Source organism: Pantoea piersonii, from assembly GCF_003612015.1.
In the GTDB taxonomy this organism is placed as follows: domain Bacteria; phylum Pseudomonadota; class Gammaproteobacteria; order Enterobacterales; family Enterobacteriaceae; genus Pantoea; species Pantoea piersonii.
This window is the reverse complement of record NZ_RARB01000005.1, coordinates 110,832-168,502: the sequence shown is the minus strand read 5'-3', so window position 1 is coordinate 168,502 and position 57,671 is coordinate 110,832. Positions and strand designations below refer to the sequence as shown.

The window sequence follows — 57,671 nt, the reverse complement described above, 5'->3', positions numbered from 1 at the left end:
TTACGCAATTACAATGACTGGCTCATTGACCAGCTTTCAAACGCCAATCTCAGCCCGGCGAATTATAACAACGAATTTAATAAAGCCTTCTCACTGCGCGACAGAAGCGTGGTGTACACAATGAGCACAAATAATTTTGACGATGAGGTTGCCCTGCCGCTGGGCGATCAGGTCGTACTCAGCGCAGATGGACCTGATGCCAGCATTAAAATTAATGCCGGCAAAACGCTGGAAGTCATGAACAACAGTACCGCTGTTATGCGGGCCAGCAACGGCGCCAGCGCCATTATTAACGGCAAACTCGCCAGTACCGGGCCCGTACAATTTGCCAGCAAGGCGCTGGAGTTGATTAATGGCAGCAGCGGAATTAATAACGGCGTAATAAATGGCGGCTTTTTTAATAATGCTAACGGTAACGGCGTGGATCCCCATACGCTGGGCTACATCTACAACGCGGTATCGGCCTCATACGGCAGTCAGTTCACCAACAACGGCGTTATCAACCTGGCCCTGAGCGCAGGGTCTGCTCTATGGGATAGTCAGGCCATCTGGCTCGGCGGCAGCAGCGCAATAAACTATGGCAATATCAATATCGGCGTGGCGGCGGTAAATAATGCTAACGCGGCTGCCGGTGTAACCTTCAGTGGAGAAGGTACTTTTATCAATGCCGATAGCGGCACGATTTATATTGGCCGCTCTCCGCAAAATAGCAAAACCAGCGAGACTACCGACGTCGCGATCAATCTGAGCGGCGGCGTCAGCGCGATCAGCGCGATCCTTGACGCAAGCGCAATCAACAATGGTCACATTGTAATAGGTACCAAAGTGCAGAACGCGGTGGGGATGCGCATTGAAGAAGGGCCGAATGCCCTGGTGCTTAACAATGGCGTTATTGATGTGAACGGCCGTGCACAGCCTCAGCCAGCCGAAAATATCGGTATGCTGGCGCTCGACTCGGGCAGCGGCGGACGCGTTGGCAACACCGGCACGATTAACCTGAACGGCGATAACAGCACGGCGATTAAAATCATCGCCCGCGAGGGTGACAGCGCCAGCGCGTTCTCTACCGGCACGATAAATGTCAATGGCGACGCCGATGTCACGACGGACACACTCAATACCGCCGTCTGGGCGATCGGGCAAGGAAGCGGCAAGGCAAAAGCAGACCTGACCGGGCCGATAAATCTGAATGGCGACTCGGCTATTGGCGTCCGCGCCGAAGGCAATGCCACGGTTAACGTGACAGCCGCCGCGGTGCCGCGACTGAACGACAGCCAACATCAGATCGGCTTTTATGCGATCGGCCCAAATGCCATAATTAATCTTCCTGCCAACGGCAGCTATGCCACTTCCGGCTGGTTTTCCACACTGTTTCGCTATCAGGATGGCGCGGTTTTTGACGGCCGTGGCATGACGCTTACGCCTGATGCCTTCTTCTCCACTGGCGTTACAGGCAGCGGCGACGGTACGCAAATCAATACCCACGGAGCAACTATCAATATTGGTCAGATTGCCACCGGCGTGCTGGTAGAAAACGGCGCTCACGGCGTTATCGATGCGGACACAACGATAAATATGATCGGTGAGACGGCGAGAGCGGCAATCGTCGACGGCCAGAAACGTAACCTGGCGGGAGATTATATTAATCCTGATGCGAAGCCCTCTGACAACAGCCTGCTTGTCAACCACGCGGCCATCAGCGGTGTCGCGGACTGGCAAAACGGCCTGGTGGCAATGAATCATGCGCAGCTGGTGAACACGGGTGACATCACCTTTGGCGGCCAGGGAACCTATGCCATTCAGTCCAGCGCCGGCTCGAACGTCGTGAACAGCGGCGATATCAGCGTGACGCGCAGCAGCACCGGCCTTTATGCCAATGCCAATCCCTTCGTTGGCGACAATATTACGCCAACGGTGATCACTAACAGCGGCACGCTCAATGTCAGCGAGGGAGAGAGTATCCTGGCATCACCGACCATCGGCGCATACGCTATCTACCCGCTGGCACGCATCAACCAGAACGGGACGATTAATCTCTACGGTGAACATGTTCTGGGGGCACAAGCCGCGGAGGGCGCAACCCTTAGCCTTGGCGCAGAGAGTCGGGTGGTGTTCCACAGCGCCAACCAGACCGCTTATCAGGCACTGGATGTCGGCTCCAGCCTGTTCAGCAACGGTGGCGATACGGATGTCAGCACCGATGGATCGACGCTATACCGTATTGGCGCGGGCGCATCCTTCTATCCGTCTACCGCGGGCAATGTCACGTTAAGCGGAGCAAACAGCAACGGGATTATTGCCTCTGGCGTAGGCACCTCGTTATTCGGCACGAACGCTTTTACCGTTAACGGCAAGGGCGCGACGGCCGTACGCGTTAGCGACGGTGCAGAGGCTACGCTCTCCAGCACCATCAGGCTGAACGGGGAAAATAGCGTCGGCGCGGTCAGCGACGGCAACGAATCCACGATCTATGCCGCTTCTCAGGTTGCTGGCGCGGGCAAAAATATCACTGCCTTTGCCGTTGGTAACGGCGCAAGGCTGCTCAATCAGTATCAGGGAAATGTGGATTTAACCGGGCCTGACAGCACCGCTGTCCGACTCTATGACAACGGCAACTTTATCAACCGTGGCAGCGTCCATGTGGCATCGGGCACTGGCGTGGACGTCAGCAGTGGATATGGACAGTATGTGCCGATGGACAGCGAGCTGCGGGTCGATGATGGCATCGCGGCGTTGCGCGTAGGCCGTGGCGCGACACTGAAAATTTACGGTGACGGCCAGGGCAGTAGCAGCCTGACCGCCAGCGGCAGTGCCGACACGCTGCTGCTGGATAGCGGCGCAGCCGGGTTTGAGGCGAACGACATTATTATGGGTGCTTACGGCAGCGGTAGCGTCATTAACAACCGCGCCGAAACAGCCAGTATTTCACTGCAAAACGTTATGCTCGACGTGAGCGGCGGTAACGGCATCCGCTCTGCGACCTCGTTCGATCCTGATGGCAGCGCCCTTATCAACGTCGGCGGCGGCGGTACGGGTTATCTGTTTGCGAATGCTGACGGCTCAACAACAAATAACGATCTGGTGATTGGGAAAAACTACGCAATTCTCGTTTCCGGCGAAGGCACCGGCATCCGTGCTAATACCACCGGCAGGGTAATCTCTCAGGGTTCGATTGGCATCCGTGATACCAACGGCGGCTCAGCGATAGTGACCAGCACCGCCAGTGAAGTGATCAACCAGGGCTCGATCACCTCACTGAGCCTGGTCGCGCCTATTATCGATTTACGCGGCGGCCAGACGGTGTTTATCAACGAAGGAAATATTTCTGCGCCCTTCCCTGAAACCGTTGTGGTGGCTGGTGGAGCGACCAGTGACGTCATTGCGCTGCTGGACGGCAATGTTGTCGGTGATGTAAACACCGGCAACGGCAGAGATTCGCTTTTTGTCACCGGCGGAACGCTAGACGGCAGCCTGACAATGGGCAATGGCAGCGACAACCAGGCGACGGTGCAGAAGGTGAGCCTGGCAAACACCCGCCACATCACCACCGCGAGCGGCGCGGGCGCGACTTTGAGCCTGAGTGAAATCGAAGCGCGCGGCGGCTCCTTCGCGAGTGACGATCTGAGCAAAGGCACCAACCTTGGCGCAGGATGGAGCACCCTCAACTTTTCCAGCACCAGATGGACACTGACCGATAATATCAGGCTGGCCCACAGCACCATTAATATTGACAGCGGTTCAACGCTCTATGCTGGCGATAACGTTAACCCACTGCTGCAGGGGGCGACTGACGATTCACTTACTGTCAATAACGCCGGTACGCTGGATCTGACTAACGGCGGCAACCCAGCAGGAAATACGCTGACCATTGATGGTGCGCTGGTGTCAGCAGGCGGCACACTACGACTCAATTCTGCCGCCTCACAGAGTGACAGACTGCTGGTCAACGGCAGCGTCAGCGGCACGACCTTTATTGATGATACGCTGGTAGCGGGCGCGCAGGCTGACGCCAACCGTGACGGCGTAATCGAAGCCACGGAAGGTGTCTCACTGGCACAGGTTTCAGGTAACGCCAGCGCTGGCAGCTTCAGGTTGAAAGAGGGTTACGTGGCGTCAGGCCCCTGGCAATACAGCCTTTACAGTTTTACGCCGGGCGCGAGCGATGCCAGTCAGCGCCAGGTGAGCGGCAGCGGCAACGCCTTTTGGGATTATCGCCTCGCCAATACCTATGTCTGTGAAGAGGGCTCGCTGTGTCAGCCGCAAGCTGGCAGCAGCGCAAGAGCAGCACGACCCGCAGTAATACCGCAACTGCCCTCTTATATTTCGACGCCGCTGGGTCTGGCCTATTACACCCTCTCTGTTACCGATGATCTGCACAAACGCCTCGGCGAACTGCGCGACCAGCAAAATAACCCGGACGCGCTCGGCGGCGAGATGTTTATTCGCTACCTCGGGTCTAACCTTGACTATCAAAGTAACCGCAACCTTAGTCAGTACGGCTATGACTTCGATCTCGATTACAGCGCCGTTCAACTGGGGGGTAATCTGTTGCGCATGGATGGCGCGCGCGACAGCCTGCGTGGCGGCATCGCCTATACGCGCGGCAATACGCGTATTCGTCCCCATGCAGCAGATGGTTACAGCTCAACGACTTTCGACAGTGACAGCCTCGCGCTCTACAGCACCTGGCAGCATGAGAGCTTCTATCTGGATGGTTCGCTGGCCTGGAACTGGCATCGCGGCGAAACCGATATTGCCCGTAAAAAAGAGGTGGGATCGCCGAAGGGTGAAGGCTGGACAGCCTCGCTGGAATCTGGCTATTCGCTGGCGTTTGCTTATGGATTACGCCTTGAACCCCAGGCCCAGCTCACCTACCTGCATCTGAAAATGGATAACCTCACTGACAGCGATCGAACCCGTATCTCCTGGGAGGATTATGATCAGACCATTGGACGCCTTGGCGCTCGTCTGGACCGCACCTGGCAGGACGATAGCCAGCGTCAGTACACGCCCTATATTCGCACTAACTATTATCGCGGCTGGGGCGGCGCGGCGAAGGTGAAGGCTGGCTCTGCTGACAGCGATATCACGCAAAGCTTTAACAGCGGTAAATTTGGTCAAATGTGGGACGTTGGCGTTGGCGGCACCACCAGCTTTAAAAATACTGTTTCGCTCTATGCAGAAGCTGACTATCGCAAAGAGATTGACGGCAACGGTGCAAAAGGCTGGCGTTATAACGCTGGGGTGCGCTGGTCATTTTAACCGCACGCGCTTATATACAGAGGCACGATTCAGTGCCTCTGAGTAATCGTTTAAAAAGCTGATTGCGCGAACAAGGTGGCACGCCGCGAGCGAGACAACATAATCTCCGGCACCGCCTGCGGCAGGCAGCATCGGACGTTTTAGCGACGTAACAAACACAGGGTCAGCGGCATCTCCTCCACTTCCCTTGCGGAGCATAACATTACTTGTCTTTACTCATCGTACTTGCACTGCCAGCAACTCACTACCGATTAAGTTTGAGGTAAAAATGTCTCATGAAGATGCCGCCAGATTACACGGCCGTTATCATCCAGTTCAAACACTACGGTTGAAAAGCGAAGCGTTGCATCCTGTCCGGGCAATTGCTGTAATTCTTTATAAATCACAGTGGCTCCCTTCGCACTTTCAGCAATAACCTTCATATCCGTAATTTCGATATTCAGTTCCTGTCGGGTCCCACGCAGGGTGCGAAAAAAGGTATTTAACGCGGAAAAATCCAGCAAAATGCCGCCCGGTGTCACCATTGAAAATGCCGGACTAAAACGTGATAGTAAATTTTCGCAAATGTCCTCATCTGCATCAGCCTGCCCTAGCCAGCTGCCAATCAATATATGAGTATCCAGTACTTCCCTAAAATAACGGTTCATTTCTGCTCCTGATTAACAGTTAATAAAATGCTCTGATTAGCGATGCGAAAACAGCACAGCACAGGAATGACGGCGCTGCATGCTGCTAACACAAAGCAAAGGTGATAGGCCTGTAGGGGGGGCAATCCGGTATTGGCAATCAGATTAAACAAAAGATTGATCAGCGTAACGCCCAGACAGAAACTCAGCTGGCGATTAATGTTCCACAGCGCGCTGGCATCAACGAGTTCACTGGCGGGTATCTGGAGGAAGGCAGAGCTTTGCGCAGTGCTGCTACATAAGCTGCTACCAAACCCCATCAGGGCGAACGCAAGCACACAAACTATCGCATCCGCAGTGCGGCCAGTCAGGGACAGCACTCCAATGCCAGAAGCCTGAATCACACAACCCGCTATAAATAGTGGGCGTGGCCCCCAGATGTTGAACTTCTTTCCTGTCAAACTAATTGCTGCAAAAGCAGCCAGCGACCATGGCAGCATCAATGCGCCGACAAAACTGGCCCGCATTCCAAGCAGGTTTTGCAGGTAAAGCATGGTAAGCATACTCACACCGGTAAATATCCCCGGTACAAACTGATAAATCAGCATCGCCGTATGCAGAAGCGGCTCTTTAACCAGACGCAGGTTAAGCAGTGGCCTGCTCTGTTTAAGAGCATTCCATATGTACCCCGTCAGGCCAAAAATGCCGATTAATAGCATCAGGGCGCCCTGATTAAGGTGGTGAGGTTCACCCAGATATGTCAGCCCCAGTAGTATCAGAATCAATGCTGCGCAGCCACTCGTTAGTCCCAGTAGATCTAACCGCTCAGGCGATTCGGCCCGCATATCAGCCTTAAGCCAGAGGCTGGCCAGCACCAGGGCGAGAACGGCCAGCGGCAGGCTTGTCAGGAATACCCAGCGCCAGCTAAAACTGTCAACCAGTACGCCACCCATTGCCGGCGACAAAGCCGGGGCCAGCAGGGCAATCAGCATTACAACAGAAGAGAGTTTTGCGCGCTCATGACTTTGATAGAGTGCATAGGTCATTGTCTGACCGACAGGAATCAATAAGCCGCCACCGATGCCCTGTATCCACCGCCAGGTGATAAGTTGTGAAACAGATGATGATGCCCCTACCCCGCAGGTGGCAAAAATGAAAATCAGCAGAGTGAAAATGAAAATACGTTTAGCGCCAGCACGCCTGATCAGCCAGCTACTGAGAGGAATGACAATTGTCAGCCCTAATATATAGCCATTACTTATCCATGCCAGTTGGCTAACAGAGGCATCAAAACGTCGCGAGATTTCAGGATAAGCGACGTTGGCGATAAACATATTGACCAAATCAATAAAGAATCCCAGCAAATAGACGCTAGCAACTCGCATACGATAATTCATTTTTATTCCCGGTAATGACCTCACTCGACGCGCAGTATAGGGGCAGCGTGGATCAGGATAAATTCACTCAGGTTGTTACACTGTCAAAAATTTTTTGACAATCGCCACGTTAAAAGGAGTGAAGAATGATCAACATGCAGCGCGTGGAGATCTTTGTTGCGGTGGTTGCGGTAGGGAGTTTCACCGGCGCGGCTCAGACACTGGGGCTGACTAAAGCGGTGGTTAGCTCTAACGTTAAATCGCTTGAGGAGGAGTTGGGCGTCTCATTACTGACCCGAAGCACCAGACGTGTTTCAACTACTGACAGCGGCGAGAGATTTTACCATCACTGTCTGCGACTGCTTCAGGACGCGGAGCGTGTTCTGGAAGACGTTCGTAGCGAACACTCAGGATTAAGCGGTTCACTCAGAATTACTACAACACCGGAATATGGCGTTCGCTTTATTGTCCCGGCGCTGGCAGCCTTTAGTGCCAGGCATCCGCAATTGCGCATACAACATGTTTCATCCTCTAAAAACGACGATCTCATATCTGGACGTTTTGATGTGGCTATTCGACTTGGCCATCTTGCCGATTCTAGTCACCACGCTCGGCTCATCGATCGGTTTGATATTCTGCCGGTTGCTTCGCCTGACTATCTGAAAACTTTAGGTGCGCAGTCTGTAAGGGATCTGGCACAGCTTGCCGAGGCGAAATGGATTGCGCACAGCCGTTTATCCACCCCATTAAGCTGGCAGGTAACAACTCCAGAGGGAGAAAATGTATTTTTTAGCGCTCTGAATCCCCCCACGATCATGGCCGACAGCGCATCTTCATTACTGGCTTTTGCCCTGGAGGGAGCGGGAGTTGCAATCTTGCCCGCCTGGCTAATAAAAGATGAGTTGGCCAAAGGTGATTTAATTCAGCTGCTTCCAAAGCATCATTTTCCCCGCCAGGGAATCTACGCGCTCTATCCCAATACACGGCATGTACCCGAAAAAGTGCGCGCATTCATAGATTTCCTGCATATCCGTCTGCAAGATCGTTGATGAGAGATGGCCACAGATATGACAGGAAATGCACACATTCGGCCTGCCGTTATCGAAGCGGCCACGACCGTATCTCTTCGCAGTGAAGGCCAAGGTTTAAGCCCGCTGCTCTGGTTGATCGTTTTAGCCACCAGACCTTAGCTGGCAGGCTCGGAACCTGTAATGCGGTCCGGATCTGCCTTCGCCAGCTTTTCTGCTCGTCGGCGATACTCGCCTGGAGTGCAATCAAATTCTCGGACAAAGGCTTTATGAAACGATGATTCACTGGCATAGCCTACGGCCAGGGCAATATTGATTACCGGCGCGGGATCACGAACCAGCTGTTGCGCGGCCAGCTGTAAACGAATAGAGATCAGTACGGCAAGGGGTGTGGTTGCGCTCAGCTGACGGAACAGTTGCGCGAAAGAGGCTCGCGACATAAAGACATGCTGTGCCATTTCTGTCACGGTCCAGGCCTTTTCAGGCGCCGCACATAGCTGCGCGATCAGCGTACCGATCCGTGGATGTAGCGCCAGGGTCAGCAGGCTTTTATTCTGCAATGTCTCCGATAAGCCGTTGCGGAGGGCAAGGGTAAACATCGCGCTGATTTGATGACTGCGTAATGCCCCGTCTCCCGGCGCACTGATAGCGTCACTTTGCGTAAGTAAAGGCAGAGCGGCGGCCAGCCAGCGTGCTTCCATGCTTTCTGCCGCCGGTGCCAGCGTCAGTACTTCTGGCAGTGCGGTGAGGAAAGCATGTGCCGAGGCGGGTAACTGCAACAGCCCGCATACCAACTGCGTTGGCTGCGCATGCAGCTGGTAAATACGGTGCGCGGCATTCTGCGGCAGAAATACCACGCTACCTGAGGAGAGCCTGACTCCGGTTGTGCCCGGCATATCCAGCATTACCGGACCGCCGACCACCGTATGCCAGCGCACCGAGCAGAGATGGCCCGGCCGGTGCGGCAACTGCCACTCACCGCTCAGCACACAGTTCTTGTCGATACTGCCCTGTGGGTTATGCATTAACAGCAGATGACTCAGTGGATCCATACTCGCCCTCTGTTTTTCATTTCTCACTTCCGTTGATTCAGACGCAAAGACAAAAATGCCAGCGTTACGGCGTAAAAGCGTGTCACTGCAAATCGTAAGCTGATGATGTTGACTATTTTTACAGCCTTTTACTGCGGAGAACATCATGAACCATTATCAGGCAGCGATTATCGGATTTGGTAAAGCAGGCAAAACGCTGGCAGCCGCCCTGGGGCGTGCCGGCTGGCGCGTGGCAATAATTGAAAAATCAAAAGAGATGTACGGCGGCACCTGCATTAACATCGGCTGTATTCCTACCAAGGCACTGGTACACGATGCGCAAACTGCTGCCAGTTTCAGTGAGGCGATGCAGCGCAAAGCCTCAGTCGTGGCGTTTTTGCGTGAAAAAAACTATCTCAATCTGGCGAACCTGGAGCAGGTTGAGGTGATTGCTGGTCATGCGGAATTCATTGACGCGCATACGCTTAAAATCACGTCTGATCAGGGGATCAGCAGGCTCAGCGCTGACCGCATTTTCATTAATACCGGCGCTGAAGCCATTTTTCCGCAGATTGTCGGCCTGAAAGCTGGGCCACGTATTGTCGACAGCACCGGCATCCTGAATATATCCAGTCTGCCAAAACGGCTGGGCATACTTGGCGGCGGCTATATTGGCGTCGAGTTTGCCTCTATGTTTGCCAGCTTCGGCAGTGAGGTCTCCTTATTTGAAACGTCATCGCAATTTCTGGCGCGTGAAGACGCCGACATCAGCGCGGTAATAAAAACAATTTTGCAGGATCAGGGCGTTAAAGTTGAGCTGAACACGTCGGTGCAGTCCGTTACCAGCGACAACGACAGCGTCACGCTCCACACCCTTCAAGGTGAGCGTCAGGTTGACATGCTGCTGGTGGCAACCGGACGCCGCCCGGCGACGCAAACGCTAAAACTGGAAAATGCCGGTGTGGCAACGGACGGACGCGGTGCCATCCAGGTCGATAAATACCTGAAAACCTCCGTGGACCATATATGGGCACTGGGGGACGTTACCGGCGGGCCACAGTTTACCTACATTTCGCTCGATGATTTCCGCATCGTGTATGACCAGTTGCTGGGTAAAGGCACCCGCACCACAGACGATCGCGTCAATATACCTTATTCAGTATTCATGACGCCTACGCTCTCGCGCATCGGTTTAACGGAAGCGCATGCGCGTGAACAGGGCAAAAATTTCCAGATGATCTCATTGCCGGTTGCGGCCATTCCGCGCGCACGTGTCATCAACGATACGCGGGGCGTACTTAAGGCGCTTGTAGACAATGACAGCCAGAAAATCTTGGGCGTGGCACTTCTGGCAACAGATTCCCATGAAGTGATCAATATTGTGAAAACCGTCATGGATGCGGGCCTGCCGTATACTGTCCTGAGAGACCAGATATTCACCCATCCCACGATGAGTGAATCGCTTAACGATCTGTTCGCGCTGGTGAAACAGGTATAAATGTCTGCAAGATTATGACCGGTGCATACGCGCCGGTTTTTTTATGTCGAAGAAGAACGGGAACTCATTGAATAACCTTTCCTGCGGGTTCATTGCCCTGAGTGCAGCACGGGCAACCGGCTGACGCCGGGGGAGACGGCAAGCCCGCAGGGGCCGGGCGCCGCCGTTTAGCGCGAGCCCCTTGCATGAATACGCCCGGGTGTCAGGTTTCTGCACGGGAAGCGAACAGAACGCGAGGATGAACAAGGCAAGGCCCCGGAACGGCACATCACGGTGATAAGCCGGTTCTCAGCGGCCACGCCTTTTGTGACCAGTAAACGCGCTGGTACCAGTCGGCTGCTGGGGTAGTTGCCGTTGCCAGCAGACCTCAGCCGGAAGGCCCGGAACTTCCGGCGGAGCTTATAGACCTGCAGGTTAGCGCACCAGGACTGACGCCCCGGCGACGCCGGGGAGCCGGAAGGGGCTACCAGTATATTGATGATAATGTCTGCTATAAGCCAGAAGCGGACGTTAAAGAGTAGAAGAAGGGTCATATTCCCAGTCAGATGGGGTGCTGTAAATATTACCATCGTCATCCATTACACGGGCGTTGAGGCACGCGGCGATATCTAACATCTTTCTGTAAAGCTGTGTGTCTGGCCATTTGGTGTAAATATTGCCTTAGCTCCAGTCCAGCCATGACTCATCATGCGATGAAGGCCCTGACCACAAAGCATGGTAATCGCCGTTTTTAAGATCCCTCGTTAATTCGCCATCGCTATCGATGACGGAAAGCCACTCTTCAGGGGTTATTTGGGCGTCGTCATTTTCAACCCAAAAATCAGCTCGTGTTATATGAAATTCTACGCCCATGGTCTCTCCGCTCACTATTCAAACATTGTTTTCGCTTAACGGCTTCATTTGCAATTTTGCTTTTATAAATTTACTGCTAACTGCTTTCAGGTGAGCTGCATTAAAACATGGGTATATGATTATGTTGAAAAAAAACATAACCATGTCTCAAGCCTGTCGTTTTGAAGCCTTCCATTGTTCGATAGTCAGAGTGAACATCAGGTTAGCCGGTGGGTCCTTCGGATCGTCTACTCTTTGAGTAAACAACAAACCTGCTTTTTCAAGAACACGGCGAGAGGCAAAATGATTTTCGCGTGTAACGCCAACAATTTCAGGCAGTTTTAGCTCGTCAAATCCATACATCAAAGCGCGGCAGGAGAGTTCGGTCGCATAACCTTTCCCCCATGATGCCGGTTCAAACCGGTATCCCAGATTATTGGTTTGCCGACCATTAAACTGGCTGACAAACACACCTCCAAAGCCAATGATTCTTTCTGGCTCCGTCTTTTCAGAGACAGCCCAGTCATCAAAACCATAACGTTCACGGTCTGCGGTTCGCTGAATGATTACGCTGCGGCTATGCTCGATGTCCTGATGTGGTCCTCTGGGGTTAAACGCGTGCGTTCTGGCATCGCCGTAAATGCGAAACAGCGCCTCCAGGTCGGACATTATTACGGGTCTGTAAAGCAGCCTTTCTGACTCCCAGTACATTAGTCTCTCCATTCCCTGTCAGTGATTCGTTTCAATACATTAGACAGTCAGACACTGGCTGGAAAGCATTACGATGAAGCTTTCCAGCGTTCATATCAGAATCCTGTCTGCCGGGATGCTTTGCAAGAATTACAGGATGCTATTGCTAATGTCCGCTTTGTGTCATGAGCGGGCATTGCTAACATCGGAATGTATTAATCTGCGGGGGTTGGTCAGCGCAAAATAGCAATATACGGGCTGTCGTGACATCAGCTTGTAAAGTAGTATGAGTCTTTTCCTGTTCACAACCTGGATGCTCAATGACATTACAAGCGACCTATCTTGAACAGCCTACGCCCGATGATGAAACGGAAGGTATTTCTATCATCGACATCAATCCTTTTGGCCCTAATGGAGAAAAGGATAGGCAACTGCTAATTAGTAAGAGCACTGAGCCCGTTCTGATTTTACAGCTATATATACGTGCAGATAAGGATGGATGGCTGATTTCCAGCGCCTTCTCTGATTTTCTTCTGAATGAAACCCACGTTGCAATCATTTGTGGCGACCATTTTTATTTTTTTGACATAACCACACACTCGTTCAGAAGCCATCCACTGGGTGATTACGTTGGCCATATTTATTCAGTTCCCGACATCCATTCTGACAGGCTGAATGAGCGGGTTCTGGTCGCCACTTATTGTCACGTTTTTTTGATTGATATTCATGCGGGCATTCTCTGGAAATCCAGTCAGTGTGCCATTGATGGCGTGATCATTACATCAATAGAGAATGATACAGTGTTTGGCTTAGGAGAGTGGGATCCGCCAGGAGGCTGGGAATCTTTTAAGCTCGATCTAAAAACGGGTATCCCGATTTAAAGGAGGGATTACCCTCACAGTAATTGCCAAAAAAAGACGTTATATGACTGCATCAAGCGTAATCACACAGAAACAGCTGAAATGACATCTTAAATGAGTGAGTTTAATGACCGATCTTGAGCATATTCATTTTAATTTATAAAAGATTCAGGCCCGCGCTTCGCTCAAAGCGGATACTAGCGCACTGTTTTGTGATAGTTGCTCTGGAACTCAGTGACCTATACCTTCTCGAATAAGGCATGCCTTAGGTTCAACCACACACCGCAGGAACATAAAAGCCCGCGCGCAGCGGGCTTCAGTTACACGTTCTCACTCGTTCGGGTTCTGCTGGAATTACTCCGGTATTGACACCACGATTGGATTTTTCACAAATAACCCATAGCTCAACGCGCCCAGCATCAGCAAGCTGGCACCGAGAAAGAAGACGTTGGTAAACTGTCCTGTTGCATCAAGGATAATTCCAGTCACGATCGGTGCGCAGGCCGCACCCAGGAAGCCACCAAAGTTTTGAATCGCGCCCAACGAAGCCACCTGCTCTTTAGGCGCAACGTCTGAAGCCAGCGTCCAGATTACACCCTGTGGCAGCTGAGAGAAGAAGTAGCCAATCGACAACAGCACGATACTCAACGTAGTGCTGTGCACAAACGGAATGGGAGCTACAAAACAGGCAGCCAGCGCTGCACCAGCCACGATCGGAACCTTCCGCGCGGTAATGGTCTTCACACCGCGACGGATAAAACGGTCAGAGATAGTCCCGCCGCACAGCACCCCCAAAATTCCTGCAAAGAAAGGAATGGCCGCCAACCAGCCAGTTTGTTTCAGGCTAAAACCTAGTGATTTTTCAAGGTAGCCCGGCAGCCATGTCAGGTAAACCCAGATGGTGAACATAATGGAAAAGTTGCCAATCACCATAAACCACGTCGTTTTATGCCTGAACAGTGCTCCCCAGCTCGCCTTGTTGTTGCCATTACCATCGGGCACCGACTGCTGCTGCAACTGTGAATTAGCATGAATCTCTTTTTCTTCGTGCTCTGTCGGGTTGCGGTAGAACTTTAACCACACCAGCAGCAGCGGTATGCCAGCCAAACCAATAGCGATAAACATGCCACGCCAGCCGAGTGTTAATAGCAGAATCGTCAGAATCGGCGGCGCAACTGCGTTAGCAATCTGTGAGCCAGTATTGATAATGGAGGTCGGAAGCGCGCGCTCTTTGTCAGAGAACCAGCGGTGAGTGATTTTGATGCCAGAAGTAAAAAACGGTGATTCAGAGATGCCCAGTAGCACACGTAGGGCATAAAAAATTGAATAACCATTAACGAATCCTGCCAGCACCGTAAACGTTGACCACAGGCCTACGCCATATGAAAACATTTTTTTAGGGCCAAAACGGTCAACCAGCCAGCCCGCAGGTAAATTTGCCAGCGCATAAGGCCACAGAAAGGCCGAAAGCAACAGGCCCATTTCCGTCTGGCTGAAACCAAATTCTTTAGCGATAGTGGTGTTAGCAATACTTAAATTGGCACGATCGAGATAATTTATTATCGCCGCCATTAGCAAAATTAAAATAATACCCCAGCGTAAACGCGAAACAACCGGAGCACCATTTTTTAACAGTGGCAAATTGCGGGAGGAGATAGTTTTTTCCATAGCTTTAGTTTTCCACTATTTATTATTCATCTATAAGCATCATCAAAAAGGCTCAAATGGATTTTAATGACGGCTTTACGAATAAAAGACTGGCTTTGGTTACTACAACATGGACGATGCAGATCTTGCGGAAAGAAAACAGCAAACATGCCAGGCTCCAGTCGAATCAGCGATTCATTATTGATGTCCTGATAAAACACGATGTCCTGCTTCTCCGCTCTGTCTTCTACCACTTTATGCGCTGCCGGATCGCGCCCTACTCCGATAAGCTCTTCCCCTTGCAGGAGAAATTGAATATCTACGAACTTAAAGTGTGACTCAGCACGCATTTGACTAGCAGGAGCGGTATGCATTTCCTGAAGAAGACAAAACATTTTGTCTGAAATAATATCGAATCTCCCTGGCGTCAGTGTTGTAAAATCGGTTTGAGAAATACACTCAATACCTTTATTTATAATCGGGTGGAAGGCGAATTTTTCCCGTTCCCAGTCTCGCAGACAACATACGATCACGTTGAATAATCCTCACAGGGTTTATTTATGCTGACGATCGGATTTTGTTTCAAAACCTTTATAAATCACATCAAGCAGACTTCTCAGTTTTATAGTCTGAGTAACATCGTAAACCAGCCTATTTTTAGCGGATGAGGCTTCTGCTCATCCGCATTATGCAATTCGATTAATGTGCTTTAGACGGCGGCTATTTTTTTCTGCCATAGTTTGGTGCCACTGTGGATCTGATTCAGCACGACGGAAAGCCCCCAGTATTTCTCTAAGACGTTATCATTAGTCACGCGACAAAAATTACTGTCGAATGTGCCAAGGCGCTGATGATAAATTTTTGCATTTTTTGGATAGCCCAGAGCTTCAGTCACTGCCCCGAGCGACAAAAAAATGGCCAGTTCGTCAGCGAGCGTCGGCTGCGTAGCCGCCTTACGATATAACCAGCTATAAAGCTCAGGATGAAAGTTGGTGAACACGCCGCTAAATCCTTTGGATCCCGCCTGCATAGCCGGATAAGCAATCGCGGCGTTAGCATTGATGATGTTCAACGGCGTATTTGCCGTCAGCTTAACGCGGCGAGTGACGGTTTCCATAGCGCAACTCACATCTTTTAAAACTACAAAGCGGCCTGTATTAGCGCAGTAAGTCAGCTCGTCGTCAGTCAGCAGGCGACGATACGGAGCCGGGCACTCATAGAGTCCCAGCGGTACTGATTCCGGCAGTGCGCTCAGTAACGTATCCAGGGTTGCAAAGAAAGTTTCGCTGCCCTGATTTTTTGGGTCGAGATGATTAGTGACCAGTACCAACGCATCAGCACCGGTTTTTGCCATCGCGCTTAGTTCGCTGATTTGTTCGTTGACGTCATCACTAATATGGCCTGAGGCGATAACAGGCACGCGGCCAGCGACGCGTTTCACCACAAATTTCGCCAGCTCAACGCGCTCATCCAGGGTCAGAAACTGCATCTCACTCGACTGGCATACGGCAAACAGCGCGTCTACGTCTTTTTCAAGATACCAGTCAATCAAGCGTGCCAGGCCTGGATAGTCTATCTGGTTGTTTTCGGTAAAGGGGGTCAACATAACCGGCACAATACCTTCAATACTTTTACTCATCACACCTCCTCATAATGCCTACGGGCATTAGACGTAATCGATTACGTGGCCGCAGCGATTTATAAATTCAGCCAGCCATCTTTAAACCTTATCTATGAACTAAACGCGCTAAAACCTGGTCGTTATCAGGCATGTTCGAAGCACCTTCGCGCTCTACCGCCAGAGAAGCAAAAGCCGAGGCATAGGTCGCTGCCTGAACCAGACTTTGGCCATTAGCGATGCCGGCCGCCAGCGCGCCGTTGAAAGCATCGCCTGCTCCGGTAGTGTCAATGCTTAAAGCCGGGAAAGCTGGAATGTGCTGGAACTGAGTCTCATCAAATAACAGCGCGCCGCGCGATCCCATGGTAATAATCACTCGCCTGGCCCCCTGGCTGACGATGCACTGTGCGGCTTCTTTGGCACTGGATAAACACTGCACCTCAATCCCGGACAGCTGCGATGCCTCTGTTTCGTTAGGCGTAATAACATCAACATATTCGAGGCATTCAAAGGCGTGTTTCGAGAAAGGAGCCGGGTTCATGATAACTTTCACTCCCAGCGCCCTGGCCAGTTTCATCGCGCTCAAGGTAGCGGAAAAGTTATTCTCAAGCTGAACCAGCAGCACGTCTGAATCTTCAAGTTCGGGTGCGATCGCCGCAACTTCATCTTCGCTGATGGTTGTATTGGCACCCGGATAAATGGCAATCATGTTCTCACCATTTTCCTGCGAGACATAAATAATGGCATTGCCGGTCGGCTCGGTTTCCGACTGATAAAGCGTAAAGGAGTGAATTTCAGAGGAGGTAAGGTGATCGTAAGCAAACTGACTGAACGGATCCTGGCCCACCTTGGAAACAAAATGCACCCTGGCACCCGCGCGGCTGACTGCTGTAGCCTGATTTGCCCCTTTGCCGCCGGGACCAAGCGTACTGCCCAGTGCTAACAGGGATTCTCCGCCTTTTGGAAAACGGGCAACCTTCGCCACAATATCGACATTAAATGAACCCAGAATGCAGACCTTGCCTCTCATCACCTTTCCTTTCTCCTGACAACCTGTTTTTTTCTGGCTCTGCAATCGTTTGAGTAACACTTCAAAATTGTCGCCGGTTTCAGTAATCAGCTTTGACTGCAAACTCCGTCGGAGCACCATTGCGCCACCGTGACAGCGCTGAACCAACTTTTCAGCCGCAAGGGCATTCAGATCGGTGCGAATGGTTTCTTTGGTCACATTAAACAAAGATGCCAAAAACTCGACCTTCACCCGTTCGTTTTTATTCAGATATTCCAGAATTTGCTGCCGACGTTCCTCAAGAAACATATTCCCTCACCTTTCATCTGCTAAAGATAAACGCATAAAATTAAGTAAAGAGTGACGCTGCTCATATCTTATCCATCAAAACAAAAGCAAACAAAAACCAGAATTTATGATTTTGCCGAATTCAGTAAAGAGTTTTTCCTGCACAAGGAGATTGAAAACCATCACAAGAAATGGAGAGACAAGAAAAACATTTCACGGGGTTACTTCTACTTTATTTATCCTGTAGATTCAGTTCTACAATCTGCTTAATACCACCCTCTCTAAGCAATTCTCGTTAATTAAAAAATTAATAAAGAACTTTCGAATCTGACTATTTAAAAGATGTTCAGGATTTTTTGAGGAAGCCCTGAATCCTTCTCAAACGATCATTGCCTCACTCCTAGGCAGCTAAGGCCGTTTCCTGCGAGTTCGTGACCTTTCCTCTGAATGATGAATACCGCATTGCTCAATTACTTCTGATTGGTGGAAAGGCCTTTATCCCGTATTGGTCATATGAGGTGACTGATACAGACTGGATTGACGCCGAGAGTTTCAGGGCGGGCAGCGACTGTAATTTCAGCTCTGATATCAATGTAAAATCAGCCGAAATCACAAGTCTGTGGTAAGTCGGAGCTTACTGGTTCTTCCCCAGGCTCAATCAGGGTGACAGCAAGATGTTTCTTTAAACTTCAGCAGCAGGAAGCGCAGAGAGAAGACCGGGATGCAACGTGCCACACAGACGAAGAGAGCGTCGGCCTGCCAGCAATGGTTTCCGGACCGCAGGATCGCTGAATTTTCCTTACTCGGTGGCAGTACTTTCCTTTCTCTACCCTTTATTGCCTACAGCTGATTCTGGCCCTCCAGCATTCTGAAAAATATGAAGCATTTTATAACAGCGTCACTTCATGGGTGGGATGAAATAAACCTGTGCTAAACCTGAGCCTGTTAGTTGAATACACCATGGGAGAGGCACAATTGAAAACTGGAAAGGCAAAAACTTTAAAACAAACAAACGAAATGCTGCGCAGCGGGGATTTCGGGGAGGTAGTGCTGTATTTCAACATCAGTACAGATGAATTTTTCGCGCTGGCTGACAAATGGGGAGATAAAGGCGCAAAAATCAAAAAGGAGGACGATAGATTTTTGATAAAACTTGCTAAATGATGTGAGTTAAGGTTTTACGTCACATACTACACGCATCAGGCATGCGGTATTAGTATGTAGAAAAGCCAAAGTATACTGCTGCCTGAGGGGCAGCAGATAATGAGCGTTACGACTGAAAATAAAGCCCGTAAGTTTTTGTAAGCGTTCGACCCGCTACTGTTTCAAGAGTCTAAGGCGCACATCTGTTCAGCTATTTATCATTATCCATTGCCAGACCTGCCGCATCTTTTCAGGGCAGGCAGAGCTGTTGCCTGCCTGTCTAAAGAATATGATGCCCCGCTTCAAGGATTAATTAGCCCCTGCTCTGCCCGCGAAATTGTCTCGTTACCCGCCACGATGATGCGCTCAATTACCCTCACTGCGACGAGATCAAGTACATTTCAATGCGCGTCGTAATGGCGATATCCGCTCTGGAGAGTTCGAGAGTGTGATGGCTCAGGATCACCGCAGCGGCATTCAGCTGCGGTGCCCGGCAGGCGACTTCATGTTGATGAACTTCTATAGCCACAACAGAACTGCTGAACTTTCCTTACCGAAAGGCCTGGCACAGTTGAATAAAGTGCAGTTACTCTGATTTGCGTAATCGCAGATATTTCATCTTGTGACTTTCAGCCTTTTTTGCCAGATAACGCACACGAAAAATATCATGCCGGGTGATCACGCCTTTTACCTGCCCTGACTCAGCATCAGTCACCACCACCATACCCATTTCTTCATTAAACAGATGGTCGGCGATGTGACTGCATAAGGTGTCGACACGGGCGCTGATTTGCGGTTCATCGCCAATTAACTCCTGTAAGGTCATGTCGGTGGCACGCTGCTGCAACTGCCAGTGAATCATCTCCTTGCGCGATACCACTGCGATAAACCGGCCCTGCGCATCCACCACCGGATAATGGTGATGCGCGTGTAAATCGCTCATCATGGCAACCACCTGATACAGCGGCATAGAAGCAGGCAAGGTCGCGGGTGCGGTGGTCATAATTTCTCGTGCTTTGGTGGTTTCCAGCGTGTCGGTGGCAAACTCCTGCACGATATGGTGTCCCCGGCGCGCCAAACGTTCGGTAAAGATGGAGCGTGGCATCATCAATACGCTCACCGCATAGGACGCCACTGCTGCACCTAATGCCACCGGCAGCAGATCAAAATGTCCTGTCACTTCCACCGCAAACAGCGTTCCCGTCAACGGTGCACGCATGGCCCCGCTGAGAATCCCGGCCATGCCTGCCATCACCAGCATGCCACCATAGTCAGGCAGCAGATGTGCCGCCACTGCACCTACTGCGCCACCTATGATCAACAGCGGTGCCACCACTCCGCCAGAGGTGCCCGAACCCAGTGATACCAGCCAGACAATACTTTTGACCAGCAGCAGCGAAACGATGATGTTGATTGCCAGCGAGCCATCTAACAGGTTTTGTATACTGGCATATCCCGCGCCAAGCACCCGTGGCTGAATAATGCCCCCTACGCCCACAACTAATGAACCCAGCGCGGGCCACCACATCCAGTGGACAGGCAGCTGATGGAACCACTCTTCCAGTCGGTACAGGCTTTTTGATAACGCCACAGCGATTAAGCCAGTCAGAGCACCAATACCAACTGCCACGACAAGTTGCATCGGCTGCAGATGAGACATCCATGGGAAAGGAAAAATGGCACCCGTACCAATCAGCGCGTTACGCCAACACCAGGACACCAGCACCGCACTGACCACCGGAATAAAACTGCGTGGCTTCCACTCAAACAGCAGCACTTCCAGCGCCAGCAGCACCGCCGCGATCGGCGCGTTAAAGATAGCGGTCATGCCAGCCGCCGCCCCTGCCACAAGCAAGGTTTTACGTTCGGCCGCGCTAAGATGAAATAACTGAGCAAACAAAGAACCGATTGCGCCGCCGGTCATGATGATTGGCCCTTCCGCGCCAAACGGGCCGCCGCTGCCAATCGACACTGCCGAAGAGAGCGGTTTAAGCACTGCCACTTTGGGCGACATCCGGCTTTCGCTGTAGAGAATCGCCTCAATTGCTTCTGGAATGCCGTGGCCGCGAATTTTTTCCGAACCGAAACGCGCCATAACACCAATAATCAAGCTGCCCAGCACCGGTGCCGCAAGAATGTGTAGCGCGCCAGCATTACCCGGCATCAAGTGTTCGGCGAACGAAAACTGGTGATACCAGAACAGGTTGGTCATCAAGGCGATCAGATGAAGCAGCACTATGGCACCGAACGCGCCGCCGGTTCCTATCAGAATGCCCATCAGCGCGAGTATAATCACGCGCTTCGTTACGGTGTGGTCCGAAAGTTTGGGCCGATGTGAAGAATCGGACAACGTATCCCGCATCTTGTTGCTCCTCGTTACATTATCTAAACGCGCAATTTACATCGCAATACGATATAAATTCAATACAGGAAGGTTTTCAACATGTCACAACCCAAAATGAAAGATGTCGATTACGCCCTGCTTGCGGATTTCCGCGCCACATTACGTGCCTTTATGGCCTTCAGTGAAACGCAGGCACGCAGCGTGGGGTTAACGCCTCAACAGCACCAGGCCCTGTTGACTATTCGTGGCACCGCGTCAGGCAACGCCACGGTGGGTTATGTAGCAGAACGTCTGATGTTAAAACCGCACAGTGCGTCAGGCTTGTTGAGTCGCTTAGAAGAGGCGGGACTGGTGCTACGCGAGCCGGATCAAAACGACCAGCGTAAAACCTTTTTACGATTGACGGCGGAAGCGGAGCAACTACTGGAGTCGCTCTCGCTGGCCCATCTGGAAGAGCTGAGCAACTTAAAACCGATGTTACTCTCAATGATAAATCAGTTCTGCTAGTGACACTGAAGAGGTTCGTTAACCAAGATATTGATAATCAGGGACTTGAACCGCCAGCTGCTTTCATCTGGCGCATCAAATTAATATCACCGAGCTTACCGGCTATCTCGGGGTATCGGATAAGGCTAGAAAGGGATGAACAGCAATGTCAGTTTTGTGCCAGAAGCAGACGTTGACCTTTCAAGCCAAATTAAAGATGGGCTGTAGATTCATTACAGTTAATTTCATCAGACTGTTCCCCCTGAAAATCTTTATTTTTATACCGCTGCTTCACTTCTGGCCCTGGCAGCATAATCCCGTACGGCTTTAATAAAAAGCGCCACTGCCGGAGGAAGATGCCGGTTGGCCGGATAATAAAGGCTGAGGCCAGAATATTTCATTTCACAGCCCGGCAGGACAGGCATAAGGCGACCTGAATCAAGATGATGCTGTACATGATCCAGGGGCAACCAGGCAAGGCCGAGCCCGTTAAGGACGGCTTCAACGGCAAGCAAATTACTGCCGCGAACGAAAGTCACAGAGTTTTCTGCTTTAACGTTAATAGCACCGCCATTATGCTGCAATTCCCAGTCCAGAAGGGCCCCGTTTTCAAACCTGTAACGTATGCACCGGTGCTGTAAAAGGTCCTGTGGCACGTCAGGCTCCCCCCTGCGTTTCAGATAATCAGGCGAGGCAACGATGCCGATTACCATCGCAGGCTGAAAGCAGACTGCGATCATATCCTTAGGGATATCCTCATGCAGCCGTATTCCCGCGTCATAGCCTTCTGCCACGATATCAATAAACCCTGACTCGACAATAAACTCGACGCGTATACGGGGAAATTTCTCTAAAAATTCAGGCAAGACATGTTTTATCAAAGGAAGAGCACCTGATTCCGACGTACTTATTCTGACTGTTCCAGACGGAACAGTGCTTTCAGAAGCGGCCTCATCAATCGCCTGCTCAAGACTGCTGATCGCAGGCCGGATATGCCTGAGAAGCTTATCCCCTGCTTCCGTTAATGCGACAGAACGGGTAGTGCGATTGAACAGGCGGACAGAAAGCTTTGCTTCAAGGCTCCTCAGGGAGTGGCTCAGGGCAGAAGAGGAGATCCCCAGCACTTTTGCTGCGGCCCTGAAGCTTTGCTGCTCAGCGATGGTAAGAAAGGCGTTCAGTTCAGAAAGAGAGGGCTTTACCATTAGTGAGTATTTCTCATCAAGTCATGAAATTCCAGCGTTATTGTTGAGCATTATATATCAGGCTAACATCAAATCATGCTCTCGCCTGAATAATCTGGTCGATTAATTATTCCTGCCAGGTGTTTTTCAGCTATGTCAGATCAGAAGGAGTATTTATGGAAATGCGCAGACTCGGAAAATCGGGCCCAGAGGTATCATCTGTCGGCTTTGGCTGTATGGGGCTTAACTTCAGCTATGGTCATGCACTGGATAAAGCTGAGGCCATCTCACTTATTCGCAGCGCAGTTGAAAGAGGCGTCACGTTCTTTGATACCGCCGAGGTTTACGGACCCTATACGAATGAAGAACTGGTGGGTGAAGCCTTAAAGCCGTTCAGGGATAAGGTCGTTATTGCAACGAAATTTGGGTTTAATATTCACAACGGGAAAATGGCTGGCATGAACAGCAGGCCTGAGCAGATCAAAAAGGTTTGCAACGCCTCGCTCAAAAGACTGGGCGTGGAAACTATTGATTTGTTTTATCAACACCGTGTCGATCCTGAAGTTCCAATTGAAGATGTTGCAGGCGCGGTGAGTGAGCTAATTGCTGAAGGCAAGGTTAAATATTTTGGCCTGTCTGAACCCGGCGCGGCAACGGTGCGTCGGGCTCATGCCGTTCAACCCGTTACCGCTCTCCAGAATGAATATTCTCTCTGGACACGCGGGCCGGAAACGAACGGAATCCTGGATGTGTGTGAAGAACTTGGCATTGGCCTTGTCCCCTACAGCCCGCTTGGCAAAGGGTTCCTGACCGGTGCCATGAACAAAGATACCCCTCTGGGTGAGGATGACTTCAGAAAGCTGCTGCCGAGATTTACGCCAGAAGCAATGGAAAAGAATCAGGCTTTGATTGATCTTCTGGCTAAAATAGCCGGTGAAAAAAACGCCACGCCAGCTCAGATCGCCCTTGCCTGGCTTCTGGCTCAAAAACCCTGGATTGTGCCGATCCCGGGCACAACGAAGCTGCACCGGCTGGAAGAAAACATCGCTTCAGCAAATGTGGTACTGACTCAACCAGATCTTTTATCTCTGGCCGAAGCCCTGTCCGCTATTGATATTGAGGGCGAACGATACCCTGAGAATCTGCTTGCCACGACTGGCCGGTAATCAGCGTTCTGTACCAGGAAACTGGGGTCATGAAATAATATAGTTGTAATGATTGTCCTGCCCATTCACACGGCAGTCATCCGGCGCACAGAAACAGATAGCTGAGTTCTGTGCGCCGACAAAAGTAAAAAAAACAGATGAAGCCGTCCGGACATTTCACAAGACCGGCTTTCGGGCTGCATCTGAAATTTCAGACACATTATTAGGGCACTCCGTGAGGCAGCAGGCCTGCAACGGGGCATCAGAGGCGTGATATACCATCCTGAAAACTTAAACCACCGGCAAATACCTGCTGAAACTTTAAGAATCCCCTGTACGGCATATCTGTAGCGCTGTTATTTCTCGGAAAGGCCGCTGGCGTTAAAAAACAAGTAAAACGTTCGCTTCCGCTCATATCAGATAAGGGGTCCCTTTTAAATACGGCTGCCAATATATCTTTATGGCCGGCCATTCTGATGCGCGAATATATACTTATCTTTTTTAGAACGCATCAGGCAAATGATAATCTAAAGATGTTAATTCTCATAACCCCGCAGGACCCTCCATTTATAACCTGCACTTTTTACCGATGATTTATACCGCTCCGCGGCCTCTTATCCTGATAACCTCAACGTCAACCAGATTTAAACCCGTACACCTCTCTAATGAGCCCACAAATCTGCTGCCGATGAACGCTCTGGATACAACACTCTCAAATGAACGCTGTCAGTCGTGAAGTCTTACCTCTGCGTCACTTCAGAAATGTTAATAAAATATCGTGTATCTGGCGCATCCTATGGAGAATGCCCGACTTACATGCAGCAAGGGCCAGAGGGGCTAAGAAAATGCTTAAAAAATGGAAAAATCCTTAATCCTGTCTGAATTTCATACGCATTAGGATTAAAGCTTATTAATTTCAATTGGTTAATAACATGAAAGGAATTAAGGTTTTTTAAAGTAGTATTTGATTTACATGTTAATGTGTTGTAAAACTAACAGGCATCAGCAGAGTAAACACATATGCTGTCTGCGCTTGATGTGATCCGATGTCTTTAAATCGGGCATCATGCATTAAAGAGGGTTATGGATTAGATGTTTAAAAGCGCATCAGCAGGGAATTTTTAAGGCTTGTTAATGGTAGAGATATGCATGCGACCTTTAAGCTTTGATACTGAATTTTATGTATTAAAAATAAGGCGAATGGCTGCAGGCTTTCAGTCTGGGGAATGTCTGAATGAAATAAAAGAAAGCGTTGATGCGCTTATTAAGATAGTCGAAGTTCAGCTGCGTCGTAAACCTGAATCTGAGGTGGAAGGCTGGGCGCAACTTTTATGCCGCCTGCATGGCATCTCTCGCAATACGGCTGATCCAGACTGGATGACTGTAATAGCATATGCCCGACGGAGGATTAATACCAAGAAGCATACAGCAATAACCCGGCGTAAGAAAAGTTGCCTATGAAATTCAGTCAACTGCGGGCGCATGCGTCTTTTTTGCACTTTAAATGAAAGATATTTTAATCAAAGAATCAGGTTATGATTAAAAATCACACTAACAGTAAAATAACTTGCCTGATGGCGACTTTTTTGCATCCGGGAGCTTTATGAAAAGACCTAAAACTCATCCTGTACATGTATGGTTGATATAATAAAAAAATAGTAATTCATAACCACGACCTACTGTTAAGCGGGTCTGCAAGGTGTGGTTGTGACATGAAAAAACCTGGCTTTATTTAAAAAACATCCTAATAAAAAATTATTTTTTATTAACTAACCTCTGGCGAGCACATAAAGGACATTAAGATGGGTAAAAAATATTACCTCTCCAAAAAATGCGAAGTAAGCGACATTATTTTTATGCATTTAGCAGGTTGTAAACTATTACCTGACCTGACCAGGCGATTATTCCTCGGCACATTTTACCATGAAAGAGACGCATTTTTGGTAGCAAAATTAAGGTCAGCTGATGTAAGGCCTTGCTATGAATGCCTGTCTTGCTTCTATAAAAAATAAAGATTGTTCCCTTTACGTACTTTTGCAGACCTGTCGTCCGCTAATCACTCATAGCGGACCCATCCCCTTCTTTCACCTCAGCGGTAACAGAGTACCCCCCTCATCAATTCATCATGGGTCTATGCTTCCACTAAAGTTCCTTATTGACGGCCGCTAAAGTTATGATAACGTAAGTACACATATAATATGTACACTTACATTATCATTCTGGAGTTATCGTTATGGATACCGTTAATTTTTGGAAAAAGACCTATGCGCTGAATATGGATGCCACGCCGCAGAAGGTCTGGAATGCATTCGTTGACACTACTCGCTGGAAGCTCTGGAACCCGGGCGTAAAGTCAGTTCAGATGGAAGGTGACTTCATCACCGGGAACTGGTTTTCAATGGAATTACCCGACGGCAACATTATTCGAAGCCAGCTCATCGATGTCCTTGCAGGCAAGTATTTCATTGATGAAACGTGGCTCGGCGAGACTATGGTCAGAGTAGAACACCGCGTGCAGGACACAGATGCTGGTCAGAGTCAGATTACCTATATCATCAGCGCTCAGGGTCCTGATGCTCAGGCATCTGGAGAAGCCGCAAGCGAAGATTTCCCGGAAGTTCTGGCTGGATTGTCGGCATATTTAGCAAATCAGATGGTTTAGTATGCAGTCTAAAAAGAGCAAACCTTTGCCAAGTGATTTCGAGGGGCCCTATGACAGTCCTGGCTTCTTACTCTGGCGTGTTTCGAATGCATGGCAGCGTGAACAACGACATGCCTTACAGCGTGTTGGTTTGACCCATACGCAGTTTGTTGCTCTGGCCGTAGCCAGCTGGTTTCAACATGATGAACCGCTGACGCAGGCTAAATTGTCACAACTAACGGGTAGCGATCCGATGACTATTTCGCAGGTCGTGCGCACACTCGAAAAAGCCGGGCATTTTAAACGCATTGCTCACCCGCATGATATCCGCGCCAGGGTAATTGAAGTGACAGCAACCGGTCGCGAACTGGCTGCCACGGCCATACGGGTGGTGGAGGAAACAGACAGTAATTTTTTTGAGCCATTAGGAAATTCAGATGAGATTCCTGTGCTGATGGATCTGTTCAAAAAACTTCTCAGATAATAAGCAACGCAAGGCCGACGTTTATAAAGCTTACTTCCTCAACTGGTTTTATGTATAAGACAGGCCTCATCCACGCTTAAAATTAATGCCCGCTATAAATACAGGCGTCTGGGGTTGCGTCTCAACATGGTTTCAGACACCGGCTTTTAAAGCCCAGGAGTAGACCCTCTTATTCATGAATTTTCAGCCCCTATCCCCATGCTCTGAAACCAAGAACGAATGCAGCATAGAGGCTTATTGCAATAATACTGATGCAGGTACCGCAGGTGATGAGCTTTGCCGACTCGCCCGTGCCAAGATAGTGCGTCTCCAGTACGATAATATTGGCGGCGGGCGGTAGCAGGCAAAACAGATAGAGCGTTGCCGCATTATCGGCTATCAGTCTGTAATGCAGGAGGCTGGCGAGCCCAACTAACAGTGAAATGAGTATGGCCATCATGCCAGATTTAATCAGGAACGGCCCAGTCTCCCGTCGAAGATCGCTGGCTGAGAGCGTTGTTTTTGACAGCCAGATACCCAGCACCGCCATCCCCAGGAAACTCATCATAAATTTCGAAATATCATACAGGCCAGCACACCAGCGCGTGACGTCCTGGCTGAAAGGAATAAGCGCCGCACCTGCAATCAATGCCAGCACGGGGGGCGTCTTGAGCAATTTAAGCAGGTTTAATTTGCTCCCTGAAAGCATGCCTGCTCCCACCGAGTTACCTACGATCGAGCTACCGACATAGGCCGCGATAATAATGGTCGCGGCGTCGTTACCAAATAATGCACTGCCAACAGGCAGTCCCAGCCATCCGATATTGAGGTAGCTAAAACACAAGCTTCTGACCGGATCGCGCATAATGAAACGACAGGCCACCAGCATGGCAAGCATACATATTGCCGTAGCGATAATGACGGTGCTCATACTGCTAAAGCGAGTCGATATGTTGAATACGATAACAATGGGTATCGCAATACGCGTTAATACCCACGATGCCGCCGTTTTAAGCTCCAGCGCGGTTTTGCCAACAAGCCAGCCTGCCATAAGGTAAATAAGGGGAAAGAAAATGGTCACGATGTTTCCTTTGCATCTGCTGAGCTGAACGCTACAGCCCATTGTTTAGCCCGGCTCTTCGCACCTCGCGCGTTGAACCAGAAGGCACTGGTGGAGAAAAACCTTTTTCTGTCATCACTGCCAGCCCAGCACCCCAATCGCACAATGTGATGTTCGAGTTACCTTTTCCCATTGAGGTAGATATCAGGTCGCGTGATGGTCCATGCATAATTTTCCCGATTAACGGGTTCATAGCCAAACTTTTCATAAAGCCAGGGTGCGGTTGTTGTGAACAACATCATCCTGCGAAGCTTCTCAAAAACCGGGTGGTTATGAATACACTCCATAAGCCATCTTCCAAGCCCTTCTCCCTGATACTTCTCAAGGATGTATACATCGCAAAGGTAAGCAAAGGTGGCATAGTCCGTTATCAGACGCGCGAAACCTATCTGAGATTCATTCTGGTAAACACCAAAGTTAAGGCTGTTCTCTATTGATGCAGAGACGGTATCAATATCAATCCCTTTAGCCCAGGTGGACCTCGTTAAATACTGGTGAACAGCCTGCACATCAAGCTTTTTTCTGTCTGTACTTACCAGACAGGTATTCATACGCCATTCCTGTATCGCTGAAATGTCCACTTTATTACCTGTTTAAATGAGCCAGAAAAGCTAACTTTATCATTGTCTGGAAGCATATATCGCAGCGAATCGCTCTGCTCTCTCCGGGCTGTACCGTTAGCGATAAAACTGGCTTTCCACTTTGTGTCTAAAGCGTTCAATGACGCTTTGGATCATGCAAATATGCTCCGTAACAGAGTCATGTTAAATTCGAGCCACCTGAAACCAGTAACGGGAAAGATTTCATGGAATGGTTCAGTCAGGACAGATTCGAGGTTCGTCTTGAATGGGGCTTACCTGCCATAGATTACTTAGCCAGGGAAGCTGACTGTGTCGTAATCGTTGACGTTATATCCTTTTCAACTTGCGTTAGCCTGGCTATCGATAATGGTGCCCGCATTTATCCCTATCCGTGGAAAGACGAATCAGCGTTGGAATATGGTATGAAAATCGGGGCGAAGACGGCCAGCCCAGACAGGCGATTCAGCGGTCAAGGTTACAGCCTGTCACCGGTTTCGATAAGGAATATAAGCGAAGGCGAAAGTCTGGTGCTCCCCTCTCCTAATGGCTCGGCTATTTCATTCAGGGCGCGGGATGCCGGAGTAAAGGTTTTTAGCGGCTGTTTCAGGAATATGTCTGCAACTGCGAAGGCATGTAGGGGTTTTAAGCGCGTCCTTGTTATTCCCTGTGGAGAACGATGGCCTGATGGCAGCCTTCGTCCTTCCCTTGAGGATTATGTGGCTGCTGGTGGCATTATCGCTGTGATGGGGGGCGGGAAGTGTTCACCTGAAGCACAGGCTGCCGTTGCTACCTGGCATCTTCATCAGAAGCAAAATTTACACTCGCTCTATGAATGCTCCTCAGCGCTTGAGCTTCAACAGCGCGGTTTTGATAAGGATGTAGACGTCTGTCTGGAGGTAGATACAGCTAAGCTGGCGTGCAAGTTGTATGGTGATTTTTATGCGTCAGATTTGACATGAGTAACCAGCTCATAGCGATCTTTTAAGACCCTGTTTTCATCTCTTAAAATATTGCCCTGATGCGCCTGATTTTTGATTGTTCATTAAACGCATACATGATGGCTGGTTAAATTGCTACTGGCGTAGCGGTGAATCATTAACGCGGGCGAATCACCCACCGGAGGAATATTTTTTGTTCCAAACCATAGCGGATTGGCCGGGCAGATGGAGCCACATATATAAGCGGGAATGCGCGCAAAAGTACCTGCGACGGGTCTGTGAACGTGCCCAGCAGAAATGGCCAGCAGTCTGGCCGATGTGCATTTAATCAAAGCTTCTAGCTGACCTAAACCTCTGCACATTGATTTATCCAGTTTCGGTATGCCTGTTTCAAATACGTGATGATGCATAAACAGCAGCACCGGAGAGCTCTTAGCGTTTCTGAGTTGTTTATCCAGCCATTCGATATGTTCAGCCACACTGCCATAATCTTCTTTATCAACCGTCGTATCCAGGCCGATCAATCGCAGGGTGCGGAAGTCATGGGTAAAGTGCAGGGCTCCTGTGGACGTATCAGGCGACCATTTGTCCTCACCCCATAAGGATCGCATCAAATGCCGATCGTCTGAATTACCCGGCAGGACTAACGAAGGATAACTCTGTTGTTTCAGACGGGCGGCTATTTTTATATAACCTTCACGCCACGGCCCATCAGTTAAATCACCAGAAAGCACAAGAATGTCAGGACGTAGATACGTAAGCCATGTTAGCACTCGGTCAAATCGCTGTAGGTGATCATTTTCGGGTGAGGCATGAATATCGGAAACCTGTGCTATCAGCATACAAACCTCAATGATTTTATGGGGGTTTAACCAAATGTTAATTTAAGCACATGGAACATACTCTGGCTCACGACTCCGCTTGCATTCCCAGTAGACTCTTTACCAGTACAACAGACAATGAGTGAATTTTTAAGACAAGTGAGCCTGGTATCAGATATAACCGGAATGGCTGTCAGGGCAGGCGTGATAAAAATTAATTACTTGACCCAATGTCAACGTCACCGAATCAGTGCTGCAGCAGATATGATTGCCTGTTTTGGGGTGTACAGTTAATCGTTTCATTAAATGCCTCACCTACGTAAAAGCAGTCAGTCTGTCATCGCGCACACGGCTGGGAATAATGAATAGTCAGTGCCTGTTTAGCTTAAGACCTGATGGTACCTTTATGGCTAAAAGAACCGCAGAGCTGATAATTTAAACTTTCTCCTGGACTAAAAAGCATTATGGAGGAGCAACAACTGAGCTCCTCCATATAAGTCTCAATTCACTGCCGCGTTAAGCCCCTGAAAGGCGGAATGTTGAAACGGCATGAGTGAGGTATTGTACCTGCTCCTCAAGAGAAGCAGCGGCTGCTGCGGATTCCTGAACAAGTGACGAGTTCTGCTGCGTCACGGAATCCATCTCAGTAACGGCCTGTTCAATTTGTCCGATACCGCGGCTTTGCTCATCAGATGCGGTCGAAATATGCTCCATAAGAACATTAACGCGGCTGACAGAAGAGATAATGGCATTCATCGCTTCTCCTGTCCGGCTAACCTGCTCAGAACCCGTATGTATGATATTTACCGACTCCGCGATCAGATTTTCAATTTCTTTAGCCGCAACAGCGCTGCGCTGCGCCAGGTTACGGACTTCCCCTGCCACCACCGCAAATCCCCGGCCCTGTTCTCCCGCCCGTGCCGCTTCAACGGCAGCGTTTAAAGCCAGGATATTTGTCTGAAAGGCAATGCCGTTAATGACGGAGATAATGTCCTCAATTTTTTTGGAGCTTGAGTTGATAAGTCCCATTGAAGTAATGACTTCGCGGGAAACTTTTTCTCCTTTCTCCGCATTGTCTACCGCCTCAGCCGTTAAGCGACAGGCTTCGAAAACATTGTCAGTATTCTGTTTTACCGTTGCGCCAAGTTCTTCCATGCTTGCAGCTGTTTCTGTTAACGCAGCCGCCTGTTGCTCCGTACGCGAAGCCAGATCGATGTTTCCGGCGGCAATCTCGCTGGAAGCAGTTGAAACGGAGTGTGCAGAATCACGTACCTGCATAATAATTCCGGTAAGCGACACCCGCATTCCCTCCAGAGACTCCATCAGACTCTGAATTTCACTGCGCGAGCTACGTTTTACTGGGACGGGTATGTCCAGGTGGCCTTCAGCAATAGCGTTGCAGTGTTTCACTGCGCTAAACAGAGGTGAAAGTACAAAACGGCGCATCAGCATTGAAATACCGACAATGACTACACCAAACAAAATCCCTATCAGGATCAGTATAATTACGCCCGAACTAAAGTGACGCTGCGCATCCTCATTTAGCTTTTTAGCGTAAGCCTCATGCTGAGCAAGGACCTTATCCAGTATGATTTCGTACTGCCGATCAAGATATATCACATTAGGAAGCAGCTTTTTAAAACGAGCCGGATCGCGGGCTTCTGCAGCCTTTATCAGCGGCTGAATACCCTGATTACGGTAGTTCAGATAAGCCTGACGATAGGCCTCTGCTTCCGGTTCTTCGCCCTCAAGCCGTGGCGCTTGAATATAGGCCTGAAAGGCCGCATCAGCTTTATCTGCAGCAGCTTTGACGCCATCAAGACTGGCCGTTAATTGCCCGTCTTTTTCATCAATTTCTTCCATATACTCCATTAATCTGACCCGCAATGTACGACTGTGATTGATGGGATCGATAACGGAGAGAACCACACGAATCTCTTTGTTTACTGCATTCAGTGATTCGTTACTGCGCACGAGCATCCAGATGCTGATGCCAACACTGACGACAAACAAAATCATCATTATTGAAAACACTAGCAATGAAGATTTTTTCAGCGACATATTTAACTTCCAGATAAATAAAAAAGGAGTGATCTATATCGGCATTCCTGACGATGCCGTTAGTTAATTAGGCCAGATTTGGCTTATGAAAAAGCTAAGTCGTTAAATATTTGGGTGATATTTTTAGAGCAGCTGACGGAACCGTTCCATTGGCTGTAAGGTTTATCGTTTGGAAGGGGCGAAGTAAGGGCGTGCCAGGATATGTGTTTGGGGAAGAAGACTCTACAACCGGCCTTATGCTACTGAGCTAATGAATTGTCCACTCCCCGCTCATAGCGGACTAAACGCAATGTGATGCTCCGGCGATTTCATACGCCCCGGCTCCCTCTTGAATCTCATAGCTAATATCTGGTCACGTAATAACGTCACGTCGTGACGCGCTGTTCACATTACACTTTCGTCTCACAGCAAGCCTCGGGGACCGACTGACACCCTTTTAGTCTGACCCGCTCAAGGCAAAAAGCGGACCCTGCCCCTCAGCTTAACGAAATGGCGAAGCAAAAGATTCCGGGCCTGGCTGGCTGAAAAAGTGCGGAGAATAAGGCTATGGATAGTAAATCTTACGTAGCTGGCAGCTGGTCAGCATCAGAGGCGAGTAAAGCTTAAGAGGTTTCCACCTGTTTGAATGTCCGTTAAAAAATAGTGCTGCGTGGTTGTCATGTTTGAATAAAGAGTTGTCACCTTCAGGTGAGTGTCCCGACCCGTTTAACAGGATACTGGGGCATCTTTGTTAAAGAGGAACCTCGTATGTTGAACGATCCTTCACTCAAATATAAAGCGCACCCTGCTGTCAGTCTTACTGACAGACAATGGCCGGATAACACCTTGACCCGCCCTCCGCGCTGGCTTTCTACGGATTTACGCGACGGTAATCAGGCGCTTGCTGAGCCCATGGACAGCGCGCGGAAAATGAAATTCTGGGATCTCCTTATTGCCTGTGGTTTCCGGGAAATTGAGGTCGCGTTTCCCTCTGCTTCACAAACGGATTTTGATTTTGTTCGGTCGCTGATTGAAGGTAAACGTATTCCACAAGATGTGAACATTCAGGTTTTAACTCAGGCACGAGAAGATTTAATTACGCGAACCTTTGAATCATTGCAGGGAGTTCATCAGGCGACAGTTCATTTATACAATGCAACGGCGCCACTTTTCAGGGAAATCGTCTTCCGTCAGACACGTGATGAAATTGTCCAGCTTGCCGTCAGCGCGGCCAGGCAAATCCGTCGCTTATGCGACGAGACGCCAGAGTCCAACTGGACATTTCAGTATTCTCCAGAAACGTTCTGCTTCACTGAGCCTGATTTTGCACTTCAGATTTGTGAGGCGGTGGCCGAGGTCTGGGAGCCGGATACCTCTCGCCCCATGATTATCAACCTTCCAGCGACGGTTGAGGTCAGCATGCCGAATATTTACGCCGATCAGATAGAATATTTTTGCCGCCATTTTTCGCGCCGCCAGCAGGTGTGCATAAGCGTCCATCCCCATAACGATCGTGGAACTGGCATTGCCTGTGCTGAACTTGCGCTACTGGCTGGCGCCGAACGCGTTGAAGGCTGTCTGTTTGGAAACGGAGAGCGTACGGGTAATGCGGATCTAGTGACGCTGGCGCTAAACCTTTATACGCAGGGCATCTCACCCGGGCTCGACTTTAGCCAAATGAAAAAGGTGATTGAAGTGGTGGAAGAGTGCAATCAGCTGCCTGTTCCGCCGCGTCATCCCTACGCTGGCGAACTGGTTTTTACTGCTTTTTCCGGCTCCCATCAGGATGCGATAAAAAAAGGGTTTGCTGCACGGCAGCGCTCATCAGATTCTGTCTGGAAGATCCCCTATCTGCCGCTCGATCCGGCAGATATCGGTTGCAGCTATGAAGCGGTTATCCGCGTAAATAGCCAGTCAGGCAAAAGCGGTGCGGCCTGGTTACTTGAGCAAAATCACAACCTCATACTGCCACGTCCACTTCAGCAGGCATTCAGCCTCCGGGTACAAAAAGAGGCGGAACGTGATGAAAAAGAAATGTCACAGATGGCTGTCTGGAACCTTTTTCGCCAGGCGTATGGCGTTGTTGATACCCCACCAGTATGTTTAAAAGAGTATGTCTGCAACAATCAGCCCGACCAGCGTACATTGCTTTCTGCTGAGATTATTTGCCATGGCAAAAAACTGAGCCTGACGGGTGAGGGAAACGGCTTGCTTTCAGCAGCGCTTACAGCCTTTTGCCGGGAAATGAAAACGGAACTTGAAATAGTGAGTTATCAGGAGCACACGCTTGGTAAACGCAGCGACAGTCGCTCTGTAGCCTATGTATGCTGCCAGGATCTGACGGGGAAATGTGGCTGGGGAGTCAGTATCGACAGTGACATTAGCCGGGCCTCTCTGCAAGCCATGCTGAACGCTGCAGCAAATTTCGTTACTGGCTGAAGTAATCACTCGGCGTCATCCCCATCACTCGCCGAAACATAGCGCTGAACGCGCCGGGGCTGGCGTAACCTGAATCCAGCGCCACTCGTGTTATTTGCTCGCCCTGCGCCAGACGCGTCAGGGCGTGCAGAAGACGCGCTCGCCGAACCCACTCGCTGAACTGCATGCCGGTTTGCTGGTAAAAATGGCGGTTGAGAGTACGTCCGCTGGCGCTGAATTTTACGGCTGCCTTCGCAATCGACCAGCTCTCATGCGGTGCATCGCGAACAGCCTGACACAGTTGTTTCAGGCGTTCAGAGACCGGCTCCGGCAGGTGAAACGGAAGCGTATCCATCAGGCGAATTTCATCCAGCATCAGTTCATAAACACGTTCAGCCCTGCTTCCTGGCGTGTAATCCGCAGGAAGCGTCAGCGCGCAGATAATCAGCTCCCGTAACAGATTACTCACGCCAATAACCTGACAGATGACGGGCAAATCAGCCCGAGCCAGCGGCTCGACAAAGACCCCTCTCGCCTTAACATCTCCTGTAATATGCAGTGCATGCGGGGTGTATGCCGGTATCCAGACTCCGCGTGAAGGAGGGACGACCCAAAATCCATGCTGGGTTTCAATGCGAATAACGCCGCTCAGGGTATGAATAAGCTGAGCACAGGTGTGCGTATGCAAACTTTCATAATCGCCGTGCCTGTAGTCATGTGCATAAGGGATAACTGACCTGCATGAAAAATCAAAGTCGCTATGTCTGGTCACTTAGTAGATTCGCTCCCTTTTTCACAGAGAGTCGTTCTGACTCTTTTTGACAGGCTGCCTTTCATGAAGGCTGTTTTATATGGCTTAGGATGCCATATTTTCCCCCAGCTTTTCCCGAACCGATATCATATCAATTTCGTGCTTTTTTAGCAGAGCTTCATTAAGCAAGGGGTTCCTCTCCCGAAAGAGAGTGTCCGCTTATCACGCATAGTTAACGTGTAACGCTGGCATGGGGTTAACTGCAGGCCAGGCACGAACGCACCTGAATGCAGGTGCGTGACTAAATAAGGTGAACGGCTAAGCGTGTTGTAAAAGAAAATGCCGGAGTTCCGCTGCAACTTCTTCCGGTGCTTCTTCAGCCATATGATGACCGCTGTTTATCGCTTTACCCTGGAGATTTGTTGCCCAGCTTTTCCAGATACTTAATACGTCGCCGTATATATCTTCCAGATCATCATATTTTGACCACAGGCAGAGCGTGGGACATTCAATCATCCGACCGAGCTGGCGATCCTGAAGCTCATGTTCCTTATCTATAGATAAACCAGCGCGATAATCTTCGATCATGCCGTGGACAGTCTCCGGATCGTGTATGGCTCGCCTGAATTCAACGTACTCTTCATCTCCCATGGATTCTGGCTGGCCGCCATACCATTTATCCGGGTCAGCCAGAATGGCTCGTTCTGGTTTTTCTGGTTGAGCAAAGAAAAACCAGTGATACCACTGTCTGGCAAATTTCTCATTACATCGGTTGAGCGCTTCAAGTATTGGAATGCAATCGAGTACGGCAAGGCGTGTAATGCGGTCCGGGTAGTCCAGAGCAGCTCTGTAAGCCGTGTAACTTCCTCTGTCGTGTCCAGCCATCGCAAACTGTTCGAAACCCAGCTGGCTCATCAGTTCTACACAATCTTTCGCCTTAGCTCTTTTAGACGAACCAATATGATGGGGCTGATCGGCGGGCTTTGATGAGCAACCGAAACCACGCAGATCGGGGCATACCACCGTAAAAGATTTGGCAAGCTCGGGGGCCACTTTTGACCAGGTTGCATGCGTACGCGGATGTCCGTGCAATAGCAGAACCGGAGGCCCGTTACCGCCATAACGAACATTAAGCTCTGCTTCTGACACGCTGATTTTGGTGTGCGTAAACCCCTCAAACATAAGTTTCTCCCGCCGGTTGCTCAGTAAAATTATAGCTGCCTTCTCGGTATCAACCCTTTCCAGCCCGGTGAGAAAAGGAAAAGGTAGCCGCACATCCAGGATGTTTCCCCTACGAGGCCTGAGAATCCTTATCCACATCTTCGCTGCACATCCGGCGCGTAAAGCTGTGGATAGTTTGCTGCAGGCCACGCCAGCAACAGGCTGCGAGCAACTGTTCAATTTATAACCTGTCGTTCCGCTGTAAACTCTGTTTCGCGAACGCAACAGCGCTAGCTAAAAAGTTAATCAGCAGCGAATAAAAGAGAAGCGAGCGTAACGGCAGTGACGACCAATTGCGTGGGCCATGTTCAAGATTGCGTGCCCGTATGCTTCTGATGATTTCTTTCGCTCTGCACGCCTGTCGGGCTGAAAAACGTTAAAGGGGCGACCCGCTGGATCACCCCTTTCGCCTTACACCATCGCTACCACACTCAACGCGATGCCCTCTTTATTATGAATGTCTCCGCTGCCTGAGCGCATAAGCCAGCACAACGGCAAAGCAGAGCAGCGGCAAACCGTAAGCCACGGCGGTACTGACATGGTCGGAAATCAGCCCCATGAAATAAGGCATAATCGCGCCGCCAACAATCGCCATGATCATAAATGAGCTGGCCTGTTTAGTGGCTGGACCGAGATTTTTCACGCCCATAGCAAAGATGGTTGGGAACATAGTGGACATAAAGAAGAAAATGGCGATCAGCGCAACAACTGAAACGTCGCCTGCGCCGAGCATCACCGTGGCACACAGCACGATATTAATCAGCGCATAGGCTGCCAGCATCGCTGCTGGTTTAACCCTGCCCATCAGCCAGGTAGAAAAGAAGCGGCCAAGCATAAAGCAGATCATCGCGACCGAAAGCATATAAGAGGCGCTCTGGTTGGTCACGCCGTGCCAGTGCTCGGTGGCGTAGTTAATAAAGAAGGCGCCCACCCCAACCTGCGCGGCAACATAAAAGAACTGCGCAATCACGCCGCCGACAAAATGTTTTTGCTGCCATAAGGTAGCGCCGGGCTGCTGCGCATGTTCACTGGCGGCCTCACGAATATCTGGCAAGGCGGTACGTTTAAATAGCAGCGCAATAGCGATGACCACAAACGCAATCACCACATAGGTCATTTTGACGCTATCCTGCGCAGCATCCTGGCTGGCGTGCGTAAAGAACAGCGAGCCGCCAATCATCGGTCCGACAAACTGTCCCAGTCCGTTAAAGGATTGCGCCAGGTTGAGACGGCGCTCCGCGCCGTTTGCATCGCCCAGCACGGTGGCATAGGGGTTAGCGGCAGTTTCAAGGCAGCCAAGGCCGCAGGCCAGCACGAACAGCGCAAACAGAAATACCGAGAAATTATTGACCATCGCCGCCGGCACAAACAGCAGCGCGCCAATGGCGTACAGCGATAACCCCGCAAGGATCCCCGCCTTGTAGCCGTGACGGCGCATAAAATAGCCCGCCGGCAGCGCCACAATAAAATAGGCACCAAAATAGGCCGCCTGTAGTAATCCTGACTGGGCTTTGGTGACGTTTAACGTTTCCTGAAAGTGTTTATTTAAAACATCCAGCAGGCCGTATGACACGCCCCACATAAAAAACAGGGTGGTGATCAGCATGAACGCCCAGCGCAGGCTAATAGAACCCCCGACGCCAATATTTTCTGGCGTCTCAACGCGTTGTGTTGACATGGTTATATCCTCGTAGCGTACAGTCAGTAAGTGTTGTTATTGGTCCTGCAAAGAGAATATTCGCGCCATCGCCACCCATTTTTCCCCTGCGGGCGTCCAGGGCGTTGGCTGCTGGAATTGCCACATCAGCGCTTCCCAGCGCTGAATATGCGGATTTTGTTCAGATGCCTGAGCAAAATCCTGCGCGTTAAACCGATCGTTCACCTCCATTAGCATAAAAAGTCGGGTACCCAGCCGGTAGATCTCCATATTGACGATGCCGTGCTGGCGCAGATGGTCCGCTACTTCCGGCCAGATGCGCTGATGCAGGCGCTGGTATTCGGCGATCTTGTCCGGCTCATCCACCAGATCCAGCGCCAGACAGTAGCGCGCTGTTGCGCCGCTCATAACAGCGCCCGATCGAGATGCAGATAGCCGCCATCGACGCTCAGCCATTCGCCGGTAGTGTGTGAAGCGCGCTGCGACAGCAAAAAGACCGCGGTATTGGCGATCTCCTCCGGCGTGGTCATGCGCTGGCCGAGCGGAATACGCTGGGTGATTTTCGCCAGTTCGCCCTCGGGATCGGCGAAGGTGCCAATCCAGCGTTCATAGAGCGGCGTCATCACTTCGGCGGGCACCACAGCGTTCACCCGCCCCCCGCTGCTCCGCAGCGACACCGCCCACTCCCGCGTCAGCGCCAGAATTGCCCCTTTCGCCGCGCAGTAACCGCTGGTGCCGCCCTGCCCACTTAGCGCGGTTTTTGAGGCGATATTAACGATTGCTCCGCGGCTTTTTTCCAGCGCGCCCTGGCAAAAGTGCGCCATCTGGTAATAGTGCAGCAGGTTCTTTTCCAGCGAAGCGACGAAAGCGCTGCGTCCCGCTTCCAGCCCGACGCCATCGTTGACGCCAGCGTTGTTCACCAGCCCGTCGATGCGCCCGAACTGTTGCAGCACCGCCTCAACCGCGCGCTGACAGTTCTGCTCGTCGCAAAGGTCGGCCATCAACACTTCGGTTTGCGGCTGCAGTTCACGCAGGCTGGCCAGCCACATCTCTTCCGGCTGCGCATTGGTGACGATGGCGGGGATCGCGCCCTCTTCCGCCAGCAGACGGGAGATAGCGGCGCCGATGCCCGACCCGCCGCCGGTGACGATCACTACTTTATCCTGCAAAAACAGATTCATTGTTCTCTCCTGTCAGGCCATATACCTGCGCGGCCGTGTTGCCCCAGATAGCGGCCTGTTCGTTGGTGGACAGCTCAGCTGTCGCTTCATCAATCAATTCCGCCACCGCGTGATACTCCGCTGCCAGCAGGCAGACCGGCCAGTCAGAACCAAACATCAGGCGTTGCGGGCCGAAACGCGCCAGCGCTTCGCTGATAAAGGGCCGCAGCTGCGCGCTGCTCCACTGCCCGTGCGGCGCTTCGGTCACCAGCCCAGAGAGTTTGCATACCACGTGCGGCATCGCAGCCAGTTCCGCTACCTGTTCGCCCCAGGCCTGCGCGCCGCGCGCAATATCGGGTTTACCGAGGTGATCGAGCACCAGCCAGTGGCGATCGTGCTGCGCGGCGAATCGGGTGGCGTCCGCCAGATGACGCCAGGTCACCAGCATTTCCCACACGTAGTCCCGCTGCTGCAGCTGACGGATACCATCCGCCACGCGCGGTTGCCGTAGCCATGCGGCGGGATCGCGCTCATCCTGCACCTGATGACGGAAACCGCGCAGCAGCGGATGCTGTAATGCAGCCAGCTGCTTCGTCAGATCCGCCGCGGTGATGTCGATCCAGCCAACCACCTGCGTCGCCGGTTGCTGCTGCACCCACTGCAACAGCTGCTGCGTCTCCTCCACGCACTGTCGTGCCTGCACCGCAATCGAGCCCTGCAGCTGCCGTTGCGCCAGCAGCGGCGCAAGGTCGTCCGGTAAATAATCCCGTTGCAGACGCGTCATGGACTCAGCGATCCACGGATAGTCCACCGCGTCGTAGCGCCAGAAATGCTGATGAGCGTCGATTCGCACTTCAACCTCCCTGCGCGCGATAGCGGTACTTCTCGCGTGAAGCGGGATACATCTCAATGGAGAAGCCGGGCGCGGTCGGCGGCATATAGCTGGCGCCGCGGATTTCGCAGGGATGCAGAAAGTGTTCGTGCAGATGATCGACATACTCGATGACCCGGCCTTCATGGCTGCCGGCTATGCAGACAAAGTCGATCATCGACAGGTGCTGGACGTATTCGCACAGTCCCACGCCGCCAGCATGCGGGCATACCGGCAGCTGATATTTTGCCGCCATTAACATCACCGCCAGCACTTCGTTAACGCCGCCGAGGCGGCAGGCGTCTATCTGCACCACATCGATCGCTTCACGCATAATCAGCTGCTTGAAGATGATGCGGTTCTGGCACATCTCGCCGGTTGCGACCTTAACTGGCGCTACGCCCTGGCGAATTTTGCGATGCCCTTCGATATCGTCCGGGCTTGTCGGCTCCTCAATAAACCAGGGGCGCGCGAACGCCAGCTGCTGAACCCAGTCTATTGCCTCATTCACTTCCCACACCTGGTTGGCGTCGATCATTAGCTGGCGATCCGGCCCCAGCACCTCGCGCGCAATACGCACGCGACGGATATCGTCTTCAAGGTCGCGTCCGACTTTCAGCTTAATGTGGGAGAACCCGGCATCGACAGCCTGCTGGCAGAGGCGGCGCAGTTTATCGTCGTCATAGCCGAGCCAGCCCGCCGAGGTGGTGTAGCAGGGATAACCCAGCTGCTCAAGCTGGCGGATGCGCTCCGCTTTGCCCGCCTGCTGTGCTGTCAGCAAGGCGAGCGCCTCGTCCGGCGTGATGCAGTCGGTGAGATAGCGGAAATCGATGCAGCGTACCAGCGCCTGCGGCGACATATCGGCCACCAGTCGCCACAGCGGCTTCTCTTCCGATTTCGCCCAGAGATCCCATACTGCGTTAACTACCGCGCCGGTCGCCAGATGAATGGCGCCTTTATCCGGGCCGATCCAGCGCAGCTGGCTGTCGCTGGTTATGTCGCGCCAGAACTGCCCCATATCGGCGGTAATGGACTCCAGCTCACGACCGACGATCAGATGTTCCAGCGCGCGGATCGCCGCACAGCAAATTTCATTGCCGCGCCCAATGGTAAAGGTCAGCCCGTGACCGCTGATCGCCGCGTTATCGGTTTCGATAATGACGTAAGCGGCAGAGTAATCAGGGTCGGGATTCATTGCATCCGAACCGTCAAGATGCTCGGACGTGGGAAAGCGGATATCCTCAACGCGCAGTGCGGTCAGTCTGGTCATTCTTCGCTGCCCTCGGTGATCTGACGCTGTTCGCCCAGTCCGGCGATCCCTAACCTGATGACCTGTCCCGGACGCAGGTAGACCGGCGGTTTCTGCCCCATGCCGACGCCCGGCGGCGTGCCGGTAGAGATAACGTCGCCCGGCTGCAGGCTCATAAACCGGCTGAGATAGCTGATGATATGCGCCACCGAAAAGATCATGGTGCGGGTGTTGCCGTTCTGATAGCGCTTGCCGTCTACCTCCAGCCAGAGATCGAGCTGCTGCGGATCGGCGATTTCATCGGCGGTCACCAGCCAGGGGCCGATGGGGCCAAAGGTGTCGCAGCCTTTGCCTTTGTCCCAGGTGCCGCCGCGTTCGATCTGATATTCCCGTTCTGAGACGTCGTTGACCACGCAGTAGCCTGCAACATGCGACAGCGCATCCTCTTCCGCGATATAGCTGCCGCCTTTGCCGATCACCACGCCCAGCTCCACCTCCCAGTCGGTTTTTACCGAGCCGCGTGGAATGCGCACCGCATCGTTTGGCCCGACCACCGCGCTGGTCCATTTGCCGAACACTACCGGCTCTTGCGGGATCTCTGCGCCGGTCTCCGCAGCGTGATCGGCATAGTTCAGTCCGATACAGATAAACTTGCCGATACGCCCGACGCAGGCGCCAGTGCGCGGCTGCCCGCTGATTTTGGGCAGCTCGCTGAGCGGCAGCTGACGCAGCCTGTCGAGCGAGTCCGGCAGCAGCGCATCGCCTGCGATGTCATCAATGTAATGCGACAGATCGCGCAACTCGCCCTGCTCATCCAGCATTGCCGGACGCTCTTTACCCGGTTCGCCCACACGTAATAATTTCATTGTTCCACTCCTGTTAGTTGCTCCAGCCGCCATCAATAATCTGCGCGGTACCGGTGGTATAGGCGCTGGCATCAGAAGCCAGATAGGCCGCCAGATACGCGATCTCCTCTGCCGTGCCGATACGGCCAATAGGCTGACGCGCGACAAAGGCGTCATAAACTTCCGCTTCCGCTCTTCCTTCCGCCTGCGCCTGCGCGGCGATGCGCTGGCGCAGCGACGGCGAATCCACCGTGCCGGGACAAATAGCGTTGCAGCGGATGCCGTCGCCGATGTAATCCGCTGCCACCGAGCGCGTCAGGCCAATCACCGCCGCTTTGGTCGCGCTATAGGCAAAGCGATTAGCCACGCCTTTCACGCTTGATGCCACCGATGACATGTTAATAATCGAGCCCTTTTGCTGTTTAAGCATCGCGGGGAGAAACGCCTGGATCATGTGAAACATCGCTGTGACGTTCAGATCAAGCGCGAACTGCCATTCCTGTTCGCTGCACGCCAGCAGGCTGCCGCTGTGTACCACGCCTGCGCAGTTAAACAGCACGTCGAGGGTGCCAAGCTCCTGCGCCGCCGCGTTAATCGCCTGACGATCGGTGACATCCAGCAGGTAAGCGCGAATACCGGGCAACCCCTGCAGCGCGGCGAGGTTAATATCGCTGGCGATAACGTCCGCGCCCTGCTCAGCGAAGTAACGCGCGCTGGCCAGCCCGATACCCTGCCCGGCGGCGGTGATTAATATGCGTTTTCCGTGTAAATTCATTGCATTTCCTCTGGTCCAAAGATCTAATGGTCAGGCCATTAAGAGTGAATTTTGCCCTTCCGGGTTAGCAAATATCGCTGGCTACTTTTTCGCTGACGCATTACGTTTTATTGACATTTGCGTAACATTGACAAGTGCCCTGACGATTATTTGTGCATCTGGTCACTTAATTTATTTAGACAGGTAGCAGTGCCATGCCGATAAAGAAGATGGAAAACCCAAGGCTTTACAGACAGATAGCTGACCAGCTAATCAAGCTTATCGACAATAATGAATTTCCTCCCGGCAGCCGCCTGCCAGCGGAGCGGGAGCTGGCCGAGCAGCTACAGGTGAGTCGCGCATCGGTACGTGAAGCGTTAATCGCGCTGGAAGTGATTGGGCTGGTGGATGTGAAAGTTGGCAATGGCGTGATTGTAAAAGCACGTTCGAGTACGCAGGAACCCGTGATGATACAGGCCGGGCGCGATCAGTGGATCGAGCCGGACGATGAACTGGGGATTAACCTGGATTTCTCCACCGAACTGCCGCCGTTTTCGCTGTTGCAGGCGCGGCGCCTGATTGAGCCGGAGGCCGCTGCGCTTGCCGCCGTACATGCCAGCGACGAGGAACTGGCGCTGATCCGCGCAGCCTATTTGCAAAACTGCGAAGATAACCGCGCGCAGTCACGCACCCATCCCGGCGACCGCTTATTTCATATTCGCATTGCCCAGGCGAGCGGCAATCCAGCCTATGGTTTTATCATCGGTCATCTGCTTGGCCATCGCTATGGCAGTATGTTCCGTATGCTCCAGGCGCACTATACGCCGAGCGATATGCCGATTGTTTCGGAAACGGAGCACCTGACAATTCTCACTGCGCTTGAAAAGCGTGACGGGAAAGCCGCGCGAGTCGCGATGAAGCAACATATCGATCGGGTCATTGCCACCTTTGAGCGTGTGCAGGAGTGAGATTGCTTGCGGCAGTAAAGATTCAGGGCCAGGCGGGGCGACATGCCCGGCTTTGCCAGCCTGGAGCGTAACCGTTCTGCCTGTGATGTTTCTGGTCAAACGTGTCGGGCAGCCCCCATTTTCAGTACCGAAAAATAGTATTATGGTAATGTCCATTTTATTTCTTATCGGTTATTACATGATGAATAAATTTTTTTACATAAAGTATTTTATATACAGCGCTATTTTCTGGTCTTTTGTATTAACAGGGCTTACATATAATGATACTGCGGAAGTAAGTTATCTGACCAGTTTTATTGCATTCGCCCTTTGCTCATCCCTTTTCTTCCCGATGGGCGTTGATTTTATATACCGCATCTTTCCGACGCTGATGAAACCCACTCACTGGGGAAGGTGGGTGGGCTTTATTGCGCTTATATTTGCCGTACCTCTCGGTCTGTGCTGGCTTGCTCAGCGCATGATTAAACGCTGAAGTTACTCAGTCACAGCCCGAGGTTAACCAAATATCGTCGTTATTATATTATCCAAAATCTGGTCGCTAATCAGCGCACCCACCACGGTCATCAGTAATGCATAGCCCAGGATACCGATAGCCGTTCCTGTCATAACGGCAAATACCCAGGCCACTAGCTCCGTGGCTAAATAAGCGGCCCCCATACTTTCGACTTTGAGAAAGAACGGCTTATAGTCTCCGGAATTAAGGGGATTTTTTAATTCTCTGACCAGAATCCAGCCATCGATTCCATAGCTAACCAGGCTCAGCGCTTTGCTGTACTGAACGAGATTACGGGCTAAAGCATTAGCATCCAAAGCTGCAAGCGCGTTAGCCATAGCCTGGCGATCCTGAACCCCAAATTTGGCATAGATAGTTGCCTGATACTTATTAAACGCGGCAAGTGCTTCATCAGCATTACGTAATTTTTTACCCTGCGCGCTATCTGCAAGCTTCTGGGCGCTTTGCGCAGCTTTCTCACCAAATTTATCCGCTAAATTTTTCAGAAAGTCCGCAGTAAACTTCACGGCAGTCTCAATCTCCGCCGTTACCGTCTCTACTGATTTCATTGCGGCCTGCATCTCAGCAAGACCTTGTTGGTCAGCCTGAATCAGTTGTTCGACGTTAGCCTTATCTATCGCCCGAGCATCAATATACTCCTGCGCCTGTGCTGCATCGTCATCACTTGACGGCCACCACAGGCGGCCCTGCTGCATAATAATATCTATCTCAATATACTTCAGGCTACCTTGTTCAGAAGCGATTTTAGCCTGCAGTTCGGCTACCACTGCATTCTGATAGGCTACCAGCGCCTGTGCACGGGCGGCGGGACCCGCATTCAGTAAGGACAAATACGCGCTTCCAAGACGAGCAGTATTTTGCTGTGCGGTAAGTAAAGCCTGATCCAAATGCTTCTGCTGCAGATCTATTTCTTCCATCTGCACCAACATTTCTTGCCTGTGAATAGCGGGCACATTATCGGCCAAAGCCAATGGATCAATAGTAACTGAAACAGAATTTGGTTTCGTCACCAGGCCCATACCATAATTTTCTTCATAGCCACCAGCCCCGTCACTGTAAGTTTTCGCGTTTGTAATGTTAATAATTACCTGACCCGATGCCTCGTAAGGTATCCCATCTTTATAATAAGCGACTTTAGCCATATACCCCTCCAGATAATTAACTGGGATTTTTGTGTATTTGATTAAATTTAAAGTGCAGCCTGATTCTTTTAAGATCATGGAATGTTTACTTTTTTACCCCTCCTATTAATTTATTTTCCACAATATTTATTTCTACCCAATCTTACAGAGCATTCTCTTTAACGTTATCGAATTATCGTTAACCTCTTGACTACATCCGACTCGAGATGAATTATTACCCCCTTCCCAAGCGCTGACCCTACGTAATTACTTATAAAATACTGCCTTCACTTTACGCGACCTCATAAAATAAGGGATCCAGATTACTACGCCAACGACCCCTGCAATAACGATTGACTGCATTCTTAAACTCATGGGGATATTTTTGGAAAAATGGAGATAAAGGAACATCGGTGTGTAGCTTATAAAGTTCAGGATATAAAGTATTACCATAGCTTTTATGGCTTTTTTCTTCTGAGAGTAGAATAGTATTGTCGCGTAATAGGTCCATAACTGACAGATGATGCCGACAATGACCATATAAATTGAAAACCACAGCACCACAGGTTTATCTTCACTGATTTGCATATAAAGCATTTTGGTTATTTTATACAAATTGAAGGTTCCCACTATGCACGTCAACAAAAGACCAATTGCGGGTAAGTATAAAAAACCATTTATTTCGTTCTCTTTCTTCATCAGAATCTCCTTCGTTTCGGCAGTATCCTTTTCATGTGACTTATTGCCCTGATATGAGTTTTTCACCCTATAAACTGAAATAAAGCAGTGTTACTTAGATATCATAACTGTCGCCACCTGTAAATAATAATGATAATCATTATCAATTCAAAATAACCTGTGATGTTAGAATGTCCCCCCATTCCCCAGAAAAAATTTAAAAATCAACCAAGTAAAGCAGGCTCACATATAACTTCTGGTATCAAAAGAGAAGCAAACCATAGAGGATCGACGGGTTTTCGGAAGCATAAGAGCATATACAGGAGGCAAACAGAGAGACGTTTTTTTCAGGCCTCAGAATAGGGATAGAGCATCTGCCTGTAAGGCATTGGGTTATCTGACGCTAAGCGATTTTTAAGCAAAATATGGATTCTTTCCTTACTAACAGCCTGCCTTTTACAGACAGGCTGTTAGCGTTCATTCTTCTCTAACCCTGAAAAACAGGCAGTAAATTAAACCAGCTCAGCGTCCAGGCCAGGATATTTAACACACCAAAGGTGATGACTATCCCTGGCAGAATGCATCTCAAGCTATCCCTGCCGTTTTGCTCAGCGAAACGCTTCTGCGCGTTGATATAAAGCAAAGCCGGAACGATAACCGCCCAGAGCGTGGCGAAAAGACCGGCAAAGCCAATGGCAGCCAGAAAACCGTTCGGAAACCATAGCGAGGCGCTCAGAGCGGGAACAAACGTCAGCAAGGCAACTTTAAAACGTGCCAGAGGCGTGTTACCCAGCTTCAGGCGATCGGCTATAAAATCAAAAAGACCGGCAGTCACCCCTAAAAACGATGCGATAACCGCGAAATGTGAAAAAAGCGTCATCATAAATGTCAGCGCGCCCACATGAAGACGATCGCGTAATGCCGCGAGCAGCGCGGCAATATCCCCCCCGGCCGCCACAACGGCGGGAAACGAGGCGCGCGGCAGATTGCCCATCGTACCGGTCATCCAGAACAGGTAAATAATCAGCGACATCAGGGTGCCGAACACCAGAGCGCGTCGGACCTTCTTCTCTTCGCCAGCATAGTAGGTTATCAGGCCGGTAATATTGCCATGATAACCGAACGACGCGAGGCAGAATGGCAGCACGCCTAATGCATAAGGCCAGTAAGACTGCGCCTCAGAACCCGCATTGGTAAGGGTGAACAGGTTTACCTGCGTGAGCAATCCACCAAAAACGGAGACCAGCAACAGAAGTTTGGCCAGCACGCAAAAAGTCATTATCCTGCTGACCCCTTTCGTTCCCAGCCAGACGACGACGGCAACGCACAGCGTCAGGATCACTTTTGCGCCCGCGTTTGAAACCGGCAGGCCCGCGCTGTTAAGGGAATGCTGATAGACCGGTCCGCTCGCGGAAATATAAGCATATGTCAGAATGCCCAGCACAAACAGAATGCTCAGGCCATTGATGGCGGCCCAGCCGCGTCCTAACAATGCGCGAGTCAGCGTATCGTAGCCAGAGCCTGTCGGGAAATAGCGACTGGCCTTTAAAAACATCAGCCCCGACAGCAGCATCGATCCCCAGCTGACCAGCAGGATAAACAGCGACCAGCCGAACCAGGCGCCAGCCATTACAACCGGCAGCGTAAACATCCCTGCGCCTACCACCGTTCCGCAGATAATCATGGCGCCCCACCATACTGAAGGCTGGCGCCGTGCTAATGCTGTTTCTGTCATTACGTGTTCCGATAAAAAGGCTAAAAAGCGATGGCAGAGCATACCTCATTAGCGGGTGGTTCTGTCCAGGCTCAACCGGTCCCGGCACGTCAAACGCTATGGTTATCGCCAGCCGCGCCCAACGCCGCACCGGTTAAACGGTTGTGTTTATCCCTGCGCCTCTTGAAGAAAAGCGGATATGAAGCTTGACGCATTCTGCGCGCCACAATTAGGATATGACCGTTTCCTAATTTAACAGGGAGGCGATGCCGCCATCGCGCAGGCCCCGCCAGTGCGGGTCTGAGCAGGTGTCATTCATTTTTATCGCGTGATGCAGACCCTGGCGACGCCCGCCTGGATCGCCCGAGCGGCGCGTTGCGATACAGCGTTTTCTTTCTACCTAAAGGACAAGATTATGATTCATGGAACTATGCCGTCACCGCCAGAAGGTTTCAGCCATAAATTCGCCACGGCTAAGGGTTTGCGCTTTCACTATGTCGAGGGCGGCGTGCAGGAAGGGAGTACCGTGGTTCTGGTGGCGGGGTTTCCAGAGAGCTGGTATGCCTGGCGACACGTTATGCCGCTGCTTGGTGATCGCTTTCATATCATCGCGCTGGATTTACCCGGCCAGGGAGACAGCGATCGGCCACTCGACGGCTACGACACGCACACCGTCGCTCACCGCGTTCACGATCTGCTGGATCATCTTGGCGTCAAGCGATATTGCCTTGCCGCTCATGACGTCGGTGCCTGGGTCGCCTTTCCCTATGCACACTTATTTGCTGACGAAGTCGCATCGCTGGTATTAATGGATGCTGGCATCCCGGGCGTTACCCTTCCCGATATGCTGCCCACCGCTTCCAGAAACGCCTGGAAAACCTGGCACTTCTCTTTTCACGCCGTGCCGGATCTCCCTGAGATACTGCTTGCAGGGCGAGAGAGAGCCTATCTTGAATGGTTTTTCTGGAATAAAACCGCCAGCCCCGCCTGTTACGGCGAGGAGGCAATCGCGGAATACTTAAGGATCTACGGCGCTCCCGGCGGCATGCGGTCTGGCCTGGCGTTTTACCGCTCCGCGGCCTTATCCGCTGAGCAGAACCGGGCGCTATCTCAACAAGGTAAACTCATGATGCCGGTACTGGGCTTAAGCGCCGATCAAGGTTCAATCCCTGATATGTCCGCCGCGCTGCGTGATTTTGCCGCCGATGTCGCAGGAAAAACCATTAAAGAGTGCGGCCACTTCCTGCCTGAGGAAAAACCCGAAGCTGTCGCGGAGGCATTAGCGCGTTTCTTTACAGGCAGCCCCCAATAGGGGGCCCGTCCTTTACTCTATTTTTGCCAAATCGACGCCGGTGGCATTGGGCAGGCAGAGCGCAGCGATAATCCCGATGGCATAGGATGTAATAGCCAGTATGCCCATTGCATAGCCTAAGTGGATCTGGCTGGACGCGATGCCCACCAGCGCAGGCATTAACGAGCCGAATCCACGTCCAAAACTGGCGCAGAAACCTGCGCCGCTCCCGCGGATAGAGGTAGGGTAAAGCTCCGAGAAAGCGGGCGTTAAACCTGAAGCTAACCCGCCCTGCAACGCGCCCAGGAAAAACCCCAGCGCCAGCGTAATGTTCAGGCTAATGTCAGCAAACATATAGACGCTGACTACGACGATTTGACCAATCAGAAAAAGGATAATGGTTTTCCAGCGCCCTAAGTTATCGCTTAATCTGCCATAAATAAAAGGCCCTACCAGCGATCCGATAATATTGATCGCTAAATAGCCGGACATAGATACCACCGGCAATCCCAGCTCCATACGTAAATAGGTAGGCAGCCAGGTGATCATAATGTACGCGCCGCCGAAGATGCCGCTGGCGAGCAGCGTCGCCGTCACGGTTATACGCCGATGCTTTTGATGAAAGATATCACCTATTTTGCTTTTTTGCCTGTTCTCACGGGTGCGGGTAAAAACGGGCGATTCCGGAACCAGACGACGAATAAACCAGACAAGCACAGCCGGAATAATACCGATAAGGAAAAAAAGCTTCCAGGCTAACTCTTGTGGAAAGAAATTAAGCAGTACCGGCAATACCGCTAACGATATCGCGTAGCCAAGCGCATAGCCGCTCTGGATCGAAGCGCCGACACGGCCACGATAGCTGGCGCGAATCACTTCGCTGATCAACACGCCGCCGACTACCACCTCTCCGCCATAGCCTAACCCCTGTAGAAAACGGACGGCCAAAAACTGCCAGAATTCACCGCAGAGCGCCGTCAGCGCCGTAAAGCAGGCTACCCATAACACTGTCAGCTGCATCACGCGTATACGTCCCCAGCGATCGGCAAGCATACCCGCGCTCCAGCCGCCGAGCGCACTGCCAATGAGTGATGCTGAACTTAAAATACCCGCTTCCGACTTAGTCAGGATCGCCAGACTTAATAATATCGGCATGACCAGCGAATAAATGGTGCTGTCCATGGAATCCAGCGTAAATCCACCCAGACAGGCCCACCAGGTTTTCTTTTCGTCTTTATTTAATTCGCTGTACCATCCTGCTTTCATTATTCACCTGCCGTTTATAATAAAAAGAATAAAAGCCTCTTCTCAGAAAAGATGAGGCCATAAGATGCATGGAATAATTATTCTGGTCAGGTGAAGAAATTTATCTGGCGAGACGCGCCATCGTCTCCTGCCAGACGAAAGGCGTTAATTCCTGATAGCTCACGCCGCGCTCAGCCATGGTTGCTGGCAGACCAGCCTGTATCTGCTGCGTTGCCTTGCTCATGAACGCAGCGACGCCGACATCCTGTAGCGTTTTAACCACTTCCCCCATCTCTTCGGCGCGTCTGACGCCATGCTCCGCAACCCGGCTGATAAGGTAGTGCGGCAGCTGATCGTCCCATCCCAGCGATGGAAAGCTGGCATGCAGCGAAGCAAGAACGGCCTCTTCCACGCCATAGTGCTGTGCGGCGCTGAGGCACTCGGTGGTGAGCGCCTCCAGACCTTTTATCATCACGCTGCGACACATCTTGATTGCCGAAACGTCCCCAATATTGTTACTGGCCGCGCGTGCGTTGCAGCCCAGCATGCACAGGGCGACTGCGGCGCGAGCCGCCGCTTCGCCGCCTGTCAGCAGCGGCGTCTGCAATCGTTTAGGCGGAACGGGAGCCATTACCGCAACGTCCAGATAGTCTCCGTCACCCTTTTTTATCGCCTTCGCCGCCGCGCGCTTGGTTTCAGGCGCAACGGAGTTGAAGTCGAGAAAAAGCTGTCCGCTACCCAGCAGCGGCGCCGCCTGCGCGGCGACCTCCAGGGCATTTCCTGCTGTAACCAGCGACAGCACAAATTCAGCCCCTTCCAGCGCATCCGCCATTGAGCTGGCTGGCTGAACCGCGGCCTGTTCCGCTATCGCTCGTAACGACGCGCCTTGCTCAGTAAGAAACTTTTTATCCCAGACGCGCACATTTGCGGCGCGCGCCAGGTCCTGCGCGTAAATTTGCCCTGCTTCGCCAAAGCCAATCACTGCTATGCGCGTCATTACACTTCTCCCCGTTTGCCCGGCCAAAGCGAACCCGGGATCGCGACACACCCCTCAAACAGCAGGCGTGCGGTGCGAATCAGCCCACTGTTTACTACGTTGCCCGCCTCATCCCGCGTGAGCATCACGCTGAATTCACCTTCGGGATGTTCTATCGCCAGACGCTGTTCCTGCGCCTCGCTGACCTGCGCCAGCCCTTCTGTTACCGAACCGGGTATCAGGCAGGCTGTCGCCACGCTCACCGCCCCTAACACCCCGATCGAAGCGTGGCAGCGGTGGGGAATAAAAGTACGGGTGGTGAGTGCGCCGCCCTTTTCCGGCGCGGCGATCAGCGTCATCTTCGGTACGGTGCGTTTCGCCACATCCCCCAGGTTCATGCGTGGCCCCGCCTGCAGGCGAATCGACTCCAGATGCGCTTTCAGCTCATCGTCGTTGTCCAGCTGCTCGCGCGTTTCCAGCCCGCTGCGTTGCAGATCGGCGGCGCGCAGCAATACCACCGGCATGCCGTTATCAATACAGGTCACCTCAATGCCATCAAAGGTGTCGCGTGCGTTCCCGGTGGGCAGTAGCGCGCCGCAGGTGGAACCGGCAATATCCTGGAAGTTCAATACCTGTTCGGCGGCAGAGCCGGGCACGCCATCTATTTTCGTCTCGCCCTGATACTCAACCGCACCATCTGGCGTGGCGATACGCGCCTCTGCGATTTGACCGGTGTTGACCATAAAAATACGCACCCGCGTGACGTCACCCTGCGCCTTGATCAACCCCTTTTCCACCGCGAAAGGCGCGACGGCAGCAAGAATGTTGCCGCAGTTTTGCCCGTAATCCACCACTGCTTTATCGACGTTGACCTGGGCGAACAGGTAGTCGACATCAGCATCCGCGCGCGCGGAAGATGAAATAATCGCGACTTTACTGGTCAGCGGATCGGCGCCGCCCAGGCCGTCAATCTGGCGCGGATCGGGCGAGCCCATCGCCGCCAGTAACACCTCATCGCGCAGCGGCGCCTCGGCGGGCAGATCGCTGGCGAGAAAACAGGCGGCTTTAGAGGTGCCGCCACGCATTAATACGCAGGGAATAAGGGTCTGTTTCATGATCAACTCTTCTGCAGCTCATCCAGAGAATCGACGTAGCGCAACCCCTTTTCTGCCAGCTGCGCGCGCATCTGATAAATATCCAGGCCAAGCTCGCCAGCCGCCAGCCGCACACGCTTACTCTCCTCATTAGCGACGCGCTGCTCCGCAGCCTGCGCCACCGCGGCGGCATCCGCGCGCGGCACGATCACGACGCCATCGTCATCCGCGACCACGATATCGCCCGGATAAACCAGCTGGCCGGCGCAGATCAGCGGAACATTCACCGAGCCCACCGTCGCTTTAACGGTGCCCTGCGCATAGACGGCGCGTGACCAGACGGGAAAGTTCATCTCACGCAGCGTCTGGCTGTCGCGGATACCGATATCCCCTACCAGCGCCACGACGCCGCGCGCTTTTAAGGAGGTTGCGAGCAGATCGCCAAAGAAGCCGTCATAACAATCAGACGTGGGGGCAACGAGCAGCAGATCGCCGGGCTGGCACTGCTCTACCGCGACATGAAACATCCAGTTGTCGCCGGGAGAGACCAATACGGTCACGGCGCTACCTGAAACGGTAACGTTCTGCTGAACAGGCCGCACCCGCACGTCGAGCAGCCCCTGACGCTGCTGCGCTTCATGAACCGTCGCCACGCCATACCGGGCAAACTGTTTTACTAACTCGCTGCTGGCCCGCTCAATATGGCGAACCACGACGCCCTTTTTATTCACCAGACTCATGCCAGATCCTCAGTTACGCGCGGGAACAGACTCTGATACCCTTCGCCGTGGGTGATAACGCGGGTAGAAGTGATGCCGGTATTGCGTTTCGCCTGTACGCCGCGCTGCAACGCCACGCGCGTATAGTATTCCCACAGATGTTCCTGACCGGCCATGCACTGAATGGCTTCATATTTTTTGTCCCAGACGGACGTAATATCGAGCAGCACATCCGGCTTCCACTGGCACTGTTCCGGCTGATGAGGTTCAAAACAGTAAACCGGCGGCGCGCCTACGATGGGTTCGCCCGGACGATAGCCTTCAGCCTGGGCGATAATGCGCGCCTCCTGCGTCAGGTGGGCCGCCAGAGGGTGATCGTAGTTGTAGGGGTCGGCAACCGAGTGTGTCAGCACGAAGTGCGGCTGTACGCGACGAAACACATCCGCCAGGCGGAACAGCGTCTCTTTATCGGCACGCAGCGGATAATCGCCTAAGTCAAAAAATTCGATGCTGGCGCCCAGCACCTTAGCCGCGGCTTCCGCTTCAGTACGACGGTGCTGCTTTACTTTCTCCTCCGTCATATCGCCTTTGCGCCATAACTTCGCTGACTCTCCGCGCTCGCCAAAGGAGAGGCACACTACGTGCACGTCATAACCGCGAGAATGATGCAGGGCAATCGCCCCGCCCGCGCGCCAGACAAAATCAGCAGAATGCGCACTTACCACTAAGGCACTTTTTTTCACTGAGTTTTCCATCATGTTTCCCTGCTGTTGCGTTTTTTTCATCCTGGCACGCGGCTTTTCAGGCGAATAATGCCTTTCATTGCGTCAGCTATGATTTTTATTTATGTTGTGATTACGATCCCGTCTTAACCCCAGGTAATCATGAAAAGAAAACAGGAAGATAATGATATTAAAATCATGCAGCTACGCTCTCTTTGCATGGTTGCCGAAAGGGGTACCGTCTCCAGCGCTGCAGAAAATTTATTTCGGACCCAGTCTGCAATTACGCGTTCTATACGTGATCTGGAACACACATTAGCCGTCCCGCTTTTTGAGCGGCACGCCAGCGGCATGCTATTAACCGAGCATGGCAAATGCGTGTTGCCTCGCGCGCAGCGCGCCATTCAGGAGCTGAATCAGATCCCAGCCCTGCTGGCGCGGTTTAAACAGCGGGAAAGCCTGCGTGATGACGCCGAGCCTGTCTGGCTGTTTAACGTCAGGCGACTGCAAATTTTTTTGCGGCTTTATCATCTACACCATACGCAGAGCGTGGCCAGCCTGTTGAATATCAGCCAGCCTGCCGTCAGCGCCGCGTTAAAAGTGCTGGAGAAAGGCGCGGGTATAGCCTTATTCCAGCGTTCGCCCAAAGGCATGATCCCCTCCGCAGCCGCGCGGGAAATGGCACCGCATATCAGCCGCGCGCTGAATGAAATTCGTCACATACCGGAAGATCTGGCGGCGCAGGCGGGCGTATTGCAGGGCACGGTCAACGTGGGCGCGCTGCCCTTGTGCCGCAGTACCATTTTGCCTCGCGCCATCGCGCGCCTTGTGACGGCGCACCCGGCGGTTAAGGTGGTTACTAACGAGAGCGCCTATAGCGCTCTTGTCACGGAATTACGCGCCGGCGAGGTGGATCTGATTCTGGGCGCGTTGCGCCATGATGAGGAGGTCAACGATATCGCCAGTCAGGTGCTGTTTACCGAGGAGTTAGTGCTGGTGGTTCGGCCGCAGCACCCTTTAGCGGGCAAACCGCTGGCGCCTGCCGATCTCGCCAGCGCTCAGTGGATCTTGCCGCGCGATAATACGCCGGCGCGGCATTTGCTGGATCGCGCTTTCAGAACGCTGGGAATGCCTGCTCCACTGCCGGTCGTGGAGAGCGGCGATCTGGCGATAGTACGCGGACTTCTGATGAACTCCGATATGGTGGCGGCGGTCTCCCGCCATCAGCTGGAATATGAATTGCGCGCCGGCGCTTTGTTGCCGCTGACTTTACCGCTCTCGGACACGCGACGTGAAATTGGCATCACCCTGCGGCATACCGCACTTCACTCTCCCGCTACGCTGGCGTTAATTGATTCTATTAACGCTGAAGCCGCGCCATACGCTTCCTAAACGAAATTCATACGCTACCCGCTTCCGTCCTGCATTACAGGCCCGCTTGCGGCATCTTCAGGGCTGTTATTTGCGTTCTGGAGTATGCCAACTCGCTCACAATATAAACGCAACTCATACCTCTAAAAGCCTTTTTTGACAGACACCCTGCGCCACTCTGCTTACCGTGTAACTGGATTGTTAAAACTCTTACTACGACAAAAACGACCCTCCGTGCCTGACAAGAGAGCTAACCATGAACACAAACAAGCTGGTCGATATCAAGGCCTGGATTGATTCGCGACCCATTTCAGCCTTTCAGTGGCGCGTACTGATCCTCTGTCTGATCATCATTATGTTTGATGGCTACGATGCGGCCGTCATGGGATTTATCGCGCCTGCACTTATTGAAGAGTGGCACATATCCCGCGCGGCTATGGGGCCGATCCTGGGTGCGGCCATGTTTGGCGTCGCCATCGGCGCGCTTATCGCAGGGCCGTTATCCGATCGCTTTGGCCGTAAAAAGATTATTTTGCTCTCGGTGCTGATGTTCTCTGTTTTCAGCCTGGTGTGCGCCTTCGCCACAACGCCCGTGCAGATGGCGCTGATGCGCTTTGTCGCCGGGCTTGGCCTGGGCGCCGTTATGCCTAACTGCGTGACGCTGCTGGCGGAATATATGCCCGAACGCCGCAAGGGCGTCATGATTACGCTGATGTTTAGCGGTTTCAACATTGGCTCGGGGCTGGGCGGATTTATCGCCGCCGCGCTGCTGGCCCACTACAACTGGACGGCCGTACTGATTTTTGGCGGCGCCGTGCCGCTGGTGCTGCTGCCCTTCCTGAGCCTGCTGTTACCTGAATCGGCGTTTAATTTGCTGGTGCGCAGGGCGCCGCGGGAGAAAATCGCCGCGCTCCTGAACCGGATGGGCGGCCACTTCACTCAGGATGCGTCCTTTGTGCTTAATTCACCGCGCATTAACCGCAACAGCACCATTTCTCAGTTGTTCCGGCATGGTTTCGCCCGCGGCACCATCATCTTGTGGGTAACCTACTTTATGGGGCTGTTTGTGATCTATCTGCTGAACGGCTGGCTGCCTACGATTATGCGTTCCGGCGGCATCTCGCTGGAGCAGGCTGCCATTCTGGCGGGTCTGTTCCAGCTCGGCGGGCCGCTGGGAGGAATAATGGTCGGCGCGCTGATGGATAAGCTTAACGCCAGATATGTTATCGGCGTGGTTTACCTGCTGGGCAGCCTCTGCCTGCTGGCACAAGGGCTCTTCGGCTTTTCCGGCGTGGCTCTGGGCGTGTTTATCTTCGTTATCGGCATGTGTATTAACGGCGCGCAAAATGGTTTACAGGTTTACTCGCCCGCCTATTATCCCACCGAAATTCGCGCAACTGGCGTGAGCTGGATGCATGGCATTGGCCGCACCGGCGCGATTTTAAGCTCATCCGTCGGCGGGCTGCTGATGGGGGCGTTTCCAGCCCAGTCGGCCATTTTCTATATTCTGGCCGCCCCTGCGCTATTCGCAGCGATAAGTATCGTGCTGCACCGGAATGTCGCGCTCTCTTTAAAAATTAAAGGAGCGGATTTAAATGACATTCCTTCGCTGTCACAAACTTTAAATAACAGATGAAATCTGGCTTGCACAGCCTGAATACATTA

Annotated in this window: 50 protein-coding genes (1 of these 50 only partly in view); 17 read left to right on the top strand and 33 right to left on the bottom strand. The window is 51.9% G+C overall.

Annotation, left to right across the window (positions count from 1 at the left end):
• Positions 1 to 5,262, top strand: the 3' portion of a protein-coding gene (locus D7S44_RS15105; protein ID WP_120456215.1) for an autotransporter outer membrane beta-barrel domain-containing protein. 744 nt of this gene lie to the left of the window's left edge; 5,262 of the gene's 6,006 nt are visible here — the last part of the coding sequence; its start codon lies off the left edge, out of view; the stop codon is at positions 5,260 to 5,262.
• Between the two features lie 251 nt (positions 5,263 to 5,513).
• On the opposite strand, the gene D7S44_RS15100 is transcribed toward D7S44_RS15105, so the two are convergent.
• Complete coding sequence (locus D7S44_RS15100; protein ID WP_120456213.1) at positions 5,514 to 5,909, bottom strand: DUF4440 domain-containing protein; 396 nt, start codon at positions 5,907 to 5,909, stop codon at positions 5,514 to 5,516.
• A complete protein-coding gene (locus D7S44_RS15095; protein WP_120456211.1) occupies positions 5,906 to 7,285 on the bottom strand; it encodes an MFS transporter in 1,380 nt (459 codons plus the stop codon). The genes D7S44_RS15100 and D7S44_RS15095 overlap by 4 nt, the downstream gene beginning before the upstream one ends.
• Positions 7,286 to 7,410: 125 nt before the next feature.
• Between D7S44_RS15095 and D7S44_RS15090 the strand changes: the two genes are divergently transcribed.
• On the top strand, positions 7,411 to 8,313 hold the full coding sequence (locus tag D7S44_RS15090; protein ID WP_120456209.1) for a LysR family transcriptional regulator: 903 nt from the start codon (positions 7,411 to 7,413) through the stop codon (positions 8,311 to 8,313).
• 137 nt (positions 8,314 to 8,450) lie between these two features.
• Here the strand turns inward: D7S44_RS15090 and D7S44_RS15085 are convergent, their stop codons facing one another.
• Positions 8,451 to 9,344: a helix-turn-helix domain-containing protein gene (locus tag D7S44_RS15085; RefSeq protein WP_120456207.1), complete on the bottom strand. Its 894-nt coding sequence runs from the start codon at positions 9,342 to 9,344 to the stop codon at positions 8,451 to 8,453.
• A gap of 145 nt (positions 9,345 to 9,489) precedes the next feature.
• Here D7S44_RS15085 and rclA point away from each other — a divergent pair, with 145 nt between their 5' ends.
• Positions 9,490 to 10,821, top strand: a complete 1,332-nt coding sequence (rclA, locus tag D7S44_RS15080; protein ID WP_120456205.1) for a reactive chlorine resistance oxidoreductase RclA — start codon at positions 9,490 to 9,492, stop codon at positions 10,819 to 10,821.
• A gap of 660 nt (positions 10,822 to 11,481) precedes the next feature.
• Here rclA and D7S44_RS24065 read toward each other — a convergent pair.
• Entirely contained in the window at positions 11,482 to 11,673 is a 192-nt protein-coding gene (locus D7S44_RS24065; RefSeq protein WP_306457923.1) for a hypothetical protein, read from the bottom strand.
• A gap of 147 nt (positions 11,674 to 11,820) precedes the next feature.
• Complete coding sequence (locus D7S44_RS15070) at positions 11,821 to 12,363, bottom strand: GNAT family N-acetyltransferase (protein WP_120456203.1); 543 nt, start codon at positions 12,361 to 12,363, stop codon at positions 11,821 to 11,823.
• Between the two features lie 299 nt (positions 12,364 to 12,662).
• On the opposite strand from D7S44_RS15070, the gene D7S44_RS15065 reads away from it, so the two are divergent.
• Positions 12,663 to 13,223 carry a hypothetical protein gene (locus D7S44_RS15065; RefSeq protein WP_120456201.1) on the top strand — a complete coding sequence of 187 codons (561 nt, stop codon included), beginning with the start codon at positions 12,663 to 12,665 and terminating at the stop codon, positions 13,221 to 13,223.
• 333 nt (positions 13,224 to 13,556) lie between these two features.
• Here the strand turns inward: D7S44_RS15065 and D7S44_RS15060 are convergent, their stop codons facing one another.
• The 4 genes from D7S44_RS15060 to rbsK all read right to left on the bottom strand — a co-directional run bounded on the left by D7S44_RS15060 (position 13,557) and on the right by rbsK (position 17,785).
• Positions 13,557 to 14,870 (bottom strand): MFS transporter, encoded by a 1,314-nt coding sequence (locus D7S44_RS15060; RefSeq protein WP_120456199.1) that lies wholly within the window; start codon positions 14,868 to 14,870, stop codon positions 13,557 to 13,559.
• A 26-nt stretch (positions 14,871 to 14,896) separates the two neighbouring features.
• Positions 14,897 to 15,382 carry a NanQ anomerase/TabA/YiaL family protein gene (locus D7S44_RS15055; protein ID WP_120456197.1) on the bottom strand — a complete coding sequence of 162 codons (486 nt, stop codon included), beginning with the start codon at positions 15,380 to 15,382 and terminating at the stop codon, positions 14,897 to 14,899.
• Between the two features lie 176 nt (positions 15,383 to 15,558).
• Positions 15,559 to 16,488 carry a dihydrodipicolinate synthase family protein gene (locus D7S44_RS15050; protein WP_120456195.1) on the bottom strand — a complete coding sequence of 310 codons (930 nt, stop codon included), beginning with the start codon at positions 16,486 to 16,488 and terminating at the stop codon, positions 15,559 to 15,561.
• An 88-nt stretch (positions 16,489 to 16,576) separates the two neighbouring features.
• Entirely contained in the window at positions 16,577 to 17,785 is a 1,209-nt protein-coding gene (rbsK, locus tag D7S44_RS15045) for a ribokinase (protein WP_120456193.1), read from the bottom strand.
• 939 nt (positions 17,786 to 18,724) lie between these two features.
• On the opposite strand from rbsK, the gene D7S44_RS15040 reads away from it, so the two are divergent.
• Positions 18,725 to 18,928 carry a hypothetical protein gene (locus tag D7S44_RS15040; protein WP_147402111.1) on the top strand — a complete coding sequence of 68 codons (204 nt, stop codon included), beginning with the start codon at positions 18,725 to 18,727 and terminating at the stop codon, positions 18,926 to 18,928.
• Positions 18,929 to 19,283: 355 nt separating this feature from the next.
• Here D7S44_RS15040 and D7S44_RS15035 read toward each other — a convergent pair whose 3' ends face one another.
• Both D7S44_RS15035 and D7S44_RS15030 read right to left on the bottom strand, forming a co-directional pair.
• Positions 19,284 to 19,436 carry a JAB domain-containing protein gene (locus tag D7S44_RS15035; RefSeq protein WP_120456189.1) on the bottom strand — a complete coding sequence of 51 codons (153 nt, stop codon included), beginning with the start codon at positions 19,434 to 19,436 and terminating at the stop codon, positions 19,284 to 19,286.
• A gap of 57 nt (positions 19,437 to 19,493) precedes the next feature.
• Positions 19,494 to 21,269: a chloride channel protein gene (locus tag D7S44_RS15030; protein ID WP_120456187.1), complete on the bottom strand. Its 1,776-nt coding sequence runs from the start codon at positions 21,267 to 21,269 to the stop codon at positions 19,494 to 19,496.
• Between the two features lie 81 nt (positions 21,270 to 21,350).
• Between D7S44_RS15030 and D7S44_RS15025 the strand changes: the two genes are divergently transcribed.
• On the top strand, positions 21,351 to 21,758 hold the full coding sequence (locus tag D7S44_RS15025; RefSeq protein WP_120456185.1) for a MarR family winged helix-turn-helix transcriptional regulator: 408 nt from the start codon (positions 21,351 to 21,353) through the stop codon (positions 21,756 to 21,758).
• 257 nt (positions 21,759 to 22,015) lie between these two features.
• Here the strand turns inward: D7S44_RS15025 and D7S44_RS15020 are convergent, their stop codons facing one another.
• Positions 22,016 to 22,939: a LysR family transcriptional regulator gene (locus tag D7S44_RS15020; protein WP_120456183.1), complete on the bottom strand. Its 924-nt coding sequence runs from the start codon at positions 22,937 to 22,939 to the stop codon at positions 22,016 to 22,018.
• A 155-nt stretch (positions 22,940 to 23,094) separates the two neighbouring features.
• Here D7S44_RS15020 and D7S44_RS15015 point away from each other — a divergent pair, with 155 nt between their 5' ends.
• From D7S44_RS15015 to D7S44_RS15005, 4 genes are all read left to right on the top strand, one after another.
• Positions 23,095 to 24,084 (top strand): aldo/keto reductase, encoded by a 990-nt coding sequence (locus tag D7S44_RS15015; protein ID WP_120456181.1) that lies wholly within the window; start codon positions 23,095 to 23,097, stop codon positions 24,082 to 24,084.
• A gap of 1,128 nt (positions 24,085 to 25,212) precedes the next feature.
• On the top strand, positions 25,213 to 25,524 hold the full coding sequence (locus D7S44_RS23340; RefSeq protein WP_147402110.1) for a hypothetical protein: 312 nt from the start codon (positions 25,213 to 25,215) through the stop codon (positions 25,522 to 25,524).
• A gap of 772 nt (positions 25,525 to 26,296) precedes the next feature.
• Positions 26,297 to 26,725, top strand: a complete 429-nt coding sequence (locus D7S44_RS15010; protein ID WP_120456179.1) for an SRPBCC family protein — start codon at positions 26,297 to 26,299, stop codon at positions 26,723 to 26,725.
• A 1-nt stretch (position 26,726) separates the two neighbouring features.
• Positions 26,727 to 27,188, top strand: a complete 462-nt coding sequence (locus tag D7S44_RS15005; protein ID WP_120456177.1) for a MarR family winged helix-turn-helix transcriptional regulator — start codon at positions 26,727 to 26,729, stop codon at positions 27,186 to 27,188.
• Between the two features lie 190 nt (positions 27,189 to 27,378).
• On the opposite strand, the gene D7S44_RS15000 is transcribed toward D7S44_RS15005, so the two are convergent.
• The gene (locus D7S44_RS15000; RefSeq protein WP_120456175.1) at positions 27,379 to 28,248 is read right to left on the bottom strand and encodes an AEC family transporter; all 870 of its coding nucleotides are present in this window, start codon (positions 28,246 to 28,248) and stop codon (positions 27,379 to 27,381) included.
• A gap of 158 nt (positions 28,249 to 28,406) precedes the next feature.
• The gene (locus tag D7S44_RS14995; protein ID WP_120456173.1) at positions 28,407 to 28,838 is read right to left on the bottom strand and encodes a GNAT family N-acetyltransferase; all 432 of its coding nucleotides are present in this window, start codon (positions 28,836 to 28,838) and stop codon (positions 28,407 to 28,409) included.
• 254 nt (positions 28,839 to 29,092) lie between these two features.
• Here D7S44_RS14995 and D7S44_RS14990 point away from each other — a divergent pair, with 254 nt between their 5' ends.
• Positions 29,093 to 29,827, top strand: a complete 735-nt coding sequence (locus tag D7S44_RS14990; RefSeq protein ID WP_120456171.1) for a 2-phosphosulfolactate phosphatase — start codon at positions 29,093 to 29,095, stop codon at positions 29,825 to 29,827.
• 83 nt (positions 29,828 to 29,910) lie between these two features.
• Here D7S44_RS14990 and D7S44_RS14985 read toward each other — a convergent pair whose 3' ends face one another.
• Positions 29,911 to 30,648, bottom strand: coding sequence for a metallophosphoesterase (locus D7S44_RS14985; RefSeq protein WP_120456169.1), 738 nt, complete (start codon positions 30,646 to 30,648; stop codon positions 29,911 to 29,913).
• A gap of 495 nt (positions 30,649 to 31,143) precedes the next feature.
• On the bottom strand, positions 31,144 to 32,688 hold the full coding sequence (locus D7S44_RS14980) for a methyl-accepting chemotaxis protein (protein ID WP_120456167.1): 1,545 nt from the start codon (positions 32,686 to 32,688) through the stop codon (positions 31,144 to 31,146).
• Positions 32,689 to 33,435: 747 nt separating this feature from the next.
• Here D7S44_RS14980 and leuA point away from each other — a divergent pair.
• Positions 33,436 to 35,106, top strand: coding sequence for a 2-isopropylmalate synthase (gene leuA, locus D7S44_RS14975; protein WP_120456165.1), 1,671 nt, complete (start codon positions 33,436 to 33,438; stop codon positions 35,104 to 35,106).
• On the opposite strand, the gene D7S44_RS14970 is transcribed toward leuA, so the two are convergent.
• From D7S44_RS14970 to D7S44_RS14930, 9 genes are all read right to left on the bottom strand, one after another.
• Positions 35,096 to 35,857, bottom strand: coding sequence for an AraC family transcriptional regulator (locus D7S44_RS14970; RefSeq protein WP_120456163.1), 762 nt, complete (start codon positions 35,855 to 35,857; stop codon positions 35,096 to 35,098). The genes leuA and D7S44_RS14970 overlap by 11 nt on opposite strands.
• Positions 35,858 to 36,154: 297 nt before the next feature.
• On the bottom strand, positions 36,155 to 37,018 hold the full coding sequence (locus D7S44_RS14965; RefSeq protein ID WP_120456581.1) for an alpha/beta hydrolase: 864 nt from the start codon (positions 37,016 to 37,018) through the stop codon (positions 36,155 to 36,157).
• 490 nt (positions 37,019 to 37,508) lie between these two features.
• A complete protein-coding gene (gene fucP, locus D7S44_RS14960) occupies positions 37,509 to 38,735 on the bottom strand; it encodes an L-fucose:H+ symporter permease (protein ID WP_120456161.1) in 1,227 nt (408 codons plus the stop codon).
• Positions 38,736 to 38,771: 36 nt separating this feature from the next.
• A complete protein-coding gene (locus D7S44_RS14955) occupies positions 38,772 to 39,122 on the bottom strand; it encodes an L-rhamnose mutarotase (RefSeq protein WP_120456159.1) in 351 nt (116 codons plus the stop codon).
• Positions 39,119 to 39,895, bottom strand: a complete 777-nt coding sequence (locus D7S44_RS14950; RefSeq protein ID WP_120456157.1) for an L-fucose dehydrogenase — start codon at positions 39,893 to 39,895, stop codon at positions 39,119 to 39,121. Before D7S44_RS14950 ends, D7S44_RS14955 begins: the two co-directional genes overlap by 4 nt.
• The gene (locus D7S44_RS14945; RefSeq protein ID WP_120456155.1) at positions 39,873 to 40,727 is read right to left on the bottom strand and encodes an amidohydrolase family protein; all 855 of its coding nucleotides are present in this window, start codon (positions 40,725 to 40,727) and stop codon (positions 39,873 to 39,875) included. Before D7S44_RS14945 ends, D7S44_RS14950 begins: the two co-directional genes overlap by 23 nt.
• A gap of 1 nt (position 40,728) precedes the next feature.
• The gene (locus D7S44_RS14940; protein ID WP_120456153.1) at positions 40,729 to 42,015 is read right to left on the bottom strand and encodes an L-fuconate dehydratase; all 1,287 of its coding nucleotides are present in this window, start codon (positions 42,013 to 42,015) and stop codon (positions 40,729 to 40,731) included.
• Positions 42,012 to 42,860, bottom strand: coding sequence for a fumarylacetoacetate hydrolase family protein (locus tag D7S44_RS14935; protein WP_120456152.1), 849 nt, complete (start codon positions 42,858 to 42,860; stop codon positions 42,012 to 42,014). The genes D7S44_RS14940 and D7S44_RS14935 overlap by 4 nt, the downstream gene beginning before the upstream one ends.
• 13 nt (positions 42,861 to 42,873) lie before the next feature.
• Positions 42,874 to 43,614 carry an SDR family oxidoreductase gene (locus D7S44_RS14930; protein ID WP_120456150.1) on the bottom strand — a complete coding sequence of 247 codons (741 nt, stop codon included), beginning with the start codon at positions 43,612 to 43,614 and terminating at the stop codon, positions 42,874 to 42,876.
• 194 nt (positions 43,615 to 43,808) lie between these two features.
• Here D7S44_RS14930 and D7S44_RS14925 point away from each other — a divergent pair, with 194 nt between their 5' ends.
• Both D7S44_RS14925 and D7S44_RS14920 read left to right on the top strand, forming a co-directional pair.
• Entirely contained in the window at positions 43,809 to 44,561 is a 753-nt protein-coding gene (locus D7S44_RS14925) for a FadR/GntR family transcriptional regulator (RefSeq protein WP_120456148.1), read from the top strand.
• Positions 44,562 to 44,643: 82 nt separating this feature from the next.
• Positions 44,644 to 45,033 (top strand): hypothetical protein, encoded by a 390-nt coding sequence (locus D7S44_RS14920; RefSeq protein ID WP_147402109.1) that lies wholly within the window; start codon positions 44,644 to 44,646, stop codon positions 45,031 to 45,033.
• Between the two features lie 23 nt (positions 45,034 to 45,056).
• On the opposite strand, the gene D7S44_RS14915 is transcribed toward D7S44_RS14920, so the two are convergent.
• From D7S44_RS14915 to D7S44_RS14905, 3 genes are all read right to left on the bottom strand, one after another.
• The gene (locus tag D7S44_RS14915; protein ID WP_158591265.1) at positions 45,057 to 46,217 is read right to left on the bottom strand and encodes a colicin-like pore-forming protein; all 1,161 of its coding nucleotides are present in this window, start codon (positions 46,215 to 46,217) and stop codon (positions 45,057 to 45,059) included.
• 246 nt (positions 46,218 to 46,463) lie between these two features.
• Positions 46,464 to 46,895, bottom strand: a complete 432-nt coding sequence (locus tag D7S44_RS14910) for a DUF2569 family protein (RefSeq protein ID WP_120456141.1) — start codon at positions 46,893 to 46,895, stop codon at positions 46,464 to 46,466.
• A 466-nt stretch (positions 46,896 to 47,361) separates the two neighbouring features.
• The gene (locus D7S44_RS14905; protein ID WP_120456580.1) at positions 47,362 to 48,609 is read right to left on the bottom strand and encodes an aromatic amino acid transporter; all 1,248 of its coding nucleotides are present in this window, start codon (positions 48,607 to 48,609) and stop codon (positions 47,362 to 47,364) included.
• A gap of 394 nt (positions 48,610 to 49,003) precedes the next feature.
• Here D7S44_RS14905 and D7S44_RS14900 point away from each other — a divergent pair, with 394 nt between their 5' ends.
• Complete coding sequence (locus tag D7S44_RS14900; protein ID WP_120456578.1) at positions 49,004 to 49,900, top strand: alpha/beta fold hydrolase; 897 nt, start codon at positions 49,004 to 49,006, stop codon at positions 49,898 to 49,900.
• Positions 49,901 to 49,912: 12 nt separating this feature from the next.
• On the opposite strand, the gene D7S44_RS14895 is transcribed toward D7S44_RS14900, so the two are convergent.
• The 5 genes from D7S44_RS14895 to galB form a co-directional block, all read right to left on the bottom strand.
• Positions 49,913 to 51,145, bottom strand: coding sequence for an MFS transporter (locus tag D7S44_RS14895; RefSeq protein WP_120456139.1), 1,233 nt, complete (start codon positions 51,143 to 51,145; stop codon positions 49,913 to 49,915).
• 100 nt (positions 51,146 to 51,245) lie between these two features.
• The gene (locus D7S44_RS14890) at positions 51,246 to 52,121 is read right to left on the bottom strand and encodes a DUF1932 domain-containing protein (RefSeq protein WP_120456137.1); all 876 of its coding nucleotides are present in this window, start codon (positions 52,119 to 52,121) and stop codon (positions 51,246 to 51,248) included.
• Entirely contained in the window at positions 52,121 to 53,215 is a 1,095-nt protein-coding gene (locus D7S44_RS14885) for a 4-oxalomesaconate tautomerase (protein ID WP_120456135.1), read from the bottom strand. Before D7S44_RS14885 ends, D7S44_RS14890 begins: the two co-directional genes overlap by 1 nt.
• A gap of 2 nt (positions 53,216 to 53,217) precedes the next feature.
• Positions 53,218 to 53,934, bottom strand: coding sequence for a 4-carboxy-4-hydroxy-2-oxoadipate aldolase/oxaloacetate decarboxylase (locus D7S44_RS14880; RefSeq protein WP_120456133.1), 717 nt, complete (start codon positions 53,932 to 53,934; stop codon positions 53,218 to 53,220).
• On the bottom strand, positions 53,931 to 54,671 hold the full coding sequence (gene galB, locus D7S44_RS14875; RefSeq protein WP_120456577.1) for a 4-oxalmesaconate hydratase: 741 nt from the start codon (positions 54,669 to 54,671) through the stop codon (positions 53,931 to 53,933). The genes D7S44_RS14880 and galB overlap by 4 nt, the downstream gene beginning before the upstream one ends.
• A 126-nt stretch (positions 54,672 to 54,797) precedes the next feature.
• Here galB and D7S44_RS14870 point away from each other — a divergent pair, with 126 nt between their 5' ends.
• A complete protein-coding gene (locus D7S44_RS14870) occupies positions 54,798 to 56,027 on the top strand; it encodes a LysR family transcriptional regulator (protein ID WP_120456131.1) in 1,230 nt (409 codons plus the stop codon).
• A gap of 235 nt (positions 56,028 to 56,262) precedes the next feature.
• Positions 56,263 to 57,642, top strand: coding sequence for an MFS transporter (locus D7S44_RS14865; protein WP_120456130.1), 1,380 nt, complete (start codon positions 56,263 to 56,265; stop codon positions 57,640 to 57,642).
• Positions 57,643 to 57,671 lie beyond the last annotated feature (29 nt).

Excerpts from the sequence above, each read along its gene's own strand:
- D7S44_RS15100 (WP_120456213.1), bottom strand. The coding sequence starts at position 5,909 with ATGAACCGTTATTTTAGGGAAGTACTGGATACTCATATATTGATTGGC.
- D7S44_RS15095 (WP_120456211.1), bottom strand. The coding sequence starts at position 7,285 with ATGAATTATCGTATGCGAGTTGCTAGCGTCTATTTGCTGGGATTCTTT.
- D7S44_RS15090 (WP_120456209.1), top strand. The coding sequence starts at position 7,411 with ATGATCAACATGCAGCGCGTGGAGATCTTTGTTGCGGTGGTTGCGGTA.
- D7S44_RS15085 (WP_120456207.1), bottom strand. The coding sequence starts at position 9,344 with ATGGATCCACTGAGTCATCTGCTGTTAATGCATAACCCACAGGGCAGT.
- rclA (WP_120456205.1), top strand. The coding sequence starts at position 9,490 with ATGAACCATTATCAGGCAGCGATTATCGGATTTGGTAAAGCAGGCAAA.
- D7S44_RS24065 (WP_306457923.1), bottom strand. The coding sequence starts at position 11,673 with ATGGGCGTAGAATTTCATATAACACGAGCTGATTTTTGGGTTGAAAAT.
- D7S44_RS15070 (WP_120456203.1), bottom strand. The coding sequence starts at position 12,363 with ATGTACTGGGAGTCAGAAAGGCTGCTTTACAGACCCGTAATAATGTCC.
- D7S44_RS15065 (WP_120456201.1), top strand. The coding sequence starts at position 12,663 with ATGACATTACAAGCGACCTATCTTGAACAGCCTACGCCCGATGATGAA.
- D7S44_RS15060 (WP_120456199.1), bottom strand. The coding sequence starts at position 14,870 with ATGGAAAAAACTATCTCCTCCCGCAATTTGCCACTGTTAAAAAATGGT.
- D7S44_RS15050 (WP_120456195.1), bottom strand. The coding sequence starts at position 16,488 with ATGAGTAAAAGTATTGAAGGTATTGTGCCGGTTATGTTGACCCCCTTT.
- rbsK (WP_120456193.1), bottom strand. The coding sequence starts at position 17,785 with ATGTTTCTTGAGGAACGTCGGCAGCAAATTCTGGAATATCTGAATAAA.
- D7S44_RS15040 (WP_147402111.1), top strand. The coding sequence starts at position 18,725 with ATGGGAGAGGCACAATTGAAAACTGGAAAGGCAAAAACTTTAAAACAA.
- D7S44_RS15030 (WP_120456187.1), bottom strand. The coding sequence starts at position 21,269 with ATGCGGGATACGTTGTCCGATTCTTCACATCGGCCCAAACTTTCGGAC.
- D7S44_RS15025 (WP_120456185.1), top strand. The coding sequence starts at position 21,351 with ATGTCACAACCCAAAATGAAAGATGTCGATTACGCCCTGCTTGCGGAT.
- D7S44_RS15020 (WP_120456183.1), bottom strand. The coding sequence starts at position 22,939 with ATGGTAAAGCCCTCTCTTTCTGAACTGAACGCCTTTCTTACCATCGCT.
- D7S44_RS15015 (WP_120456181.1), top strand. The coding sequence starts at position 23,095 with ATGGAAATGCGCAGACTCGGAAAATCGGGCCCAGAGGTATCATCTGTC.
- D7S44_RS23340 (WP_147402110.1), top strand. The coding sequence starts at position 25,213 with ATGCGACCTTTAAGCTTTGATACTGAATTTTATGTATTAAAAATAAGG.
- D7S44_RS15010 (WP_120456179.1), top strand. The coding sequence starts at position 26,297 with ATGGATACCGTTAATTTTTGGAAAAAGACCTATGCGCTGAATATGGAT.
- D7S44_RS15005 (WP_120456177.1), top strand. The coding sequence starts at position 26,727 with ATGCAGTCTAAAAAGAGCAAACCTTTGCCAAGTGATTTCGAGGGGCCC.
- D7S44_RS14995 (WP_120456173.1), bottom strand. The coding sequence starts at position 28,838 with ATGAATACCTGTCTGGTAAGTACAGACAGAAAAAAGCTTGATGTGCAG.
- D7S44_RS14990 (WP_120456171.1), top strand. The coding sequence starts at position 29,093 with ATGGAATGGTTCAGTCAGGACAGATTCGAGGTTCGTCTTGAATGGGGC.
- D7S44_RS14985 (WP_120456169.1), bottom strand. The coding sequence starts at position 30,648 with ATGCTGATAGCACAGGTTTCCGATATTCATGCCTCACCCGAAAATGAT.
- D7S44_RS14980 (WP_120456167.1), bottom strand. The coding sequence starts at position 32,688 with ATGTCGCTGAAAAAATCTTCATTGCTAGTGTTTTCAATAATGATGATT.
- leuA (WP_120456165.1), top strand. The coding sequence starts at position 33,436 with ATGTTGAACGATCCTTCACTCAAATATAAAGCGCACCCTGCTGTCAGT.
- D7S44_RS14965 (WP_120456581.1), bottom strand. The coding sequence starts at position 37,018 with ATGTTTGAGGGGTTTACGCACACCAAAATCAGCGTGTCAGAAGCAGAG.
- fucP (WP_120456161.1), bottom strand. The coding sequence starts at position 38,735 with ATGTCAACACAACGCGTTGAGACGCCAGAAAATATTGGCGTCGGGGGT.
- D7S44_RS14955 (WP_120456159.1), bottom strand. The coding sequence starts at position 39,122 with ATGAGCGGCGCAACAGCGCGCTACTGTCTGGCGCTGGATCTGGTGGAT.
- D7S44_RS14950 (WP_120456157.1), bottom strand. The coding sequence starts at position 39,895 with ATGAATCTGTTTTTGCAGGATAAAGTAGTGATCGTCACCGGCGGCGGG.
- D7S44_RS14940 (WP_120456153.1), bottom strand. The coding sequence starts at position 42,015 with ATGACCAGACTGACCGCACTGCGCGTTGAGGATATCCGCTTTCCCACG.
- D7S44_RS14935 (WP_120456152.1), bottom strand. The coding sequence starts at position 42,860 with ATGAAATTATTACGTGTGGGCGAACCGGGTAAAGAGCGTCCGGCAATG.
- D7S44_RS14930 (WP_120456150.1), bottom strand. The coding sequence starts at position 43,614 with ATGAATTTACACGGAAAACGCATATTAATCACCGCCGCCGGGCAGGGT.
- D7S44_RS14925 (WP_120456148.1), top strand. The coding sequence starts at position 43,809 with ATGCCGATAAAGAAGATGGAAAACCCAAGGCTTTACAGACAGATAGCT.
- D7S44_RS14915 (WP_158591265.1), bottom strand. The coding sequence starts at position 46,217 with ATGGCTAAAGTCGCTTATTATAAAGATGGGATACCTTACGAGGCATCG.
- D7S44_RS14910 (WP_120456141.1), bottom strand. The coding sequence starts at position 46,895 with ATGAAGAAAGAGAACGAAATAAATGGTTTTTTATACTTACCCGCAATT.
- D7S44_RS14905 (WP_120456580.1), bottom strand. The coding sequence starts at position 48,609 with ATGACAGAAACAGCATTAGCACGGCGCCAGCCTTCAGTATGGTGGGGC.
- D7S44_RS14900 (WP_120456578.1), top strand. The coding sequence starts at position 49,004 with ATGATTCATGGAACTATGCCGTCACCGCCAGAAGGTTTCAGCCATAAA.
- D7S44_RS14895 (WP_120456139.1), bottom strand. The coding sequence starts at position 51,145 with ATGAAAGCAGGATGGTACAGCGAATTAAATAAAGACGAAAAGAAAACC.
- D7S44_RS14890 (WP_120456137.1), bottom strand. The coding sequence starts at position 52,121 with ATGACGCGCATAGCAGTGATTGGCTTTGGCGAAGCAGGGCAAATTTAC.
- D7S44_RS14885 (WP_120456135.1), bottom strand. The coding sequence starts at position 53,215 with ATGAAACAGACCCTTATTCCCTGCGTATTAATGCGTGGCGGCACCTCT.
- D7S44_RS14880 (WP_120456133.1), bottom strand. The coding sequence starts at position 53,934 with ATGAGTCTGGTGAATAAAAAGGGCGTCGTGGTTCGCCATATTGAGCGG.
- galB (WP_120456577.1), bottom strand. The coding sequence starts at position 54,671 with ATGATGGAAAACTCAGTGAAAAAAAGTGCCTTAGTGGTAAGTGCGCAT.
- D7S44_RS14870 (WP_120456131.1), top strand. The coding sequence starts at position 54,798 with ATGAAAAGAAAACAGGAAGATAATGATATTAAAATCATGCAGCTACGC.
- D7S44_RS14865 (WP_120456130.1), top strand. The coding sequence starts at position 56,263 with ATGAACACAAACAAGCTGGTCGATATCAAGGCCTGGATTGATTCGCGA.